The organism is Achromobacter sp. 18P8.1.1 (assembly GCF_057799415.1).
In genome coordinates this window covers 1-48,747 of sequence record NZ_JBYOKH010000051.1, presented here as the reverse complement: position 1 = coordinate 48,747, position 48,747 = coordinate 1, and the positions used below count along the sequence as shown (strand labels likewise).

General features: G+C 66.0%; 52 protein-coding genes. 16 read left to right on the top strand and 36 right to left on the bottom strand.

The window, feature by feature from the left end; all coding sequences use genetic code 11:
- The coding region (locus AC27VE_RS25120) for a trypsin-like peptidase domain-containing protein (RefSeq protein WP_488705299.1) at positions 1-959 on the top strand (959 nt) is incomplete at its 5' end.
- Between the two features lie 20 nt (positions 960-979).
- On the opposite strand, the gene AC27VE_RS25115 is transcribed toward AC27VE_RS25120, so the two are convergent.
- The 26 genes from AC27VE_RS25115 to AC27VE_RS24990 all read right to left on the bottom strand — a co-directional run bounded on the left by AC27VE_RS25115 (position 980) and on the right by AC27VE_RS24990 (position 21,177).
- Positions 980-1,396 (bottom strand): helix-turn-helix domain-containing protein, encoded by a 417-nt coding sequence (locus AC27VE_RS25115; protein WP_427958387.1) that lies wholly within the window; start codon positions 1,394-1,396, stop codon positions 980-982.
- Positions 1,397-1,479: 83 nt separating this feature from the next.
- Positions 1,480-2,274, bottom strand: a complete 795-nt coding sequence (gene tatC / locus AC27VE_RS25110) for a twin-arginine translocase subunit TatC (RefSeq protein WP_006224529.1) — start codon at positions 2,272-2,274, stop codon at positions 1,480-1,482.
- On the bottom strand, positions 2,271-2,915 hold the full coding sequence (tatB, locus tag AC27VE_RS25105; protein ID WP_006224530.1) for a Sec-independent protein translocase protein TatB: 645 nt from the start codon (positions 2,913-2,915) through the stop codon (positions 2,271-2,273). The genes tatC and tatB overlap by 4 nt, the downstream gene beginning before the upstream one ends.
- Before the next feature lie 72 nt (positions 2,916-2,987).
- Entirely contained in the window at positions 2,988-3,215 is a 228-nt protein-coding gene (tatA, locus tag AC27VE_RS25100) for a Sec-independent protein translocase subunit TatA (RefSeq protein WP_006216828.1), read from the bottom strand.
- Positions 3,216-3,229: 14 nt separating this feature from the next.
- On the bottom strand, positions 3,230-3,598 hold the full coding sequence (locus tag AC27VE_RS25095; protein WP_006224531.1) for a histidine triad nucleotide-binding protein: 369 nt from the start codon (positions 3,596-3,598) through the stop codon (positions 3,230-3,232).
- Positions 3,599-3,614: 16 nt separating this feature from the next.
- On the bottom strand, positions 3,615-3,965 hold the full coding sequence (locus tag AC27VE_RS25090) for a phosphoribosyl-ATP diphosphatase (RefSeq protein WP_488705298.1): 351 nt from the start codon (positions 3,963-3,965) through the stop codon (positions 3,615-3,617).
- Entirely contained in the window at positions 3,962-4,366 is a 405-nt protein-coding gene (gene hisI, locus AC27VE_RS25085; protein WP_006224533.1) for a phosphoribosyl-AMP cyclohydrolase, read from the bottom strand. The genes AC27VE_RS25090 and hisI overlap by 4 nt, the downstream gene beginning before the upstream one ends.
- Position 4,367: 1 nt before the next feature.
- Complete coding sequence (gene hisF, locus AC27VE_RS25080; RefSeq protein ID WP_488705297.1) at positions 4,368-5,189, bottom strand: imidazole glycerol phosphate synthase subunit HisF; 822 nt, start codon at positions 5,187-5,189, stop codon at positions 4,368-4,370.
- A complete protein-coding gene (gene hisA / locus AC27VE_RS25075; RefSeq protein WP_006224535.1) occupies positions 5,186-5,926 on the bottom strand; it encodes a 1-(5-phosphoribosyl)-5-[(5-phosphoribosylamino)methylideneamino]imidazole-4-carboxamide isomerase in 741 nt (246 codons plus the stop codon). Before hisA ends, hisF begins: the two co-directional genes overlap by 4 nt.
- A gap of 56 nt (positions 5,927-5,982) precedes the next feature.
- On the bottom strand, positions 5,983-6,681 hold the full coding sequence (gene hisH, locus AC27VE_RS25070) for an imidazole glycerol phosphate synthase subunit HisH (RefSeq protein WP_280027253.1): 699 nt from the start codon (positions 6,679-6,681) through the stop codon (positions 5,983-5,985).
- 34 nt (positions 6,682-6,715) lie between these two features.
- A complete protein-coding gene (gene hisB / locus AC27VE_RS25065; protein WP_006216836.1) occupies positions 6,716-7,303 on the bottom strand; it encodes an imidazoleglycerol-phosphate dehydratase HisB in 588 nt (195 codons plus the stop codon).
- 1 nt (position 7,304) lies between these two features.
- Positions 7,305-8,411 (bottom strand): histidinol-phosphate transaminase, encoded by a 1,107-nt coding sequence (hisC, locus tag AC27VE_RS25060; RefSeq protein WP_488705296.1) that lies wholly within the window; start codon positions 8,409-8,411, stop codon positions 7,305-7,307.
- Positions 8,408-9,712, bottom strand: coding sequence for a histidinol dehydrogenase (gene hisD / locus AC27VE_RS25055; protein ID WP_488705295.1), 1,305 nt, complete (start codon positions 9,710-9,712; stop codon positions 8,408-8,410). Before hisD ends, hisC begins: the two co-directional genes overlap by 4 nt.
- 53 nt (positions 9,713-9,765) lie before the next feature.
- Positions 9,766-10,440: an ATP phosphoribosyltransferase gene (hisG, locus tag AC27VE_RS25050; protein WP_006224539.1), complete on the bottom strand. Its 675-nt coding sequence runs from the start codon at positions 10,438-10,440 to the stop codon at positions 9,766-9,768.
- A gap of 151 nt (positions 10,441-10,591) precedes the next feature.
- Positions 10,592-11,860 (bottom strand): UDP-N-acetylglucosamine 1-carboxyvinyltransferase, encoded by a 1,269-nt coding sequence (murA, locus tag AC27VE_RS25045; RefSeq protein WP_488705294.1) that lies wholly within the window; start codon positions 11,858-11,860, stop codon positions 10,592-10,594.
- Positions 11,860-12,105 (bottom strand): BolA family protein, encoded by a 246-nt coding sequence (locus AC27VE_RS25040; protein WP_006224541.1) that lies wholly within the window; start codon positions 12,103-12,105, stop codon positions 11,860-11,862. Before AC27VE_RS25040 ends, murA begins: the two co-directional genes overlap by 1 nt.
- A 5-nt stretch (positions 12,106-12,110) precedes the next feature.
- A complete protein-coding gene (locus AC27VE_RS25035; protein WP_006224542.1) occupies positions 12,111-12,923 on the bottom strand; it encodes an ABC transporter permease in 813 nt (270 codons plus the stop codon).
- Entirely contained in the window at positions 12,920-13,732 is an 813-nt protein-coding gene (locus tag AC27VE_RS25030) for an ABC transporter ATP-binding protein (RefSeq protein ID WP_006224543.1), read from the bottom strand. The genes AC27VE_RS25035 and AC27VE_RS25030 overlap by 4 nt, the downstream gene beginning before the upstream one ends.
- Before the next feature lie 173 nt (positions 13,733-13,905).
- A complete protein-coding gene (locus tag AC27VE_RS25025; RefSeq protein ID WP_006224544.1) occupies positions 13,906-14,535 on the bottom strand; it encodes an MlaC/ttg2D family ABC transporter substrate-binding protein in 630 nt (209 codons plus the stop codon).
- 38 nt (positions 14,536-14,573) lie between these two features.
- On the bottom strand, positions 14,574-15,374 hold the full coding sequence (locus AC27VE_RS25020) for an MlaA family lipoprotein (protein ID WP_088589747.1): 801 nt from the start codon (positions 15,372-15,374) through the stop codon (positions 14,574-14,576).
- An 80-nt stretch (positions 15,375-15,454) separates the two neighbouring features.
- Positions 15,455-15,955, bottom strand: a complete 501-nt coding sequence (gene mlaD, locus AC27VE_RS25015) for an outer membrane lipid asymmetry maintenance protein MlaD (RefSeq protein ID WP_006224546.1) — start codon at positions 15,953-15,955, stop codon at positions 15,455-15,457.
- Between the two features lie 12 nt (positions 15,956-15,967).
- Positions 15,968-16,756, bottom strand: a complete 789-nt coding sequence (gene mlaE / locus AC27VE_RS25010; RefSeq protein ID WP_006224547.1) for a lipid asymmetry maintenance ABC transporter permease subunit MlaE — start codon at positions 16,754-16,756, stop codon at positions 15,968-15,970.
- Positions 16,753-17,589 carry an ABC transporter ATP-binding protein gene (locus AC27VE_RS25005; RefSeq protein ID WP_006224548.1) on the bottom strand — a complete coding sequence of 279 codons (837 nt, stop codon included), beginning with the start codon at positions 17,587-17,589 and terminating at the stop codon, positions 16,753-16,755. Before AC27VE_RS25005 ends, mlaE begins: the two co-directional genes overlap by 4 nt.
- A gap of 282 nt (positions 17,590-17,871) precedes the next feature.
- Positions 17,872-18,933 carry an NAD(P)H-dependent flavin oxidoreductase gene (locus AC27VE_RS25000; protein WP_488705293.1) on the bottom strand — a complete coding sequence of 354 codons (1,062 nt, stop codon included), beginning with the start codon at positions 18,931-18,933 and terminating at the stop codon, positions 17,872-17,874.
- A 17-nt stretch (positions 18,934-18,950) separates the two neighbouring features.
- Positions 18,951-19,928, bottom strand: coding sequence for a Bug family tripartite tricarboxylate transporter substrate binding protein (locus AC27VE_RS24995; protein WP_488705292.1), 978 nt, complete (start codon positions 19,926-19,928; stop codon positions 18,951-18,953).
- A 25-nt stretch (positions 19,929-19,953) separates the two neighbouring features.
- A complete protein-coding gene (locus AC27VE_RS24990; protein WP_488705291.1) occupies positions 19,954-21,177 on the bottom strand; it encodes a YbfB/YjiJ family MFS transporter in 1,224 nt (407 codons plus the stop codon).
- 64 nt (positions 21,178-21,241) lie between these two features.
- Between AC27VE_RS24990 and AC27VE_RS24985 the strand changes: the two genes are divergently transcribed.
- On the top strand, positions 21,242-22,105 hold the full coding sequence (locus AC27VE_RS24985) for a LysR family transcriptional regulator (RefSeq protein ID WP_088589742.1): 864 nt from the start codon (positions 21,242-21,244) through the stop codon (positions 22,103-22,105).
- Here AC27VE_RS24985 and AC27VE_RS24980 read toward each other — a convergent pair.
- From AC27VE_RS24980 to AC27VE_RS24955, 6 genes are all read right to left on the bottom strand, one after another.
- Positions 22,102-22,740, bottom strand: coding sequence for an OmpW/AlkL family protein (locus tag AC27VE_RS24980; protein ID WP_006224553.1), 639 nt, complete (start codon positions 22,738-22,740; stop codon positions 22,102-22,104). The genes AC27VE_RS24985 and AC27VE_RS24980 overlap by 4 nt on opposite strands.
- Positions 22,741-22,875: 135 nt before the next feature.
- Entirely contained in the window at positions 22,876-23,403 is a 528-nt protein-coding gene (locus AC27VE_RS24975) for a chromate transporter (RefSeq protein WP_088589741.1), read from the bottom strand.
- Entirely contained in the window at positions 23,400-23,972 is a 573-nt protein-coding gene (locus tag AC27VE_RS24970) for a chromate transporter (protein WP_088589740.1), read from the bottom strand. Before AC27VE_RS24970 ends, AC27VE_RS24975 begins: the two co-directional genes overlap by 4 nt.
- Before the next feature lie 124 nt (positions 23,973-24,096).
- Positions 24,097-25,563 carry a glutamate synthase subunit beta gene (locus tag AC27VE_RS24965; protein WP_488705290.1) on the bottom strand — a complete coding sequence of 489 codons (1,467 nt, stop codon included), beginning with the start codon at positions 25,561-25,563 and terminating at the stop codon, positions 24,097-24,099.
- Positions 25,564-25,571: 8 nt separating this feature from the next.
- Positions 25,572-30,311, bottom strand: coding sequence for a glutamate synthase-related protein (locus tag AC27VE_RS24960; RefSeq protein WP_088589739.1), 4,740 nt, complete (start codon positions 30,309-30,311; stop codon positions 25,572-25,574).
- Between the two features lie 381 nt (positions 30,312-30,692).
- On the bottom strand, positions 30,693-31,451 hold the full coding sequence (locus AC27VE_RS24955; RefSeq protein WP_006224558.1) for a hypothetical protein: 759 nt from the start codon (positions 31,449-31,451) through the stop codon (positions 30,693-30,695).
- Positions 31,452-31,684: 233 nt separating this feature from the next.
- Between AC27VE_RS24955 and fghA the strand changes: the two genes are divergently transcribed.
- The 3 genes from fghA to rpoH all read left to right on the top strand — a co-directional run bounded on the left by fghA (position 31,685) and on the right by rpoH (position 34,416).
- A complete protein-coding gene (gene fghA, locus AC27VE_RS24950) occupies positions 31,685-32,551 on the top strand; it encodes an S-formylglutathione hydrolase (protein ID WP_488705289.1) in 867 nt (288 codons plus the stop codon).
- Positions 32,552-32,650: 99 nt separating this feature from the next.
- Positions 32,651-33,340, top strand: coding sequence for a hypothetical protein (locus AC27VE_RS24945; protein WP_488705288.1), 690 nt, complete (start codon positions 32,651-32,653; stop codon positions 33,338-33,340).
- 155 nt (positions 33,341-33,495) lie between these two features.
- Complete coding sequence (rpoH, locus tag AC27VE_RS24940; protein ID WP_427958492.1) at positions 33,496-34,416, top strand: RNA polymerase sigma factor RpoH; 921 nt, start codon at positions 33,496-33,498, stop codon at positions 34,414-34,416.
- Positions 34,417-34,733: 317 nt separating this feature from the next.
- Here rpoH and AC27VE_RS24935 read toward each other — a convergent pair whose 3' ends face one another.
- Positions 34,734-35,525 (bottom strand): phosphodiesterase, encoded by a 792-nt coding sequence (locus tag AC27VE_RS24935; RefSeq protein WP_488705300.1) that lies wholly within the window; start codon positions 35,523-35,525, stop codon positions 34,734-34,736.
- 242 nt (positions 35,526-35,767) lie between these two features.
- On the opposite strand from AC27VE_RS24935, the gene AC27VE_RS24930 reads away from it, so the two are divergent.
- On the top strand, positions 35,768-38,491 hold the full coding sequence (locus AC27VE_RS24930) for a cation:proton antiporter (protein ID WP_488705287.1): 2,724 nt from the start codon (positions 35,768-35,770) through the stop codon (positions 38,489-38,491).
- Between the two features lies 1 nt (position 38,492).
- Here AC27VE_RS24930 and AC27VE_RS24925 read toward each other — a convergent pair whose 3' ends face one another.
- A complete protein-coding gene (locus tag AC27VE_RS24925) occupies positions 38,493-39,299 on the bottom strand; it encodes an NUDIX hydrolase (protein ID WP_488705286.1) in 807 nt (268 codons plus the stop codon).
- 290 nt (positions 39,300-39,589) lie between these two features.
- Here AC27VE_RS24925 and coxB point away from each other — a divergent pair, with 290 nt between their 5' ends.
- The 5 genes from coxB to AC27VE_RS24900 all read left to right on the top strand — a co-directional run bounded on the left by coxB (position 39,590) and on the right by AC27VE_RS24900 (position 43,761).
- On the top strand, positions 39,590-40,747 hold the full coding sequence (gene coxB / locus AC27VE_RS24920) for a cytochrome c oxidase subunit II (RefSeq protein WP_035213042.1): 1,158 nt from the start codon (positions 39,590-39,592) through the stop codon (positions 40,745-40,747).
- 102 nt (positions 40,748-40,849) lie between these two features.
- Complete coding sequence (ctaD, locus tag AC27VE_RS24915; RefSeq protein ID WP_006224566.1) at positions 40,850-42,457, top strand: cytochrome c oxidase subunit I; 1,608 nt, start codon at positions 40,850-40,852, stop codon at positions 42,455-42,457.
- A gap of 31 nt (positions 42,458-42,488) precedes the next feature.
- A complete protein-coding gene (locus AC27VE_RS24910; RefSeq protein WP_006224567.1) occupies positions 42,489-42,614 on the top strand; it encodes a cytochrome oxidase small assembly protein in 126 nt (41 codons plus the stop codon).
- Between the two features lie 9 nt (positions 42,615-42,623).
- Positions 42,624-42,848, top strand: coding sequence for a DUF2970 domain-containing protein (locus tag AC27VE_RS24905; protein WP_088589733.1), 225 nt, complete (start codon positions 42,624-42,626; stop codon positions 42,846-42,848).
- Between the two features lie 37 nt (positions 42,849-42,885).
- Positions 42,886-43,761, top strand: a complete 876-nt coding sequence (locus tag AC27VE_RS24900; RefSeq protein ID WP_006224569.1) for a cytochrome c oxidase subunit 3 — start codon at positions 42,886-42,888, stop codon at positions 43,759-43,761.
- A 127-nt stretch (positions 43,762-43,888) separates the two neighbouring features.
- Here the strand turns inward: AC27VE_RS24900 and AC27VE_RS24895 are convergent, their stop codons facing one another.
- Positions 43,889-44,089: a twin transmembrane helix small protein gene (locus AC27VE_RS24895; protein ID WP_006224570.1), complete on the bottom strand. Its 201-nt coding sequence runs from the start codon at positions 44,087-44,089 to the stop codon at positions 43,889-43,891.
- Between the two features lie 36 nt (positions 44,090-44,125).
- On the opposite strand from AC27VE_RS24895, the gene AC27VE_RS24890 reads away from it, so the two are divergent.
- The 5 genes from AC27VE_RS24890 to AC27VE_RS24870 all read left to right on the top strand — a co-directional run bounded on the left by AC27VE_RS24890 (position 44,126) and on the right by AC27VE_RS24870 (position 48,229).
- A complete protein-coding gene (locus AC27VE_RS24890) occupies positions 44,126-44,929 on the top strand; it encodes an SURF1 family protein (RefSeq protein ID WP_280027269.1) in 804 nt (267 codons plus the stop codon).
- A gap of 84 nt (positions 44,930-45,013) precedes the next feature.
- Positions 45,014-45,595: an SCO family protein gene (locus AC27VE_RS24885; protein WP_006224572.1), complete on the top strand. Its 582-nt coding sequence runs from the start codon at positions 45,014-45,016 to the stop codon at positions 45,593-45,595.
- Between the two features lie 69 nt (positions 45,596-45,664).
- Entirely contained in the window at positions 45,665-46,699 is a 1,035-nt protein-coding gene (locus AC27VE_RS24880) for a COX15/CtaA family protein (RefSeq protein WP_006224573.1), read from the top strand.
- Positions 46,700-46,712: 13 nt separating this feature from the next.
- Positions 46,713-47,606: a heme o synthase gene (gene cyoE, locus AC27VE_RS24875; RefSeq protein WP_006224574.1), complete on the top strand. Its 894-nt coding sequence runs from the start codon at positions 46,713-46,715 to the stop codon at positions 47,604-47,606.
- Between the two features lie 17 nt (positions 47,607-47,623).
- The gene (locus AC27VE_RS24870; protein ID WP_006224575.1) at positions 47,624-48,229 is read left to right on the top strand and encodes an SCO family protein; all 606 of its coding nucleotides are present in this window, start codon (positions 47,624-47,626) and stop codon (positions 48,227-48,229) included.
- Here the strand turns inward: AC27VE_RS24870 and AC27VE_RS24865 are convergent, their stop codons facing one another.
- Positions 48,230-48,466 carry a DUF3717 domain-containing protein gene (locus AC27VE_RS24865; RefSeq protein ID WP_488705285.1) on the bottom strand — a complete coding sequence of 79 codons (237 nt, stop codon included), beginning with the start codon at positions 48,464-48,466 and terminating at the stop codon, positions 48,230-48,232.
- Positions 48,467-48,747 lie beyond the last annotated feature (281 nt).

The window sequence follows — 48,747 nt, the reverse complement described above, 5'->3', positions numbered from 1 at the left end:
CGTCGGTGGTCAACGTCTACACCACCAAGCACGTCAACGTGCCCTTGATCCCCCTGCCTGATGATCCCGTGCTGCGCCAGCTGTTCGGCCAGGTGCCGGGCGTCAGCCGCCGCCAGGCCACGACCAGCCTGGGCTCTGGCGTCATCGTGAACCAGGACGGCCACGTGCTGACGAACTACCACGTCGTGCAGGCGGCCGACGCGATCGAGGTGGCCTTGACCGACGGACGCCGCGACACCGCCAAGGTGGTGGGCGCCGACCCCGACACCGATCTGGCCGTGCTGAAGCTGAGCACGTTGCGTGCCCTGCCCGCCGCCACGCTGGCGCCCGACCGCGGGCTGCGCGTAGGCGACGTGGTGCTGGCGATCGGCAATCCGTTCGGCGTGGGGCAGACCACCACGCAAGGCATTGTGTCGGCGCTGGGCCGCAACGGGCTGGGGCTGAACACGTACGAGAACTTCATCCAGACGGACGCCGCCATCAACCCCGGCAACTCCGGCGGCGCGCTGGTGGACGCCGAGGGCAATCTGGTCGGCATCAACACGGCCATCTATTCCGAATCGGGCGGGTCGATGGGCATCGGGTTTGCCACGCCCATCGAGATCGCGCGCAAGGTCATGGACGACATCGTCAAGACGGGCGGGGTCAAGCGGGGCTGGCTGGGCGTGGAGCCGCAGGACGTCACGCCCGAACTGGCGCGGGCCTTCGGGCTGGGCGCGGATGCGAAAGGCGCAATCATCGCGGGCGTGATGCGCGACGGCCCCGCGGCGCGCGGCGGCCTGCGCGTGGGCGACATCGTGCAGTCGGTCAATGGCAAGCGCATGACGGATACGGCCCAGCTTCTGGCGGAAATTGCGCAGCAGCCTCCGGGCCAGCGCGCGACCCTGGGCATTCTGCGCGGGGGCAAACCGCAGGACGTGTCCATCGTGGTGGGCACGCGGCCGGGCCAGCCCCGTTAAACCCCTGGGCCGTTAAGCGCTCAGGGCGCGGGACCGGGACCGGGCCCGGGCCCCTCCACCAGCAGCCGGACGACCGACAGCACGGTTTTCTTCGTGCTGTCGGGCTGTTCCCGCAGCAGGGCGCAGATTTCAGCGCAGTAGCCGTCGATGGCGGGCGTGATAGTTTGCGCGGCGGGGCGCAAGCCGTCCTTGCCGGCCGGTAGGCCGTGGGGGCCGGGCTCGGCGCCGCTCAACACGCCGTCGGTCAGCCAGGGCACGCTGGTCTCAAGCGCGGTGGCCAGGCGCAGCAGCGTGCCGCGAGACGGCGAGTAGCGGTCTTCGCGGGTAAGAATGCGATGGATGCAGGATTGCGGCACGCGGGAGATGCGTGCCAATTGATTCTGGCTGTGGATGCCGCGCCACCGCATCAGGGCGCGCAGCCTTTGGGCAAGCGACATGCCTGCAATGTAGGATTGCAGGCAAGGAGCGGGCAAGAGTTAATCAGTCCTATCTTGCCCTGCCATCCCCGCCAGCCGCAGGATCAGTGCCGTTCGGTCAGGGAATCCGCGGTTTCTTCGTCGGTGGCGGCACCCGGTTTGGGCGACACCATGCGCGCGCAGATCAGCCCCACTTCGTAAAGCAGGCACAGCGGCACCGCCAGCATGAACTGGCTGACCACATCGGGCGGCGTGACGACCGCGGCGATGATGAAGGCGCCGACCACGACATAGCCGCGCGCCGCCTTCAGCTTGGACAGTTCGACGATGCCCATCTTCACCAGCAGCACGACGGCCACGGGCACTTCGAAGGTGATGCCGAAGGCCATGAACATCGTCATGACGAAGCTCAGGTAGGCCTCGATGTCCGGCGCCGGCGTGATGGATTGTGGCGCGAACGTGGCGATGAAGTGAAAGACCGTGCGGAACACCACGAAATAGCAGAACGCCATGCCCGCGATGAAGAGGAACGTGCTGGAGATGATCAGCGGCAGCGCCAGGCGCTTTTCGTGTCGGTACAGGCCCGGCGCGACGAAGGCCCAGGCCTGGTAGAGCACCACCGGCAGCGCCACGATGAAGGCGGCCATCATCGTGACCTTGACGGGCACCATGAACGGTGTGATGACGCCCGTGGCGATCATGCGCGTGCCTTCGGGCAGCGAGGCCAGCATGGGCGCGGCCAGCACGTCATAGATGGCGGATGCGCCGGGGTAGATGAACAATACGATGAACACGGCCACCACGGCGCCTACGGCGCGCAGCAGGCGGGTGCGCAATTCGACCAGGTGAGAGATGAAGGTCTCTTGCTGGCCTTCTTCTTGGGAGGCGTCCTGGGTCACGTCGGTGTTCCGGAGGGCGTGACGGGCTGGGCGGCCTCGTCAGCCTTGGGCGCGCTGGGCGCCGGGGCGGGTTGTCGGGGGGCAGCGGGTGCGATCACCGGCCCGTGGACCGGACCCGTAGCGGGAGCCGGGACGGTAGCGGGGGCGGACGCGGAAGCCGAGGTCGGGATGGTGGCCGGCGCGGGGCTGCGTTCGGACACCTCAGGCAGACCCAGATCCAGGCTGTGATTCTGTCCCGGCGGCGCGATGGTGCGGGCGGCTTCGGCGGGGGCGTTGGCCGTGGAGGCGTTCCCGGCCGAGGCATCCCCCACGATCACCGGCGCGACCTTGCCGCTGGCTTCGCGGGCGACTTCGTCGAGTTCCGCACGGAATTGCTGGACGGGTTCCTGCAGCGAGGCGTGCGTGTCGTTCAGCGACTGCTGCACGCCTTGCGCGGCGTCTTCCATCTCGTTTTTGAACTTGCGCAGTTCGTCGAGTTCGATTTCGCGCTGGATATCGGACTTCACGTCATTGACGTAACGCTGCGCGCGCCCAAGCAGGTGGCCGACGGTGCGGGCTACCTTGGGCAGGCGTTCGGGGCCAATGACGATCAAGGCGACGACGCCGATCACCATCAGTTCAGTGAGGCTGACATCAAACATTCGACGGCCGCTCGGGAATTGAAGCAATAAGGGCCGGCCCGTTCAGGGCAGGCCCGGGAGACGAGCCGGGGCTCAGGAGTTGGTCTTTTCCTTGGCCTGCACGTCGATGGTTTCACCGGAAACGCGCTGCTGCGCGATCGGGTCGGCCGGCTTTTCGCCGTTGGCGTCTTTCATGCCTTCCTTGAAACCCTTCACCGCGCCACCCAGGTCCGAGCCGATGTTGCGCAGTTTCTTGGTGCCGAAAATCAGCGCCACGATGACCAGAACGACCAACCAATGCCAAATGCTGAAACTACCCATGATGTTTCTCCGAATTACGCGGTGGGGGCTACGCGCCCTTTCCAGGGCCGCGAGCCGCCGATGATGTGGAAATGCAAATGCGGGACTTCCTGGCCGCCTTCGACGCCAGAGTTGATCATGATGCGAAATCCGCCATCAGGGCCCGGACGGCAACCGTTTTCGGCTGCTAGCCGCGGCGCCAACGACATCATTCTACCCAACCAACCTGCGTCCTCACCCGTAATATCCTGCATGGATGTGACATGACGTCGAGGGATCAGCAGTAAATGCACCGGTGCGGCCGGATTGATATCGTGGAATGCAACAAAGTCCTCGTCCTCGTAGACCTTCTTGGACGGGATGTCGCCAGCGGCGATCTTGCAGAAAAGACAGTTGTCGCTCATTTTCCGGGCTCCGTGGTCAGTCTTTGGGGCGGCTTGCCTTCTCGGCCAGGCCCGACAGGCCCTCGCGGCGGGCCAATTCGGCCAGCACGTCTTCCGGCCGCAGGTTGAAATGGGTCAGCGCGACCAGGCAGTGGAACCACAGATCGGCCGTTTCGCTGACGATGCGCTCGGGCACCCCGTCTTTGGCGGCCATGACCAGCTCCGTGGCTTCTTCGCCGATCTTCTTCAGGAAGGAATCGGGGCCTTTGGCCAGCAGCTTGGCGGAATACGACGCCGTGGGGTCGCCGCCGTTTTCGGGGCGGCGGGTTTCCAGCGTGTCGGCGATGCGCGCCAGGATATCGGCGGCGGTTAAGGCTTGATCGGTCATTTGTAGATCATTTCCGGGTCTTTGAGCACCGGGTCCACCGTGACCCAGGATGCCTGGTCCGTCTGGCCTTCCAGGCGGCGGTAGAAACAGCTGGCGCGGCCGGTGTGGCAGGCAATGCCGCCTTCCTGGTGGATTTTCAGCAGGATGACGTCGCCGTCGCAGTCCAGGCGCAGTTCATGCACTTCCTGGACGTGGCCAGATTCCTCGCCCTTGCGCCACAGGCGCTGGCGCGAGCGCGACCAGTACACCGCACGGCCGGTGGCGGCGGTTTCGGCAAGCGCTTCGCGGTTCATCCAGGCCACCATCATGATCTGGCCATTTTCAAAGTCTTGCGCGATCGCGGGAATCAGGCCGTTTTCGTCGAAAACGACGTCGGCCATCCAGGTGGGTTCATTGCTCATATCAGTCCAACCTTACTGCAATACCTTGTTCGGCCATGAAGCGTTTGCATTCGCCAACGGTGTGCTGGCCGAAATGGAAGATGCTGGCGGCCAGTACGGCGCTGGCGCGGCCGGTGGTGACGCCGTCGGCCAGATGCTGCAGGTTGCCGACGCCGCCGGAGGCGATGACGGGCACCGGCACGGCATCCGACACGGCGCGGGTCAGCTCCAGGTCGAAGCCCGACTTGGTGCCGTCGCGGTCCATGCTGGTCAAGAGGATCTCGCCCGCGCCATAGGCGGCCATGCGGCGCGCCCAGGCCACGGCGTCCAGCCCGGTGGCCTTGCGGCCGCCGTGCGTGAAGACTTCCCAGCGCGCGGGCTCGCCGGCCGCCGACACGCGGCGCGCGTCGATGGCCACGACCACGCATTGCGAGCCATGGTAGTCGGAGGCGGCGCGGACCAGTTCCGGATTGGCCACGGCCGCGCTGTTGATGCTGATCTTGTCGGCCCCGGCATTCAGCAGGCGCTGGATGTCGGACACCTGGCGCACGCCGCCGCCCACCGTCAGCGGGATGAAGACCTGCGAGGCCACCTGCTCGATGATGGGCAGGATCAGGTCGCGGCCGTCGCTGGTGGCGGTGATGTCCAGGAAGGTGAGTTCGTCGGCGCCCTGCTCGTTGTAGCGGCGGGCGATCTCGACGGGGTCGCCGGCGTCCAGCAAGTTGACGAAGTTCACGCCCTTGACGACGCGGCCGGCGGTGACGTCAAGGCAAGGGATGATGCGGCGGGTCAGCGCGCTCTGGACGGGCGTGCCGGCCCCGGGGGTGCTGCTGGAGGTGGTCATTTTGCCAATTCGTCGGCGCGAGCCTGGGCTGCCTGGAAATCAAGCGTGCCTTCGTAGATGCTGCGGCCCAGGATGGCGCCTTCGACGCCCTCTTCCTCGACGGCGCACAGGGCTTCGATGTCCTGGATGCCGGCGATGCCGCCCGAAGCGTACACGGGGATGCGCACGTGCTGGGCCAGGCGGACCGTGGCTTCGACGTTGACGCCCGACAGCATGCCGTCACGGCCGATGTCGGTGTAGATGATGGCTTCGCAGCCGTAGTCTTCGAACTTCTTGGCCAGGTCGAGCACGTCGTGGCGGGTCAGCTTGCTCCAGCCGTCGGTGGCGATCTTGCCGTCGCGGGCGTCCAGGCCGACGATGATCTGGCCGGGGAAAGCGCCGCAGGCGTCTTGCAGGAAGCCCGGGTTCTTGACCGCGGCGGTGCCGATGATCACGTAGGAGATGCCGGCGTCAAGGTAGCGCTCGATGGTGTCGAGGTCGCGGATGCCGCCGCCGATCTGGACGGGGATGTCGTCGCCGACGGCGTCCAGGATGGCCTTGATGGGCGCTTCGTTCTTCGGCTTGCCGGCAACGGCGCCGTTCAGGTCGACCAGATGCAGGCGGCGCGCGCCCTGGTCAAGCCAACGGGTGGCCATGGCGGCGGGGTCTTCGGAGAACACCGTTGCATCGTCCAGGTCACCCTGGCGCAGGCGCACGCAGCGCCCGTCTTTAAGATCGATGGCGGGGATCAGCAGCATGGTGGGCAGCAAAAAAGAAAGAGGGGTTGAATGGGCTGGCGCAGCAGGCTCTAGGCCTACGGCTGCCAGTCTACAAAATTGCGATACAGGCGCAAACCGTGCTCGGCGCTCTTTTCGGGGTGGAACTGCACCGCGAAAATGTTAGCTGCCGCCACTGCGCAGGTAAAGGCGACGCCATAATCGGTTTCACCAACAGTCAGGCCGGAATCGTCCGGGTCGGCGTAGTAACTATGGACGAAATAGAAGTGCGTGTCGTCCGGAATGCCGTCCCAGATAGGGTGAGAGCGCGTCTGGCGGACTTTGTTCCATCCCATGTGCGGCACTTTCAGCCGTTCCGGGCGCGTATCGACCGCGCCGGCCGCGCCGGTGTCGGCCAGGCAGGCTTCGTCGTCGGCGGCGATCAGGTCGGCAAAGCGCGGGCCCGAGAAGCGGCGCACGACGCCGGGGAACAGGCCCAGGCAGGACGTGCCGCCCTCTTCAGAGGAGTCGAACAGCATCTGTTCGCCCACGCAGACGCCCAGCAGGGGTTTGTTGCGCGCGGCGCGCACGACCGCTTCGCGCAGGCCGGATTCATTCAGGGTGCGCATGCAGTCCGCCATGGCGCCCTGGCCCGGAAACACTACGCGGTCAGCCGCGTCGATGTCCTGGGGCTGGTTGCAGATGCGGATGTCCGCATCGGGGGCGGCGAACTTCAGGGCGCGTGCGACGGAGTGGAAATTGCCCATTCCATAGTCGACGATGGCGATAGTGGTCACTTCTTTTGCCTGGTGCGGGTGGGGTTGGCGAACGTTACAGCACGCCCTTGGTGGAGGGCACGACGTCGCCCATGCGCGGGTCGACTTCCATGGCCATGCGCAGGGCGCGGCCACAGGCCTTGAACACGGTTTCCGCCTGGTGGTGGGCGTTGAAACCGCGCAGGTTGTCGATATGCAGCGTGATCAGCGCGTGGTTGACCAGCCCCTGGAAGAACTCGCGCGTGAGGTCTACATCGAAATTGCCGATGTGGGCGCGCGTGAACGGGATGTGGTATTCCAGGCCGGGGCGGCCCGAGAAGTCCACCACGACGCGCGACAGCGCTTCGTCCAGCGGCACGTAGGCGTGGCCGTAGCGGCGCAGGCCGGCCTTGGTGCCGACGGCCTTGGCGATCGCCATGCCCAGCGTGATGCCCACGTCTTCCACCGTATGGTGCGCATCGATGTGCAGGTCGCCCTCGGCCTTGATGTCGAGGTCGATCAGGCCGTGGCGCGCGATCTGGTCCAGCATGTGGTCCAGGAAGGGCACGCCCGTGTCGATCGTCTGCTTGCCGGTGCCGTCGATGTTGATGGCCACGCGGATGCGGGTTTCGTTGGTGTTGCGGGTGATCTCTGCGGTACGCATGTTAAGCACTCAAAATCTCTTGCAGGGCAGCCAGCAAGGCGGCGTTCTCGGCCGGGGCGCCCACCGAGATGCGCAGGCAGTTGGCCAGGAGCGGATGGGCGTTGGAGAAGTTACGAATCAATATTTTGCGCGTTTTCAGCGCAAGATGCACGGCGTTGCCGTCCAGCTTGCCGGAAAAGCGCGCGAGTATGAAGTTGCCGGCGGAAGGGAATACCCTGACGCCGGGCAAGGCGGCCAGGGCGGCGGCCAGCGGTTCGCGGTCGGCGCGCAAGCGCGCGGCCTGCTCATCCAGCACGTCCTTGTGCCGCAGGACCGTCATCAGCGTGGCCTGGGTCAGTACGTCCAGGTTGTAGGGCGGGCGCACCTTGTTCAGTTCGGCGATCCAGTCCGGATGGCCGGCCATGTAGCCGAAACGCAGTCCCGCCAGGCCGATCTTGGAGACCGTGCGCATGACGACCACGTTGGGCGCGTCCAGCACCTGGGGCATCCAGCTGCGCTCGGCAAAGGGCTGGTAGGCCTCGTCCAGCACCACCAGGCCGGGGGCGGCGGCGATGATCGCCTGCACGTCGTGGTCGGACCAGAGCCCGCCGGTGGGGTTGTTGGGCACGGCCAGGAACACGACCTTGGGCTGGTGTTCGCGGATGGCGGCCAGCATGGCCGGCAAATCCAGGGTCAGATCATCGGTCAGCGGCACGCCGACAAAGCGGGCGTGGTCGAAGCGGGCCGCCATGTCGAAATAGACGAACGACGGCCAGGGCGACATCACCGTGTCGCCCGAGTTGCAGCAGGCCTGCACGACGATGTGGATGAGTTCGTCCGAGCCGTTGCCGAACAGCACGTCGGCGCCGTCAGGCACGCCGAAGCTGGCCTTTACCGCCTGCTGCAGCGCGGACAGGTCCGCCGCAGGGTAGCGGTTCAGCGCCGTGTCGCGCACGGTGCGGGCGATGTCGTCGCGGACGGCGTCGGGCAGCTCGTAGGGGCATTCCATCGCGTCCAGCTTGATGCAGCCTTCCGCGTGGGCCACCGGATACGCGGCCAGTTCGCGGATATCGGCGCGGACCGTGCCGGCGATGCGGCCGGCGACGCTTGCCGCCGGGGCCGCGCTCATGGCTTGTCGATCCGGTACTGGGCGCTGGCGGCGTGCGCCTGCAGGCCCTCGCCCAGCGCCAGTTCGGCGGCGATGCGGCCCAGCGTCTGGGCGCCCGCGTGCGAGACCTGGATCAGGCTGGAGCGCTTCTGGAAGTCATACACGCCCAGCGGCGACGAAAAGCGCGCCGTGCGGGACGTGGGCAGCACGTGGTTGGGGCCCGCGCAGTAGTCGCCCAGCGCTTCCGAGCTGAAGCGGCCCATGAAGATCGCGCCGGCGTGGCGGATCTTGGCGGTCCAGATCTCGGGCTGCTCGGTGGAGATTTCCAAGTGCTCGGGCGCGATGTCGTTGGCGATCTGGCAGGCCTCGTCCAGGCTCTGGACCTGGATCAGCGCGCCGCGGTTGGCCAGGCTGACGCGCAGGATGTCGGCGCGCGGCATCGTGGGCAGGAGGCGCGCGATGGCGGCTTCGACTTCCTCGATGAACGCGGCGTCGGGACAGAGCAGGATGGACTGCGCCAGTTCGTCGTGCTCGGCTTGCGAGAACAAGTCCATGGCGATCCAGTCGGCCGGCGTCTTGCCGTCGCAAATGACCAGGATTTCGCTGGGGCCGGCGATCATGTCGATGCCGACCGTGCCGAACACGCGGCGCTTGGCTGCGGCGACATAGGCGTTGCCCGGGCCGACGATCTTGTCCACGGCGGGCACGGTGCCGGTGCCGTAGGCCAGTGCGCCCACGGCCTGCGCGCCGCCGATGGCGAACACGCGGTCCACGCCGCCGATGGCGGCCGCGGCCAGCACGATCGGGTTGCGCACGCCGTCGGGCGTGGGCGTGACCATGATCAGTTCCGGCACGCCGGCGACCTTGGCCGGGATGGCGTTCATCAGCACCGACGAGGGATAGGCGGCCTTGCCGCCCGGCACGTACAGGCCCACGCGGTCCAGCGGGGTCACCTGCTGGCCCAGCATCGTGCCTTCGGCGTCGGTGTAGGTCCAGGTCTCGGCGCGCTGGCGTTCGTGGTAGCTGCGCACGCGGTCGGCGGCGGCTTCCAGCGCATTGCGCTGGGCGGCCGGCAGCGCGGCAAGCGCGGCATGCCAGTCGGCCTTGGGGATTTCCAGCGTGGCGGCCGATGCGCCCGGCATGCGGTCGAAACGCTGCGTGTATTCCACCAGCGCGGCGTCGCCGCGGGTGCGCACGTCGGCCAGGATGCCGGCGGCGGCGCGGTCGATGGACTCGTCCTCGGTGGCCTCGAAGGCCAGCAGCTTGGACAGGGTGGATTTGAATCCGGGATCGCGGGAGTCGAGACGATTGATCAGGGCCATGGCGTCATGCAGCAAAGCGGAAAGCGGCCGCCGCGCGTCGCGGCGGGCGGGGGTCAGGCGTTGCGGGAGGCGGCTCTTTCGAAGGCGTCCAGCAGCGGTTGCAGGCGGGCGCCGCGGGTCTTCAACGCAGCCTGGTTGACGATCAGGCGCGACGAGATCGGCATGACGTCTTCCACGGCGACCAGGTCGTTGGCGCGCAACGTGCCGCCGGTGGACACCAGGTCGACGATGCAGTCGGCCAGGCCGACCAGCGGCGCCAGTTCCATCGAACCATACAGCTTGATGATATCGACGTACACACCCTTGGCCGCAAAGTGTTCACGGGCTGAGTGGACGTACTTGGTGGCCACGCGCAGGCGCGCGCCCTGGTGCACGGCGCCTTCGTAGTCGAAGCCGTTGCGCACGGCCACGGCCAGGCGGCACTTGGCGATGTTCAGGTCGATGGGCTGGTACAGGCCGCCGGGCTGTTCCTTGGCGTGCTCGATCAGCACGTCCTTGCCCGCGATGCCCAGGTCGGCCGCGCCGTATTGCACGTAGGTCGGCACGTCGGAGGCGCGCACGATGATCAGGCGCAGGCCAGGGTCGCTGGTCGGGAGGATCAGCTTGCGCGAGCTTTCCGGACTTTCCGTCACTTCGATGCCGGCCTCGGCCAGCAACGGCATGGTTTCTTCAAAGATCCGGCCCTTGGACAGCGCCAGGGTCAGGGGTTTCGTCGTGGCATTGTTCATTGCCGAGCCGCCTCAAATTGAACGGGTCCACTCGCGGGGCAGCAAGCCGAAGGCGCAGCGTGGGGGCCGCCGTGCCGCCGGGCCGCCCCAAGGCGGGGCAGCCCCCTCGGGGGGCAGCAAGCCGAAGGCGCAGCGTGGGGGCTATTGTGTTTCATGCCTGTTCCTTGCCGGTAACGCGTTGGATATTCGCGCCCAGGGCGCGCAGTTTGACTTCCATCTGGTCGTAGCCACGATCCAGGTGGTAGATGCGGTCGACCAGCGTGTCGCCGTCGGCCGCCAGGCCGGCGATGACGAGGCTGGCCGAGGCGCGCAGGTCGGTGGCCATGACGGCGGCGCCCGACAGGCGGGTGACGCCGCGCACGACGGCGGTGTGGCCATCGATGTCGATGTCGGCGCCCATGCGGCGCAGTTCCTGCACGTGCATGTAGCGGTTCTCGAAGATCGTCTCGGCGATGACCGAGGTGCCTTCGGCGACCGCATTCAGGGCCATGACCTGGGCCTGCATGTCGGTGGCGAAACCGGGGTATTCATGCGTGCGGAAACCCACGGCTTTCGGGCGCGCGGACATCGCGCCGCGGATCCAGTCCGGGCCGGTCTCGATGGTCAGGCCGGCTTCGGTCAGCTTGTCCAGCGTGGCGCCCAGGATGCTGGCGTCGGTGTTCTTCAACAGGATGTCGCCGCCTGCCGCGCCCACGGCGCACAGGAAGGTGCCGGCTTCGATGCGGTCGGAGATGACGCGGTGTTCCGCGCCGTGCAGGCTCGCAACGCCGTCGATCACGATGCGGTCCGTGCCGTGCCCCTGGATGCGGGCGCCCATCTTGATGAGCAGTTCGGCCAGGTCCACCACTTCGGGTTCGCGCGCGGCGTTCTCCAGCACGGTGCGGCCTTCGGCCAGCACGGCGGCCATCAGCAGGTTCTCGGTGCCGGTGACGGTGACCATGTCGGTGCGCACGGACGCGCCTTTCAGGCGCTTGGCACGCGCGACGACGAAGCCGTGTTCGATGCTGATGTCGGCGCCCAGCGCGGCCAGGCCCTTGATGTGCTGATCCACCGGCCGCTGGCCGATGGTGCAGCCCCCGGGCAGGCTGACGCGCGCCTCGCCGAAGCGGGCGAGCAGCGGGCCCAGCACCAGGATGGAGGCGCGCATCGTCTTGACGAGTTCGTACGGCGCTTCCAGGTTGTCGACGCGGTCGGCCTGCAGCGTCACCACGCCGTCCGTGCCGCGTTCGGCGCGCACGCCCATGCGGCCCAGCAGGCGCAGCATGGTGGCCGTGTCGTTCAGGTGCGGCACGTTGGTGAGGGTCAGCGCATCGGCAGTCAAGAGGCCCGCGCACAGGATCGGCAGCGCCGAATTCTTGGCGCCGGAAATCGAGATTTCGCCGTGTAGCCGCGCACCGCCCGTGATGCGGAGTTTATCCATCACTTGCCTGCTTGCTGGTATTCGGCGGGGGTCAGCGTGCGCATCGACAGCGCGTGGATCTCGGCCTTCATGCGGTCGCCGAGCGCGGCGTAGACCAGCTGATGGCGCTGGATCAGGCGCTTGCCTTCGAAGGCGGTGCTGACGATGACGGCGTCGAAATGCGAGCCGTCGCCTTGCACGTCGAGATGTTCACAGGACAGGCCGTCCGCGATGTATTGGCGGACTTGCGCGGGAGTGGGAAGCATGGACGTCAGTTCCTGAGTTTGTAGCCGCTGGCCAGAAGCCGCAGCGCATACAGCGATAGCGCCAGGAACACCGCCGTCACCACCGCCAGGCTGCGCCAGGGCGAGACGTCCGACACCGCGAAGAACCCGTAGCGGAATCCGTCGATGGCGTAGAAGATGGGGTTCCAGTGGGACACGCTCTGCCAGAAGGGCGGCAGCGTGTGGATGGAATAGAACACGCCGGACAGGAACGTCGCGGGCATGATCAGGAAATTCTGGAAGGCGGCCAGCTGGTCGAATTTTTCAGACCACAGGCCCGCCACCACGCCCAGCACGGCCATGATGCCGCAGGACAGCACGGCAAACACCAGCAGCCACAGCGGGTTGGCGGGGACGAGCGACACGAAGAACAGCGCCACCGCCCACACGCACAGGCCCACGGCCAGGCCGCGCACGACGGCCGCCAGCACGAAGGCGCCGAAGATGTCGCGGTGCGACAGCGGCGGCAGCAGCATGAAGACGAGGTTGCCCGTGATGCGGCTTTGGATCAGCGACGAGGACGGGTTGGCGAACGCGTTCTGCAGCATGCTCATCATCATGAGCCCGGGAATCAGGAACGCGGTGTAGGGCACGGTGCCGTACACCATCAGGCGCCCTTCCAGCACGTGCGCAAACACCAGCAGGTACAGCAGCGCCGTGATGACGGGGGCGGCGATGGTCTGGAAGCCGACCTTCCAGAAGCGCAGCAGCTCCTTGCGCAGCAGGGTCGGAAAACCGGAGCCCGCATCCAGGCGGGGCTGCACCAGCGGCTGGCTGGCGGTCGCGGTGGGCGGCGTCATGACGAAATCTCTTCGGGTTGCAGGGCGGGCGTGGCGGGCTCGTCGCCCTGATGCATGATGCGCACGAACGCGTCTTCCAGGTCGACGCCGCCGACGCGGGCCATCAGGGCCTGCGTGGTGTCCAGCGCCACGATGCGGCCGCGCTTGAGCATGGCGATGCGGCCGCACAGGGCTTCCGCTTCTTCCAGGTAGTGCGTGGTCAGCATGATCGTGTGGCCGGCCTTGTTCAGGCGCGAGATGAATTCCCACAGGGTGCGGCGCAGGTCCACGTCCACGCCCGCGGTGGGTTCGTCCAGCACGATCACGGGGGGACGGTGCACCAGCGCCTGCGCCACCAGCACGCGGCGCTTCATGCCGCCGGACAGCGCGCGCATGTTGTTGTCGGCCTTGTCGGCCAGGCCCAGGTTGAACAGGATCTCGTCGATCCAGTCGTCGTTGTTGCGCAGGCCGAAGTAGCCGGACTGGATGCGCAGGGTCTCGCGCACCGTGAAGAACGGGTCGTAGACCAGCTCTTGCGGCACGACGCCCAGCGCGCGCCGCGCCGACTTGTAGTCGGCCACGACGTCGTAGCCACAGACGGTGGCGCGCCCGGACGAGGCGTGCGCCAGGCCGGCAAGGATGGAGATCAGGGTGGTCTTGCCCGCGCCGTTGGGGCCGAGCAGGCCGAAGAACTCGCCGTGCTCGATGTTCAGGCTGACATGGTCCAGCGCCTGGAAGCCGGGAGCGGGCGTGCGCCCGAGCAGCTTCTGCCAGCCGCGCTGGCGCGGCGAGTAGACCTTGGAGACGTTTTCTAGACTGACGGCTGACATGACGGCGGGAAGGTGCCCGGAAAGAGCGAATTGATCATTATATAAGCGCGCCGTGGCGGCAAGCGCCTATGGCCCCGGGCGGCGTAGGGATGGAGGCATCATCCGTCCCTTAAATAATTGGCCCGGCGGGCCACTAAGGGCGCGCCGGGCCGACAGCAGCCGGAACCGTGGAATTACTGGTTGCGCTGGTTCAAGGCCTTGATCAGGCCGTCGATGCCGTTCTGGTTGATCTGCTGCGCGAACTGGTTGCGGTAGTTCTCGATCAGCCAGATGCCTTCGACGTTCATGTCGTAGATCTTCCAGCCTTGCGGCGTCTTTTCCAGGCGGTAGTCCACGCCGGTCGGCTGGCCGTTGGCCTGGCTGATCAGCGTGCGGACGACCACGTCGTCGGCCTTGGGGTCGCCGCGGAACGGCAGGGCCTTGACGGTGGTGCTGGGCGTGACGCGGGTCAACGCGCCGCTATAGGTGCGCACCAGCGTGCCGCGGAACGCATCGGCCAGGGCCGTCTTTTGCTGTTCCGACGCCTGGCGCCAGTAGCGGCCTGCGGCCAGGCGCGTCGTCTTCTGGAAGTTGACGTAGGGCAGGATGTGCTGGTTGACCACTTCGTTGATGCGGGTGGTATTGCCGGCCTTGACGGCTCCGTCCGCCTTGAGCACGTCCAGCGCTTCATTGGCGGTCGCGAGGACGAACTGGTCGGGCGAGCCGTTGGGGTCGGGCTTGGCCTGCGCGGCGCCGGCGGCGGCAAGGCCCAGCAGGCCCGCGAAAGTCAGGCGCTGCAACAGGGAAACAAAAGCAAATCGCATCAAAACTCCTTACTGTACCGATGAACGCAAGCCACAGCTTACTTGGTTGCGGGTGCCGGCACGGGGGCGGCCTTGCCGGCGGCAGGGGCATCGCCCTCGTCGTCTTCGTAGTTGGGCAGGGCGCCTTCGTCTTCCACGCGGTGGCCCAGCACCATGGCGTTGCGGCGTTGCAGGTAGGCGTCGCGGATGAAGCTGTACGGATCCAGCGCGACGCGGTCGATCGTGTCGGTGGCGTTCAGCAGGCTGGCGCGCGTGTCGACCAGGCGCAGGCCCCACAGCGAGTTGCGCAGGCGCACGTTGTCGATGGAGTCGACGCCCATGTAGCCGTAGGTCGTGCCGTAGATATCGCCGACCAGGCCTGCGCCGTCGCGCACCGTGGACGAGCCGAAGAACGGCAGCACCAGGTACGGGCCCTGGCCAAAGCCCCACACGCCCAGCGTCGTGCCGAAGTCGTTGGGGATCTTGCGCGCGCCGTTGGCCGAGGCCACGTCGAAGCAGCCGCCCACGCCCATCGTGGTGTTGAACAGGAAGCGGCCCAGCGTGTTCACGAAGTCGTGGCCGCGGCCCTGCAGGAAGCTGTTGGCGCCGGACCAGAGGTCGCCGACGTTGCTGAAGATGTTGTGCACGCAGCTGCGAACGGGCTGCGGCGTGACGAAGGTATAGGCCTGAGCGACCGGCTTGAAGACCGCGCGGTCGACCGTGTCGTTGAACTTGTAGACGCCCCGGTTGAAGCCTTCCCACGGATCGCGCGGATCCGGGTTCTGCGGCGCGGCGCAGCCGGCCATCAGCGCACCCGCCGCTGCGATGGTGGCAATTCGGGAAATTGCGTTCTTGTTCATGATCAGGGCATTCCTATCGACGATTCTTATGATATTGCGATGGCCAAGTGCAGCCTGTTACGGCTTCTTTCGCATCGTCTTCAATTTGGCGCTTTCGCCGCGGGTTCGGGTTCTGAGGCCGCGCCCTGCTTCTCCGCGGAGCCGTACAGGAACTGGCTGATCAGCTGTTCAAGCACAACCGCGCTTTGTGTATAGCGGATTTTTCCGCCGTCGGTAAAGTTCTCTTCTTCGCTGCCCGCCGTCAGGCCCAGGTACTGTTCGCCCAGCAAGCCGGACGTGAGGATGGACGCCGAGGTGTCCTTAGGAAACTGGTAGGCCTTCTCCAGATTCACCGATACGACCGCCTGGAAAGTCTTGTCGTCAAAGGTGATGCTGGACACGCGGCCCACCACGACGCCAGCGCTTTTGACCGCGGCGCGCGGCTTGAGGCCGCCTACGTTATCGAAATTGGCCGATAGCGTATAGGTCGGGGCGAAGGAAAAGGTGCTGAGGTTGCCAGCGCGCAACGCCAGGAACACCAGCGCGATCGCGCCCAGCAGTACAAACAGGCCTACCCAGAAGTCGGTTTTTTCGCGTGACATGATCGATCCGTTTCAATTTCCAAACATCAAGGCGGTGAGCAGGAAGTCCAGCCCAAGTACCGCCAGGGAGCCCACGACCACGGTGCGCGTGGTGGCGCGGGCGACGCCTTCGGGGGTGGGCCGAGCCTGCCAGCCCTCATAGAGCGCCACCAGCGTCACCGTGACGCCGAACACCAGGCTCTTGATGACCCCGTTGGCCACGTCGTTCCAGACATCGACGCCGCTTTGCATCTGCGACCAGAACGCGCCCGCGTCCACGCCGATCATCAGGACGCCGACGACCCAGCCGCCCAGGATGCCCACCATGGAGAACACCGCCGCCAGGATGGGCATGGCGATGATGCCGCCCCACAGGCGCGGCACCAGCACGCGGCGGATCGGGTCGACGGCCATGACTTCCATGGCCGACAGTTGTTCGCCGGCCTTCATCAGGCCGATTTCGGCGGTCAGGGACGTGCCCGCGCGGCCCGCGAACAGCAGCGCCGTCACGACAGGACCCAGTTCGCGCACCAGCGACAGGGCCACCAGCAGCCCCAACGCTTCTTCGGAACCATAGCGGTTCAACGTGTAATAGCCCTGCAGCCCCAGCACGAAGCCCACGAACATGCCGGACACGGCGATGATCAGGAGCGAATAGTTGCCGATGAAATGGACCTGTTGCGAGACCAGGCGCGGGCGCGAGAACACGATGCCGCTGCGTGCCAGCATGCCGCCGAAGAAGCGGGTGAAGTAGCCGATGCCGGAGACGAGGTTGCGCACCCAACCACCCAGCGCGCTCACGGGATTGTGGGATCCGCTCATGCTTTGCGCCCTTTCTGTTCGGAAAGCCACTTTTGGAAAGCGGGCGTTTCGGGATACTGGAACGCGACCGGGCCGTCGGGTTCGCCTTTCAGGAATTGCTGGACATACGGGTCTTGCGAGGCCGACAGCGATTCCGGGGTGCCGGCGGCGGCAAGCTTGCCCTGCCCCACCAGGTACACCTGGTCGGCAATGGCGAAGGACTCCTGCACGTCATGGGTGATCAGCACCGAGGCGCAACCCAGGCGGTCGGCCAGGCTGCGGATCAGGCGGGCGGTGATGCCCAGCGAGATCGGGTCCAGCCCGGCGAAGGGTTCGTCGTACAGGATCAGTTCGGGTTCCAGCACCACGGCGCGGGCGAGCGCGACGCGGCGCGCCATGCCGCCGGAAATCTCGGCCACCTTCAGGTGCGCCGCGGCGCGCAGGCCGACGGCGTCCAGTTTGTCCAGGACGCGGTCGGTGATGTCGGATTCGGACAGTTTGGTGTGTTCGCGCAGCGGGAACGCGACGTTTTCGAACACATTCAGGTCGGTGAAGAGCGCGCCCTGCTGGAACAGCACGCCCATGCGCTTGCGCAGGGATTGCAGTTCGGCTCGGCTGGCGCGGCCGATGTCCTGGCCGAACGCCAGGACCTGGCCCTGCTGCGCGACGAGCTGGCCGGTGGCCGCCCGCAACAGCGTGGTCTTGCCCGAACCCGAGCCGCCCATGACGGCGACCACTTGGCCCGCGCGCACGTCCATGGAGATATCGCGCAAGACGGTGAAATCACCGTAGCCTAGCGCCACACCTTCCAGGCGCAGGGCGAATTCCGGGGTGCTGCTTGTTTGAGCGGGCATGGGCAACGAAATGGGTGTTTCGGTGGCGGAGCTTGCCCTGTTGCCTTGTCGACACGCAGGACGGCTAACCGGGGCGGCGCGGGCAAGACAGGCTGCGTCGGGAAGCGCCCGGTTATCTCAGGTGCGGGGGACCAAGACGGACTCTGGCCCCCAGCGGCGAGGCGCCATTGTAGCCCGACGCTTTGTAATCACAATGCGATAGGTCGCCAGTGGAACAGTGTTTTCGGTATCAGGGACAATCGCCCGCCCCGGCGCGGGACGCCGGGGGGACCCGCCCGGCGCTCAGCGGCGCGCCTGGGCCGCCCGGGTTTCCCGGGCCAGGCGGTCGACCAGGTCGGCCGTGCGTTCGCGCCGGGCCAGCGGGGCGGCCTGCCCTGCCCACAGGGACAGCACGTTGATATTGCCGGCCTTGCCGCCCGCCGTGCGCATGGGGCGGGTCAGCGCATTCTGCAGCGGATACGGCAGGATGTCGGCGGCGATGGCGTCGGCGTCGCGCATGAAGGCGTTGGAGATGCCGCGCGCGGGCCGGCCCGAGAAGGCGCGGGTCACGCGGGATTGTTCGGCGCGCGATGCCGGCAGCACGGCCTTGTAGGCGTCGCTGATACCCGACTCGTCTGTCGTGAGGAAGGCCGTCCCCATTTGTGCCGCGTCGGCGCCCAGCGCCAGCGCGGCGGCGATGCCGCGGCCGTCCATGATGCCCCCGGAGGCGATCACCGGTACGGAAACCGCGTCCGCCATCTGCGGCACCAGCGCCATGGTGCCGATCAGCGATTGTTCGAAATCGTCCAGGAAGGTGCCGCGGTGCCCGCCCGCTTCGGCCCCCTGGGCCACGACGGCGTCCACGCCGTCCTGCTCCAGCGCGACCGCCTCGCGCACGGTGGTGGCCGTACCGACGGTCAGGATGCCCAGTTCGCGGCAGCGCGTCAGCACGTCGGCCGGGATCCGGCCAAAGGTGAAGCTGAAGACCGCCGGGCGTAGCCGCAGGACGGCGTCGATCTGTCCGGGCAGCGGGTCGGCCTGCGGACCGGGTGCGGCCGGGGCCGGCAGGCCCAATTGTTCATGGTAGCGGGCCATCAGGGCCAGCATGCGGCCGGTGTCGCCCTGGGTGGGCTGCTCCGGCACGGACGCGAACAGGTTGATGGCGAACGGGCGCGGCGTGCGGGCACGGATGTCCGCCACCGCCTCCTCGATCTGCTCGGGGCTCATGTAGGCCGCCCCGAGCGATCCCAGGACACCCGCTTTCGACGCCTCGGACACCAGCTCCACCGTGGTTGCGCCACCCGCCATGGGGGCCTGGATGATGGGATGGTCCAACTTCAGAAGGTCAAGCAGACGGGTGGCCATGGGAAGACTCCTAGGGGTTATTGAAGCTGGATGTTCCCAGCCTTGATGACGTGGGCCCACTTCTCGGTTTCGCTCTTGATGAAGGCCGCGAATTCCTCGGGCGTGCCGCCGCCGGCCTGGCTGCCGGTGTCGGCGATGGCCTTCTGCACATCCGGTTCCTTCAGGATGCGGTTGAATTCGGCGTTCAACTTGGCGATGATCGGCGCCGGCGTGCCCGCCGGGGCCACGATGCCCTGCCAGTTGTAGGACTCGAAGCCCGACAGGCCCGATTCGGCCATCGTCGGCACGTCAGGCAGCACGTCCAGGCGCTTGGCGGACGTGACGGCGATGGGGTGGATCTTGGCGCCCTGGATGGCGGGCAGCGCGGAATAGCCCATTTCGAACATCATCGAGATATGGCCGCCCATCAGGTCGGTCGCGGCCAGGCTGCCGCCCTTGTAGGGGACGTGCACGATGTCGATCTTGGCCTGTTCGCGGAACATTTCGCCCGACAGGTGGTGCGCGCCGCCCACGCCAGACGAACCGAAGGACAGCTTGCCGGGTTGCTTCTTCGCCAGCGCGATCAGGTCGGCCAGCGTCTTGACCGGCAGCTCGTTGTTCACGCTCAGCACCAGCGGGCTGTTTTCGATCAGGACGATGGGCGCCAGGTCCTTTTGCGGGTTGTACGGCATTTCCTTCATCAGCGACGGGTTCACCGCCATGGGGGCCAGGTTGCCCGTGCCGATGGTGTAGCCGTCCGGGGCAGCCTTGGCGATCAGGTTGGTGCCAACCACGCCGCCCGCGCCTGCCTTGTTCTCGACCACGATGGGCTGGCCCAGCGATTCGCCCAGCTTGCGCGCCAGCAGCCGCACGCGCGTGTCGGCAAAGCCGCCCGGCGCGTAGGGAACGATCATGGTGATGGGTTTGGCGGGCCAGTCGGCGGTCTGGGCCTGCGCGGCGCCGCTGAAAGCGGCAACGGCCGCCAACGCGGCGATCAGGGGGCGCAAAGATTTCATGCTGGGTGACTCCTCGTTCTTTTCTCTAATGTGTGCAGCCCTGCGGGCCGATCGCATTATGCCCAGCGCCTTTGTCTTCTGTCGTGATTTTTCCCAAGCGCCAGGCCGAGAGCGCGAGGAGGCCCGCGCCGGCGCCCAGCACTTGCGGCAGGCCCGCGCCCCAGTGCGCGGCCCACGAGGCCAGCAGCGGCCCCAGGATCTGTCCGGCGGCAAACGCGGCGGTCATGATGGCGGCGGCCCGGGGGGCGGCGGCGCCGGCGGCGCGCCGGGCGGTCAGCATGCCTGCCTGCGTGATCACCATGAAGGTGCCGCCCACCAGCAACGCGGCCACGATCACGGCGGCGATGTGGTGCCACAGCGCCACGGCCAGCATGCCCAGCGCCATCAGCGCCTGGGCGCCCTGCCAGACGCGCTTGTCGTCACGACCGCGCGCAAGCCTGGGAACCAGCAGGCAGGAAACCGCCGCGGCCAACCCGAACAGCGGCCAGGCCCAGCCGAAGATGGCGGGGTCGGAGATGACTTCCTTGGCCATCGCGGGCAGGAAGGTGGCGGGAATGATGTAGCCCACGCCGAATACGCCGTAGTGCAGCGCCAGCCGGGGAATCGCGAGGGACATCGGGGCGGGTCGAGCGGCGGCGGCCGATGGCCGGGCGGAGACGGCGGGCCGGTTCAGCCCCGGCCAGGCGATGGCGGACAGGGCCAGCGTCAACCCGCCCAGGGCCAGCCACATGCCGTCGGCCCGGACGCCCCAGGCCATCAGCGCCAGACAGGCCAGCCCCGTCAGCGCGATGCCCGCGCCCACGCCGGCATAGGTCAGCCCCGACGCTGCGGGCTCGCGCGGGTCGCCCGCCGGCACGGGCCGCGAGCTGGCCACGCAGATGAAGGCGCTGGCGCTGGCATACCCCGCCGCAAGCCGCAGCGCGCACCAGAAAGCGACGTCATGGATCAGCGGCATGGCCAGCGTCAGCAGCGCTACCGCCAGCAGGCTCAGCGCCAATTGGCCGCGCGGGTGGCGCACCGGCCAGACGACGGCCGCCAGGGCGCCCAGCAGATAGCCCGCATAGTTGGCCGAGGCGATCCAGCTGCCCTGCGCCAAAGACAAGCCGCCTTCCTGCGCCATCAGCGGCCAGACCGGGGTGAAGGCGAAACGGCCGATCCCCATGGCGGCGGCCAGCGCCAGAGCGGCGGGCCAGGCCAGGCTGGCGGCGCTGCGGGAGTCGGGAACGGAAGGGTAAGCAGGCGTTGACATGCATCCACTCTACGGCTGTACTAATATCTTTAATAGTGAATTATTAAGAACATAGGTTCTTGAAATGAGAAACTTGGATCTCGACGCGTTGCAGATCTTCAAGGCGGTGGCCGACCAGGGCGGCGTGGCGCGCGCGGCCCAGCACCTGAACCGAGTGCAGTCCAATGTCTCGACGCGGTTAAAGCAGCTGGAAGCCTCGCTGAATGCCCCACTCTTTCGGCGCCAGAACCGCCGCCTGGTCTTGTCGGACCAGGGGCGCGTGCTGCTGTCGTACGCCGACCGCCTGCTGCGCCTGTCGGACGAGGCGCAGGCTGCGGTGCGCGATGGCGCGCCGCAAGGCGTGTTGCGCATCGGCACGATGGAAAGCACGGCAGCCGCGCGCCTGCCGCCGATCCTGGCGGCCTATCACGCGGCGTGGCCGCAGGTGGGAATCGAATTGGTCACGGGCACGTCCGGCGCGTTGGCGGCCAAGGTGCGCAACTACGACATCGACGCGGCGTTCGTGGCCCAGCCGTTTTCGGCGGACGGCCTGGCGGCCATCGATGCCTTCAAAGAAGAGCTGACGCTGATTTCGCCGCTGGCCTGGGGAGCAATCACCAGCGCCCAGGATCTTGGCGACCGTACGGTCATCGCGTTTGCGGCAGGGTGTTCGTATCGGCGCATCCTGGAATCGTGGTTGAACCACGAAGGCCTGGCGCCAGGCAGGGTGATGGAGTTTGCGTCGTACCACGCCATCGTGGCGTGCGTGGCGGCAGGCTCAGGTGTCGCCATCGTGCCGCGTTCGGTGCTGGCGGTGCTGGGTGCGGAACATTCGGTCTGCGTCAGCGCGCTGTCCGGCTCGTATGCGCACGCGCAGACCCAGCTGGTCTGGCGTGCGGATGACGATACGCCTGCGCTGCAGGCGTTGCGCCAGCAGTTGATCGCTTAGAAGCGGTAGCCGACGCCCAGCGTGGCCACCCACGGATCGATGCGTGCGGTGCCGATGTGCTGGCCGTCCAGCTTCACCTTCGACTTGATGTCGATGTAGCGGATGTCGGCGTTCATGAACCAGCGTTCGTTGATCTTGAAGTCCGCGCCCAATTGCGCGGCCACGCCCCAGGAGTCGCCCAGCTTCAGGTTCGAGCCCTTCAGCGCGCCTTCGGCCTTGGTGTCGAAGAAGTGCGTGTAGTTGATGCCGACGCCGATGTAGGGCTGGATCATGCTGTCGGGCAGGATGTGCCATTGCAGGCTGAGCGTGGGCGGCAGTTGCTTGCTGGAGCCGATCTTGCCCAGGCCGCTGCCGCTGACGTCGTGTTCGAACGGCCAGGCGCCCAGCAGTTCGATGCCGATGTTGCGCGTGACCATGTAGCCCAGCGTGAAGCTCGGGCGCACGTTGTTGTTGACGTCGAGCTTGACGCTGCCATCAAGCACCGACCCGTTGTTGGATGAAGGACGGACCTGCGTCACGCCCACCCGGAACAGCACGTCGCCTGCCTCATGGGCATGCGCGGGAGCGGCGAGTGCGCCGGCGGCGATCAGGCCGGCGATGGCGGTGGCGCGGAAACGCCCGTTCAGCGAAAACATTTTTCTTCTCCGATCTTTCCATGAGGGTGAGACCACAGGTTCTCAAACCTGGCGCAGGGCCCGGTTGATATGTGTCAAACCGTGAAAAGATGCGGGAGTCGCCGTGGCGGACGGGCAACAGGAAGCAGACAGATACTATGCAAGCGCCAACAAAAAAACGCCGGCGCCCAGGCCCAGCATGATGAAAGGGCTGATGCGCGTATAGACCAGCGCCGCGGTGGAGGCGGCCGCCACGGCCCAGGCCCACGCGCCGCCCTCGGCCGCGCGCAGGATCGTGCATGACGAGGCCAGGATCATGCCGGCGGCCACCGGCACCAGCCCGGCTTCGATGGAACGGATGCAGGCGGTATGCCGGTAGCGCGCCCAGACCCGCGCCAGCGCGTAGATCAGCAGCGAGCACGGCAGGAAGATGGCGATCGATGCCACGATCGCGCCGGCCCAGCCGCCCACATGCCAGCCGATCAGGGTCACCAGCAGCGAGGCTGGTCCGGGCGTGATGCGCGACAGCGCGAAGTAGTCCAGGAACTGCGCATCGTTGATCCAGCCATAGCTGTCCACCGCCTGGCGATGGATGTCCGGCAGGATGCTCTGGCCGCCGCCCACGGTCAGGAACGACAGCGGCGTGAACACCGCGAACAGGTCGTGCAGCGTCGCCAGGTTCATTTGCGCGGCTCCTGCCGGCGGATGCGCGTGTACGCGATGAAGATCGACAACGGCGCCATCACGCCCACCACCCACAGCAGCGGCAGGCGCAACAGGAAGATGGCGATGAAGGTGCAGAGCATGATGGCGGCGGGCACCCGTCCGATCAAGGCCCGCCGCGCGGCGCGCAAGCCCGTCTGCAGCGATACGCCCACCGCAGCGGCGGCCACGCCGGCCATCGCCACGTGCAGGCCGTGCGACTGCGCCATGCTGGCGAACAGCGCCGCCAGCGCAATCGCCACCAGCATGGGCGCCACGGTGATGCCCAGGCCGCCCAGCAAGGCGCCGGGCCCGCCGCGCAGCCGGAAGCCGATCCAGATGGCCAGGTTCACCACGTTCACACCCGGAAAGGACTGCGCCAGGGCCAGCCCGGACAGGAAATCAGATTCCGACATCCAGCGCCGCTGCTGCACGAATTCCCGCATCATCCAGCCGCTCAAGCCCCCGCCGAAACTCGTCAGGCCGACTTTGGTGAACGCCAGGAAGATCTGCGGCAAGGTGGGCGGAGCGGTGGCGGCGTCGGAGGACATGGCGGGCAAGGGAGGGGGCGATGGCGCATCTTACGGAAACGCGAATGTCGCCTGCCTGAATGCATTCGCCGCCTTGGCGCGGGGGGCGCGAAGGCGGCGAACGGGGCTTTTCAGAAGAAAAGGATCAGCGCGGCAGTTCGCTCGCGCCCATCAGGTAGGCATCCACCGAACGCGCGCACTGGCGGCCTTCGCGGATGGCCCAGACCACCAGCGACTGGCCCCGGCGCATGTCGCCCGCGGCAAACACCTTTTCGACGTTGGTGCGGTAGTCGTCGGTGTTGGCGCGCACGTTGCCGCGCGCGTCGCGGTCCACGCCGAAAGCGTCCAGCACCGTCTGCACCGGCGACACGAAGCCCATGGCCAGCAGCACGAGGTCAGCCTTGATCTCGAATTCCGAGCCCTCGACTTCGCGCATCTTCATCTGGCCGGTGGCGTCATCCTTGAACCATTCGACGCGGGCGCCGACCAGCTTTTCGACCTTGCCGTTGCTGCCCTTGAGCAGCTTGGTGGTCACGGACCAGTCGCGGTCGCAGCCTTCTTCGTGCGAGGACGACGTACGCATCTTCAGCGGCCAGTACGGCCACGTCATGGTCTTGTTTTCGGACTCGGGCGGCTGAGGCATCAGTTCGAATTGCGTGACCGAAGCCGCGCCGTGGCGGTTGCTCGTGCCCACGCAGTCGGAACCCGTGTCGCCGCCGCCGATCACGACCACGTGCTTGCCCTTCGCAAGCGTCTGGTCGGTCAGGCGGTCGCCGGCAACGGCCTTGTTCTGCTGGCGCAGAAAGTCCATCGCGTAGTACACGCCCGACAGTTCGCGGCCCGGCACCGGCAGGTCGCGCGGGGTCTCGGAACCGCCCGTCATGACGATCGCGTCGAATTCCGCCTTCAGCGAATCCGGCGTGCGCACCGTCAGGCCATCGGCCACGGGGTCCTTCGGGTTGCCGATGTAGGTCGACGGCGCGAATTCCACGCCCTCGGCTTCCATCTGCGAAATGCGGCGGTCGATCTGGTGCTTTTCCAGCTTGAAGTCCGGGATGCCGTAGCGCAGCAGGCCGCCGATGCGGTCGCTCTTTTCGAACAGCGTCACGGAGTGGCCGGCGCGCGCCAGTTGCTGCGCGCACGCCATGCCGGCGGGGCCGGAGCCCACGACCGCGACCTTCTTGCCCGTCTTGCGGGCCGGCACCAGCGGGGCGACCCAGCCTTCGGCCCAACCCTTGTCGATGATCGCGTGCTCGATGGACTTGATGCCGACAGCGTCGCTGTTGATGTTCAAGGTACAGGCGGCCTCACACGGCGCCGGGCAGATGCGGCCGGTGAACTCGGGGAAGTTGTTGGTGGAGTGCAGCACGTCCAGCGCGCGGCGCCAGTCCTGCTTGTACACCAGGTCATTCCAGTCCGGGATGATGTTGTTGACCGGGCAGCCGTTGTTGCAGAACGGGATGCCGCAGTCCATGCAGCGCGCGGCTTGCTGCTTGGCCTGGTCATCGGTCAGGTGCAGCACGAATTCGCGCCAGTTCTTCAGCCGCTTCTGCGGGGCCTCGGAGGCCTCCTGCAGACGCTGAAATTCCATAAAGCCGGTAATCTTTCCCATGGTATCCCTCACGCAGCCAGTTGTTGCTGGTTGGCTGCACGCCACATTTCACCCAATGCGCGACGGTAGTCCGTCGGCATGACCTTTACGAATTTGCCGCGCGAGGCTTCCCAGTCGCCCAGGATCTCGCGGGCGCGGTAGCTGCCGGTGTAGCGGAAGTGGTCTTCCACCAGGCGGCGCAGGATGGTTTCATCCGTCTCGCGCTCGCCACCGCGCTGCGCGCTGTGCCAGATGTCGATGTTGTTGCCCGCCTGCTGTTCCGCATGCGGCGCCACGCCTTCCAGTTCAACCATCGACAGGTTGACGCGGTGCTTGAGCGTGCGTTCCGGATCCCAGACGTAAGCCACGCCGCCCGACATGCCCGCCGCGAAGTTGCGGCCTGTCGCGCCCAGCACCACGACCGTGCCGCCCGTCATGTATTCGCAGCCATGGTCGCCCGTGCCTTCCACGACCGTCGCGGCGCCCGAGTTACGCACCGCGAAACGTTCGCCGGCCACGCCATTGAAGAACGCTTCGCCTGCCAGCGCGCCGTACAGCACGGTGTTGCCGGCAATGATGTGGTCGGGGCCGAAGCCGCGGAAGTCGTTGGGCGAGCGCACGATGATGCGGCCGCCGGACAGGCCCTTGCCGACGTAGTCGTTGCCTTCGCCCACCAGGTCCATCGTGATGCCGTGCGCCAGGAACGCGCCGAAGCTTTGGCCGGCGGTGCCGTTGCACTGGATGTGGATGGTGTCGTCCGGCAAGCCGTCGTGGCCGTAGCGCGAAGCCACCGCGCCCGACAGCATGGCGCCGATCGTGCGGTTGCGGTTGCGCACCGGCACGATGAACGACACCTTTTCGCCGCGTTCCAGCGCGGGGCGGCTGCGGTCGATCAACTGGTGGTCCAGCGCGCCGGCCAGGCCGTGGTCCTGCTCTTCGGTCTGGCGCACGTCGGCATCCGACTGCGTTTGATGGAACACGCGGGCGAAGTCCAGCCCTTGCGCCTTCCAGTGCTCGACGCCAGAACGCATGTCCAGCAGATCGGCGCGGCCGATCAGGTCGTCGAACTTGCGGATGCCCAGCTGGGCCATGATTTCGCGGACTTCTTCGGCGATGAAGAAGAAGAAGTTCACGACGTGCTCGGGCTTGCCCTGGAATTTCTTGCGCAGGACCGGGTCTTGCGTGGCCACGCCCACCGGGCAGGTGTTCAGGTGGCACTTGCGCATCATGATGCAGCCTTCGACGACCAGCGGGGCGGTCGCGAAGCCGAATTCGTCGGCGCCCAGCAGCGCGCCGATGACGACGTCGCGGCCGGTCTTCATCTGGCCGTCGGCCTGCACGCGGATGCGGCTGCGCAGGCGGTTCAGCACCAGCGTCTGCTGCGTTTCGGCCAGGCCCAGTTCCCACGGCGTGCCCACGTGCTTGATGGACGACACCGGAGACGCGCCCGTGCCGCCGTCATGGCCGGCGATCACGACGTGGTCGGCCTTGGCCTTGGCGACACCGGCGGCGACCGTGCCCACGCCCACTTCGGACACGAGCTTGACCGACACCGAGGCCTTGGAATTCACGTTCTTCAGATCGTGGATCAGCTGGGCCAAGTCTTCGATCGAGTAGATGTCATGGTGCGGCGGGGGCGAAATCAGGCCCACGCCCGGCACCGAATAGCGCAGCTTGGCGATGTATTCCGACACCTTGTGGCCGGGCAACTGGCCGCCTTCGCCGGGCTTGGCGCCTTGCGCCATCTTGATCTGGATCTGGTCGGCCGACGACAGGTATTCAGCGGTCACGCCGAAACGGCCCGACGCCACCTGCTTGATCTTCGAGCGCAGCGAGTCGCCCTTCTTCAGCACGACGTCGGCTTCGATGCGGTCGGAACCCAGCAGCGAGGCCAGCGTGTCGCCGTCCTTGATGGTGCTCTTGCCTTCGCGCATTTCGGCGCGGTAGCGCAGCTCGTCTTCGCCGCCTTCGCCGGTGTTGGATTTGCCGCCGATGCGGTTCATGGCCACGGCCAGCACCGAGTGCGCTTCGGTCGAGATCGAACCCAGCGACATGGCGCCGGTGGCAAAACGCTTGACGATGTCCTTGGCCGATTCGACGTCGTCCAGCGGGATGGCGCGCGACGGGTCGAAGCGGAACTCGAACAGGCCGCGCAAGGTCATGTGGCGACGGCTCTGGTCGTTGATGATCTGCGCGTATTCCTTATAGGTGCGGTAGTTGTTGGCGCGCGAGGCGTGCTGCAGCTTGGCGATGGAATCCGGCGTCCACATGTGCTCTTCGCCCCGCACGCGGTAGGCGTATTCGCCGCCGGCGTCCAGGTCGTTGGCCAGCACCGGGTCGGTGCTGAAGGCCGCGCGGTGCTGGCGCAGCGCTTCTTCGGCCACCTGGAAGATGCCGATGCCTTCGATGTTGGACGAGGTGCCGGTGAAGTACTTGTTCACCAGGCCGCTTTGCAGGCCCACGGCTTCGAAGATCTGCGCGCCGGTGTAGGACATGTAGGTCGAGATGCCCATCTTGGACATGACCTTGTTCAAGCCCTTGCCGATCGCCTTGATGAAGTTCTTCACGGCCTTTTCGGGGTCATTCATCTTGCCCAGCGATTCCAGCGCCAGGTAGGGGTGAATGGCTTCGGCGCCGTAGCCGCCCAGCAGCGCGAAGTGGTGCACTTCGCGCGCCGAACCGGTCTCCACGACCAGGCCGGTGTTGGTGCGCAGGCCAGCGCGGATCAGGTGCTGGTGGACGGCGGAGGTTGCCAGCAGCGCGGGGATGGCCACGCGCTCGCTGTCGACCAGGCGGTCCGACACGATCAGGATGTTGTAGCCGCTTTGCACCGCATCGACGGCGCGTGCGCACAGCGCGGCCACGCGGGCTTCGATGCCCTCGGGGCCCCAGGCGGCGGGGTACGTGATGTCCAGTTCAAAGCTGCGGAACTTCTTGCCCGTGACCTGCTCGATGTCGCGGATCTGCGCCATGGCGGCGAAGTCCAGCACCGGCTGGGACACTTCCAGGCGCAGCGGCGGGTTGACGTTGTTGATGTCCAGCAGGTTGGGCTTGGGGCCGATGAACGACACCAGCGACATCACCAGCTGTTCGCGGATGGGGTCGATCGGCGGGTTCGTGACCTGGGCGAACAACTGGCGGAAGTAGTTGTAGAACGGCTTGGCGCGGTCCGACAGCACGGCCAGCGGGGCGTCGTTGCCCATCGAGCCGATGACTTCTTCGCCGGTCGAGGCCATGGGTTCCAGGATGAACTTGTAGTCTTCCTGGGTCCAGCCGAAGGCCTGCTGGCGATCCAGCAGCGACACGGACGACTGCGTGGCAACGGCGACCTGGCGCGGCGCCGGCAGCGATTCCAGCTTGATCTGCAGGCGTTCGATCCACTGGCGGTACGGGCGGCTGTTGGCCAGCTGCAACTTGATCTCGGCGTCGTCGATGATGCGGCCCTGTTCCAGGTCGATCAGGAACATCTTGCCCGGCTGCAGGCGCCACTTCTTGACGATGCGGTTCTCGGGGATCGAAAGCGTGCCGGCTTCCGAAGCCAGGATGACCATGTCGTCATCGGTGACCAGGTAACGGGCGGGACGCAGGCCGTTGCGGTCCAGCGTGGCGCCGATCTGGCGGCCATCGGTGAACGCGACGGCGGCGGGGCCGTCCCACGGCTCCATCATGGCGGCGTGGTACTCGTAGAACGCGCGGCGCGACTCGTCCATCTGCGTGTGCTGTTCCCAGGCTTCCGGGATCATCATCATCATGGCGTGGGCCAGCGAATAGCCCGAATTCACCAGCAGTTCCAGGCAGTTGTCGAACGTGGCGGTGTCGGACTGGCCTTCGTAGACGATGGGGTACAGCTTCTTCAGGTCGTCGCCCAGCACGGCCGACTGCATCATGCCTTCACGGGCGCGCAGCCAGTTGAAGTTGCCCTTGACCGTGTTGATTTCGCCGTTGTGGGCGATCATGCGGTACGGGTGGGCCAGCGGCCAGGCGGGGAACGTGTTGGTCGAGAAGCGCTGGTGCACCAGCGCCAGGGCGGACACCGTGCGGGTGTCGGCCAGGTCGCGGTAGTAGCGGCCCACCTGGTCGGCCAGCAGCAGGCCCTTGTAGACCACGGTGCGCACCGAGGCCGACGGCACGAAGTATTCCTTGCCGTGGGCCAGATGCATGGCCTGGATGGCGTGGCTGGCGGTCTTGCGGATCACGTACAGCTTGCGTTCCAGCGCGTCGGGCACCATCACGTCGGCGCCACGGCCGATGAACAGTTGGCGGATGACGGGTTCGCAGTCGCGCACGGTGGGCGACATGGGCATGTCGACGTCCACCGGCACATTGCGCCAGCCCAGGACGACCTGGCCTTCGGCGCGCACGGAACGTTCCAGTTCCTGTTCGCAAGCCAGGCGCGAGGCGGTTTCCTTGGGCAGGAACACCATGGCCACGCCGTACTCGCCCGGAGGCGGCAGGATGATGCCTTGCTGGCTCAGTTCGTCGCGGTAGAGCGTGTCCGGGATCTGGATCAGGATGCCCGCGCCGTCGCCCATCAGCTTGTCTGCGCCGACCGCGCCGCGGTGGTCCAGGTTTTCCAGGATCTTCAGGCCTTGCTGGATGATCGCGTGGCTTTTCTTGCCCTTGATGTGCGCAACAAAACCGACGCCGCAGGCGTCATGCTCATTCTTGGGGTGGTACAGGCCCTGGGCCGAAGGCAGACCGATGCGGCTGGCATCGATGGGGGTCGCCTTGGCGGTGGGACAGGATTCGATCGGGGTAATTTGGGGCATGGCGCGCTCCGCAGTGGGCCTGCGTCGTAATGTTGCAGTGCAGGAGACGGACAATACCCCCGCCGCAAGTAGGGTGCAATAAGAACAAATAGGGTGTGACCCTAGTTATATTGATGCTCCATCATAGGGCATAAATATAGGGACATAACAACGGGCGCGCCGTTATTGGCTTGCCACGGAGGGGTGTCAGGCTCGTTGCGGTCGGACCTAGTGAAATCCCCAATTTCCGCTTTATGCGTCCCCATTTAAATGGGGTGTTTGGCTGCGAAATATCAAGCGCGCGATGTGGCGAAAAATGCACAGGCTCGCCCGGCGGCGCGGAAAGAGGCCGCCGGAAAGATCTCCGCCAAAAAGAAACCCGCCATGAAGGCGGGTCGGTTGTCAGGAGGTTGTGGTCGGCGTGGATGTCGGCGGGGCGGCGGAGCCGGACTCGGCGTCCGCCGGGGCAGCCGGCTTCTTGCGCGGCCGGCCACGCTGGCCGGGTGCGACGCGCCGGCTGGCCGTATGCGCGAGGCTTGCGATGAAGCTTGCGCCGCCCAGCGCCCATTGGCCCGAAACGGCTTGATCGATGCGCTGCGTTTCCTCGCGCGACAAACCGTCCTGCAGGCGTTTGCGGTAATTGGCCTGGCGGTCGAACGGCGTATTGCCGCACGCCCAGTAATCGGCGTGATCAGATTGCCACTGCGCGGGCGCCGCCGTCGTATTGCCGGTGTGGCTGGCCGCCGAGGACCAGGGCCACGAATCGGGATCTTGCGAGGCGCCGCTGCGCACGGGGTAGGTTTCCAGCCAGACCAGCGCAGGCAAGACCCATGCACCAGGTTCCAGCAGCGCGGATCGGTAGCGGCCCGCGAACACCCGGCCGCCGCGCAAGCGCGCCGCCAGATTGCGGCCCAACGTCTGCATCAGCCTGGGCAGGCCTTCTTCGTCGGCCGGTGTGGCCAGCAGCAGGATGCGGTCGTTGGCAAGCAGCCAGCCGTGAACCGAGACCCGATGGCGTTGGGCGGATTCGCCCAGCCACGTGGCCAGTTGGTTCAGGATATCGGCGGGCGCGGGCTGCGATGGCGCGGCCAGCGGCGAAATGAAGTTGGCCTGCACCAGTTGGGGCAGCCCGGGGGCGTACAGACGGGGCAGACGGGCCATAGTGTCAGGGCTTGCGTATCTGGAAGAACGGGTTGTCTTCGCTCACGGTATATAAATAGTGCCACGGTGGGCGCTGGTCAAGTCCCGTGATCACAATATGGGCACGGAATCGTTTCTTTTTTTACCGCCGGGCCCGTATGAGGGGCAGGTTAACATTTGGCGACGGAACGTCGTACCGTGGATATACCCTAACCCGCAGACGTTTTTTTCACCCCCCTGACCGGAGAAAATCCATGCCTGTGGCCTTGGAACTCATTTCCCAACATCGGTGCTTTGGCGGCACGCAGCGCTACTACCGCCATGACTCCGCCGCCATCGGCCTGCCCATGCGTTTTTCGGTCTACGTGCCGCCGCAAGCCGAGCAAGGCCCGGTGCCGGTGCTGTTCTATCTGGCGGGGCTGACCTGCACGGAAGAGACCTTCATGATCAAGGCGGGCGCCCAGCGCCTGGCAGCCGAACTGGGCGTCATGCTGGTTGCGCCCGACACCAGCCCGCGCGGCGCGAATGTGCCCGGCGAAGACGAAAGCTGGGATCTGGGCACGGGCGCCGGTTTCTACGTGGACGCCACCACGCCCGCCTGGCGCGACCACTACCGCATGTACAGCTACGTCACTGACGAACTGCATGGCATCGTCACCGGCGGCGCCCTGCCCGGCGACGCGTCGCGCACGGGCATTTTCGGCCACTCCATGGGCGGCCACGGCGCGCTGGTGCTGGCGCTGCGCAACCCCGGCAAGTTCCGTTCGGTGTCGGCGTTTGCACCCATTGCCGCGCCCAGCCTGTGCCCGTGGGGCAAGAAAGCGTTCGGCGCCTACCTGGGCGACAACGTCCAGGACTGGGCCGCGTACGACGCGTCGGCTCTGATGCGTGGCCTGACCCAGCCCTTCCCCGCCGGCATCCTGATCGACCAAGGCGAATCAGACCAATTCCTGGCCGAGCAGTTGTATCCCGACGTATTCGAGGCGGCCTGCGATGCCGCCGATCAGCCGCTGACGCTGCGCCGGCAGGCCGGTTACGACCACGGCTACTACTTCATCTCGACCTACATCGAGGATCACATCCGGTTTCACGTCGAACGGCTTGGAAAACCGGCAGCCTGAAAACGCGCTTCTATACTGGGGAGCCTGCCGCAGCAGGCTCGTGGCGCCCTGGGCGTGCCGGGCTGGGACCCGCGGTTTCCTTGAATAGGAACGCTTGATTTGATCAACGGTATCGCTCCCTTCGTCTGGATACTTCTGGGCGCCGTCGTCGTCCTGCTGCCGGGCCTGGCCATGCTGCTGGGCCGGGGCGGCCCCCGCGACGAACGTGGCCGCAAGATGTTCCAGTTTCGGCCGGTGCGGCGCCTGTTCGGCCTGATGCTGGTGTTGCTGGGATGCGTGTCGGGGCTGCTGGCACTGTCGCTGGTCCAGTTCTTCCGCCTGACCACGGACGAATCCGTGGCCCGCATCGAGGTGCGCCAGCAGGCCGAAGGCCAGTTCCAGGTCACGGCCACGGCGCCGGGCATCAGCCCCAAGCAATACGTGCTGTACGGCGACCAGTGGCAGATCGACGCCCGGGTCGTGCGCTGGAAACTGCCCGCGCTGATGGCCGGCGTGCCGCCGCTGTACCGGCTGGAGCGCTTGTCAGGACGCTATAGCGATACGGCGCGCGAGGCGTCGGCGACCCGCTCGGTCCACGCGCTGGATGACTGGCCGGCCCCCGACCTGGGGTCCTTGAAGAAAAGTTTTCCGAACTCGTTCCCCTTTGTCGATGTCCAATTTGGAAGCGGGGCCTACATGCCGCTGTTCGATGGCGCGAAATACCAGGTGTTCATGGACCCCCGCGGCGCCTTGTTCGTCCGCCCGGACGGCGAAGCGACCGCAGAAGGCCTGAAGCGCCTGGGTTGGTAGGGCCGTCGCACAGGCACCCGCAGGCCCGCCACGGCTGAGGTGTCGTGCAAATGGACGAGCAAAAAATAAACAGGGACATAATGTCCCGGTGAAACTTTGACGCACCGCAATAGTCGAATTAGCACTCCCTTTACTAGAGTGCTAACATCGAATCCATGTCGTTACCCCTTCGCTTTCCGGAGACCCCCGCTATGAAACAACCCAGTACCTCGTTGGCCGCTTCCGGCAACGCCCTGGCGTTGGCCATTGCCAATCCGGGCGCACTTGGCACGATCGACGCGTATATCTCTTCGGTCAACCGCCTGCCGGTCCTGTCCGCCGAGCGTGAAACCGAGCTGGGCCGCCGCCTGCGTGACCAGGAAGACCTGGGCGCGGCGCGCGAGCTGATTCTGTCTCACCTGCGCCTGGTGGTGTCGGTTGCTCGCCAGTACCTCGGATATGGCTTGCCGCACGCCGACCTGATCCAGGAAGGCAACGTCGGCCTGATGAAGGCCGTGAAGCGTTTCGACCCCGAGCGCGGCGTGCGCCTGGTGTCGTTCGCCGTGCACTGGATCAAGGCCGAAATCCACGAATACATCATCCGCAACTGGCGCCTGGTCAAGGTGGCTACCACCAAGGCCCAACGCAAGCTGTTCTTCAACCTGCGCAGCATGCGCCCCGATGGCCAGACGCTGGACCCGGAACAGGTCGATCACATCGCGCGCGAACTGAACGTGCGCCGCGAAGACGTGAGCGAAATGGAAGTGCGCCTGTCCGGCCGCGACATGTCGCTGGAAAACCAGGACGACGACGACGATAGCTATGCGCCGATCGCCTACCTGTCCGACGACGGCCGCCAGGAACCCACGCGGGTGCTGGAACGCGCTGCGCGCGACCAGTTGCAGAGCACGGGGCTGAATACCGCGCTGGAAGCACTGGACGCCCGTTCGCGCCGTATCGTCGAGGCCCGCTGGCTGCAAGACGACGGTGGCGCCACGCTGCACGAACTGGCGCAGGAATTCGGCGTGTCGGCCGAACGCATCCGCCAGATTGAAGCTGCTGCCTTGAAGAAGATGCGCGGCAACCTGGCCGCCTGATCCGCCGGGTTCCACCCGCTGCATCAATCAGCAAAAAGGGCCGCGCAAGCGGCCCTTTTCTTTGCACGCGACCGCCCGGGCATGCTGCGGCGGCACAGGCGCCACAATCGATCAATAAATTGATACAAATTTGGCCCTTAATTTTGCGTGATTGCAGAAACTTAATGGGGATCGCGCCGACTAACTTCATGTAGACCGCGAACTTCGGTTAGCAGTCTTGTCATCCGTCTCGGCTTCTCCTCTTTCCCCTCCCCTATGAGACGGATGCTTGCGGGGCACCATGCATATCTTGGTGCCCCGTTTTTTATGCCCGCTCGTTATGCGGCTTGCGCGTCGTCCGGCGCCAGCGCCGTATGCCACAGCGCGTCCTGCACGCGACGCACGCCGGTGGCCATCGACCCGTCTTCATAGAGTTTGATCCAGCGGTAGCCGGGCGCCATGTTGTCGACCACGTGCTTGCCGTCGCGGATGCTGAACTGAAAGCAGGTCGACGGCGTGGCCAGCATGCGCAGGTTGTGGCGGCGGCGGTCGAACTCATGATGCACATGTCCCCACAGCAGCACGCGCGCCTGCGGAAAGCGGGCCAGGCGCTTGAACAGCGCCTGCGGATTGTCGATCATCATCGAGTCATGCCAGTGGCTGTCTATCTGCATCGGGTTGTGATGCATCGCGACCAGGGTGTGGCGGCCGGGCGCGTCAGCCAGGGCGGCCTCAAGCAGGTCCAGTTGGCTGTCGGGCAAGTGGCCGGCGTTGGAGCCGGGCACCGTGGTGTCCAGCGCCACGACGCGCCAGGCGCCGACGTCGGTTACCGGCGCCGACCATTGCGGCAATTCCTGGCGCAGTACGGCCGGCTGGTCGTGATTGCCCGGCAGGCAGCGGATCTGCGCGCGGGCCAATGCCTCGGACTCGCCCAGGATGGAGGCAAAGCGCCGATAAGAAGCCGCTTCCCCGTCTTGAGACAGGTCGCCCGTGGCCATCAACAGGTCGGGGTGCTTGCCGTCGGCCTGGATCTGGCGCAGCACGGCGCGCAGGCTCGCATCGGTATTGACGCCCAGCATCGCGGTGTCGGGTTCGCCGAACAAATGGCTGTCGGTCAGCTGGACGAGCATGGCGGGCGCGTGTTGGCGCCGGGCCAGGGAATGGACGCGGGGCAAGTGCCGCTCCTGCGAAGTGGATACCGTTTGCACATTACCCAAAAAACAGGGCGTGGCGCATATTTCTTGCCCGGCTTGGGGTAACGAAACGTGCGTTCTTCATGATTCTCCTCCGTTTGCCGGCAGGAGCCTGGGAAAAAAGCCGCTATTCTTGGGGAACTTCACACACGCTTCATGATCGGGACGCGGCGCTATCCATGGATGTAGGTTTTCTTGTTTTCGGCTTGGCCGGTTTGCTCACACTGGTCTGCTTCATGCCACCGCTGGCTGGCCGCCTCAAGCTGCCGTACTCGGTGCTGCTGGCTATCGTCGGCTGTCTGCTGGGCATCATTATTCACGTGCACGGCTGGGCGCCCAGCTGGATCGGCGACTTCCTCGATTCGCTGGAACGCTTCGAGATCTCGTCTGAAACCTTCCTGATGGTGTTCCTGCCGGTGCTGCTGTTCGAGACGGCGCTGTCGATGAACGTGCGCCGCCTGATGGACGACATCGGCCCCATCCTGATGATGGCCATCGTGGCCGTGGTGGTATGTACGGTGGTGGTCGGGGTGACGCTGGACGCGATCTCCCCCTACGGCCTCGTGGTCTGCCTGCTGCTGGGCGCCATCGTCGCCACGACCGACCCGGTCGCGGTGGTGGGCATCTTCCGCGAAGTCGGTGCGCCCAAGCGGCTGACGACGCTGGTCGAAGGCGAAAGCCTGTTCAACGACGCGGCGTCCATCGCCTTGTACTCCGTGCTGCTGGCCGTGCTGAGCGGCCACGGCGAACTGACCGTCAGCGGCATCTTCAACGACTTCATCGTGCACTTCATCGGGGGCGGCCTGGCCGGCTTTGCGATGGGGCGGCTGGCCTGCTTCCTGTTCGCATGGCTGCGCGGCTTTCCCACGGCCGAAATCACGCTCACCCTGACGCTGGCCTACCTGTCCTTCTTCATCTCCGAGCACTACCTGAACGTGTCGGGCGTGGTCGCTACCGTGATCGCGGGCCTGGTGGTGGGGTCGACGGGCCGCACGCGCATGTCGCCCACCACCTTCGAATACCTGTCCAGTGCCTGGGAACAGTTCGGGTTCTGGGCCAATTCGCTGATTTTCCTGTTCGCGGCCATGCTGATTCCCAAGCTGATGGCCGCCGCCGATTGGCAGGAACTGGTGCTGGTGGCAGTGGTGTTCGTCGCGACGCTGATCGCGCGCGCCATCGTGGTGTTCGGCCTGCTGCCGCTGCTGGGGCTGACCCGGCTGGGCACCAAGGTCAGCAACCCGTACAAGGTGGTGATGCTGTGGGGCGGACTGCGCGGGGCCGTGTCGCTGGCGCTGGCGCTGGCCGTGACGGAGCAAACCGGGGTGCCCGAAGAGGCGCGCCAGTTCATCGCCGTGGCCACGACCAGCTACGTGTTGCTTACCCTGTTCATCAACGGCATCAGCCTGCGGCCGCTGATCCGCATGCTGGGCCTGAATCAGCTGTCTTCGGTGGAACGCACCATCCGCAATCAGGCCTTGGCCGTGGCGCTGGAAGACCTGCAAGGCAAGACCGACGAAGTGGCCAAGACCGAGCACATCGGCACCGAGGTCCGCGACCGCATCCGCGCCGTGTTCGACGCCAGCCTGACCAGCGTGCATGACGGCCAGGTCGGCCAGATGAGCGACGAGCAACGCGTGGCCGTGGGCCTGGCCATCGTGGCCCAGCGCGAAGAGGAAATGTTCTTCGACATTCTGAAGGCGCAGATCGTGGACTGGCGCATGGCCGAGGCCCTGCTGGCGCGGGCCGAACGGCTGGAGGACGCCATCCGCCTGGGCGGCGTGCCCGGCTTTGAACGCGCCATCGTGGCGGACGTGCGCTATTCCACGGGCTTTCGCCTGGCGCTGCGCATGCATTACCTGTTTGGCTTTCAGGGCTGGTTGGCGCGCGAACTGGGCCAGCGGTTCGCCAACCTGATGAGCAAGCGCTCCGTCGCGCAGCGGCTGATCGTGTTCGCGCGCGAGCAGGTCACGCCTCTGTTGGGCGAAGCGGCCACCCAGCGCATCGTGTCGTTGCACCAGCGCCGCCTGGACTTGATTGAAAGCGCCATGCAGGCGTTGAACCTGCAGTACCCCTCGTACGCACAGTGGCTGCAGGAAAGCTACCTGGGCCGCGTGGCGCGCGAACTCGAGCGCATCCGCTACCGCGACATGCTTGAGCAGTTCCTGATCAGCGGCGAGGTCTATGCGGACCTGATGGCGCAGTTAAAGAGCCGCTGGGCGCATATCGACACCCACCCGCCGCTGGATATCGAAATGAGCGCGGCCGAACTGATCAAGCGCGTGCCGCTGTTCGAAGGCCTGTCGCCCGATTCGCTGCGCGCGATCAGCAAGTTGCTCAAGCCGCGGCTGTCGTTGCCCGACCAGCGCGTGCTGACCCAGGGCCGCCATGGCGAGGAAATGTGCTTTGTGGCGTCTGGCGCCGTGGCCGTGCATCTGCCCGACCATACGATGATCGAACTGGGCAGTGGTGAATTCTTCGGTGAATTGGGCCTGCTGGGCGAGCAACAGATCACGCCGGACGTGACGTCGCTGGGCTACAGCAAGCTGCTGATGCTGTCTTCGCGCGATTTCCACGCCCTGCTGGCGCGCGACGAGCACTTGCGCGAGCGCATCCAGGTCGTGGCCAAGCAGCGCCTGCGCGCGATCGAGGTCTGGAAGCAGTTCTCGCAGGCGTCTGCCGCGTCAGCTGCGCCGACCCCCGCGCCGGTCTCGGCCCCAAGCCCGGCCCAGGCTGCCGAAGCGGCCGAAGCCGCGGGCGCCGAGGCGCCAGCACCGAAGGTATCGGACGAATCTGACGTCAAGGTGGCAGGTCCTCATCCGCAGCCTGCCGCCAAAGCCGACCCATCCGACTCACCGGAGCCGTCGTCCGGCATGCTGGGCGAGCCGGGGGTTGCCCCCCGCTGATTCAGATCTGGCCGGCGGCCTGGCGCTGCATGATGTCTTCGATGATCACCAGCGCCGCTTCCAGCGTGAATTCGCCGTCAGCGACCTGCTTGATGGCGGTCGCCACGTCTACCGTGGCGATCTGCATGACTTCGCCGTCCCGGTTGGCGGGGCGGGCGTCGGCCGCCAGCACGCAGGTGCTGGTCAGCACGTCTTCCACCTGATAGCCCTCGGGCAGCCGGCGGTGGATGCGCAGGATGGTGCGCAGGGGCGTGCGCTGGGCCAGGTCGGGCGCGTCCAGGCCCGCTTCTTCACCGCATTCGCGCAGCAGCGCCAGTTCCAGGTCTTCGCCGCAGCCTGCCAGGCCGCCCACCAGGGTGTCCCACATACCGGGATCGGTGGACTTGCTGAGCGCGCGCCGCGCGACCCACAGCCGCCCGTCGGGCGTCCAGGCGTTCAGGTGCACCGCCTTGGTCAGCAGGCCCAGGGGCCGCACCGCCGCGCGTTCGATCACGCCCAGCGGTTGTTCGCCGTCCATCACGTCCAGGAGTTCGTCGCGCCAGCCGCGCAGGCAGTTGGCCTGGCGCAACAGTTCCGCGACATTTTCCAGCACGGCGTTCAGCGCGGCGCCCGGGGTCAGGTCCTGGCCGATGCGCAGCGTCGTGTCGTCGCAGGCCACACCGGGTGCGTCGCGCAGCGCGTCGCACGCCGCGTGCGTGGCCCAGCCGCAGCGGCGGCCCGCAATATATAAAGCGTGCGCGCCTTCCGGGGCGGGTTCCTGCGCGCGGGCGCACAGGTCGGCATACAAATCGGGCAACTGCTTGAGCATCGTCGGGCGCCGTGATGAGGTTGGCGGTGATTTTATGCCACCCTGTTTATGGCGTGAGGTCAAGGGGCGCGTGCAGATGGGGGCGAGCCCCATGAAATCAAGAGGCCCGTCTTACATCTGTTTGCGTGTCCGCTATAATCCGCCAGTTTCTTTGTGATTTCGAGTGGGAATGCGGGGGCCGCTCTATCTCCCTGCCTAGCCCTGCCATCTAATAATTGCGCGTAGTCCTGTTGAAGTGACACTCGTGCCACTAGGCGACAAGGGCCCTCGCGCCGTGTTTCGAGGTAAGCATGAAGAAGTGGAGAGGGATACTGGGGGCTTGTGCGATGCTGATTGGCAGCGTGGCCAGCGCTCAGGTGCAAGACATGCCCGGCGGCCCGAAGGTCAATCAGCTGAACCTGCATGAAGGTGTCACGGCGATTTCGCGCGACATCATGTGGCTGCATTGGTTGCTGCTCACGATCTGTATCGTGATTTTCATCGGTGTGTTCGGGGTGATGTTCTACTCCATCTGGGCACACCGGAAGTCCCGGGGGCACAAGGCCGCGACCTTCCATGAGCATCTGGGCGTGGAAGTCGCCTGGACGGTCATCCCCTTCATCATCGTCATCGCCATGGCGCTACCGGCCACCAAGACGGTCGTGGCCATGAAAGACACCTCAAGCGCCGACCTGACCATCAAGGTCACGGGCTATCAATGGAAGTGGGGCTACGAATACCTCGACGGCTCTGCCGCCGGCGTCAAGTTCCTGTCCACGCTGTCCACGCCCCGCGCGCAGATCGAGAACCGCGAGCCCAAGGGCGAGTTCTATCTGATGGAAGTGGACAACCACATGGTCGTCCCCGTGGATAAGAAGGTCCGGGTCGTGCTGACCGCGGCCGACGTCATCCACTCCTGGATGATCCCCGACTTCGGCGTCAAGCAGGATGCCATCCCCGGCTTCCTGCGCGACGCCTGGTTCCGCGCGGAAAAGCCTGGCATCTATCGCGGCCAGTGCGCGGAGCTCTGTGGCAAAGACCACGCCTTCATGCCCATCGTCGTGGAAGTCCTGGCGCAAGCCGACTACGATAAGTGGGTTGAAGACCAGAAAAAGAAGATGGCGGCAAACGCCGACGATCCTAATAAAGAGTGGACGGAAGCCGAACTGGTTGCCCGTGGCGAGAAGGTTTTCGCCGCCAATTGCGTAGCCTGTCACCAGGCCAACGGCAAGGGCATCCCGGGCAGCTTCCCACCGCTTGACGGAGACAAGGTTGTTCTGGGCCCCAAGGCGGACCAGATCAACACCGTGCTGAAGGGCAAGCCCGGCACCGCGATGGCGGCATTCGGCGGGCAGCTCAATGATGTCGAGATCGCAGCGGTCATCAGCTATACGCGCCATGCCTGGAGCAATGCAGGCAAGGGGCAGGACCCGACGGTTCTACCGAAGGACGTCGCGGCTGCGCGTTGATCGCGCACCCACGTTCCCACCGTTAGAACCGGTTCCGTTTAGTTAGAGATACCCTGCCGTCCCCGTGGAACGGGGGCGGCACTCAGCAGGAAGGAGTCCATCATGAGCAGCGTCACTGTAGACCACGTGTCGCCGGGCCACGGCCACGGTCACGATGACCACCACCACGCCATGCCCACGGGCTGGCGCCGCTGGCTATTCGCCACGAACCATAAAGACATCGGGACGATGTATCTCATCTTCTCGTTTGCCATGTTGCTGGAAGGCGGCACGCTCGCCTTGCTGCTGCGCACCGAACTGTTCGAGCCGGGCCTGCAGTTCTTCCGCCCCGAACTGTTCAACCAGTTCACGACCATGCACGGCATCATCATGGTGTTCGGCGCCATCATGCCGGCCTTCGTGGGCTTTGCGAACTGGATGATCCCGATGCAGATCGGCGCATCCGACATGGCGTTCGCGCGCATGAACAACTTCAGCTTCTGGTTGCTGCCGGTGGCCGCGATCATGCTGACGGCGTCGTTCTTCGTGCCGGGCGGCGCCACCGCCGCGGGCTGGACGCTGTATGCGCCGCTGTCCCTGCAGATGGGTCCGGGCATGGACCTGGGCATTTTCGCGATGCACATCATGGGCGCGTCCTCGATCATGGGCGCGATCAACATCATCGTGACCATCCTGAACATGCGCGCACCCGGCCTGACGCTGATGAAGATGCCGCTGTTCTGCTGGACCTGGCTGATCACCGCGTTCCTGCTGCTGGCCGTGATGCCGGTGCTGGCCGCGGCCATCACCATGGTGCTGACCGACCGCCACTTCGGCACGGGCTTCTTCAACGCGGCCGCCGGCGGCGACCCCGTCCTGTACCAGCACGTGTTCTGGTTCTTCGGGCACCCCGAGGTCTACATCATGATCTTGCCGGCGTTCGGGATCGTGTCGGCCATCGTGCCTGCGTTCGCCCGCAAGAAGCTCTTCGGCTACGCCTCGATGGTGTACGCCACCGCGTCCATCGCCGTGCTGTCGTTCATCGTGTGGGCTCACCACATGTTCACGACGGGCATGCCGGTGACGGGTCAGCTCTACTTCATGTACGCCACCATGCTCATCTCCATCCCCACCGGGGTGAAGGTGTTCAACTGGGTCGCCACGATGTGGCGCGGCTCGATGACGTTCGAGACCCCGATGCTGTTCTCGATCGGCTTCATCTTCGTGTTCACGATGGGCGGCTTCACGGGGCTGATCCTGTCGGTGGCGCCGATCGACATCCAGGTCCACGACACCTATTACGTGGTGGCTCACTTCCACTACGTGCTGGTGGCGGGCTCGCTGTTCGCGCTGTTTGCCGGCGCCTACTACTGGGTGCCGAAGTGGACCGGCCGCATGTACAGCGAAAAGCTGGGCAAGCTGCATTTCTGGTCGACGCTGATCTCGTTCAACGTGACCTTCTTCCCGATGCACTTCCTGGGTCTGGCCGGCATGCCGCGCCGGTATGCCGACTACGCTGCGCAGTTCACGACGTTCCACCAGATGGCCACCATTGGCGCGTTCTGGTTCGGCCTGTCGCAACTGATCTTCCTGTGGGCGATCCTGCGCTGCTACATGGGCAAGGGCGAAGTCGCCGCCGCGAAACCGTGGGAAGGCGCCGAAGGGCTGGAATGGACGGTGCCGTCGCCCGCCCCGTTCCATACCTTCGAAACCCCGCCCGAAGTGAAGTGAACCCGCCTTTCATGTTCCAGGTAGCACAGCAATGACACCCGAGCAGCGCCGCCGCAACAAAATCGCAGGACTCGTTCTGCTGGCCTTCGTCCTTGCCGTGTTTGCCTGGACCGTGTTGCGGGGTTCGGCGCTGCTGACCGGCAATGCGGTCGGCTAGGCCAAGGCCATGAGCGATGACCTGCACGAAACCTCTCGGCGCAAGCTGAGTTTCCTTCAGACGATGAAGGCGGTGGCGTGGGGGTTCTTCGGCGTGCGCAAGGGCGCGGGCTACCGGGAAGACAGCGCCCGGCTGAACCCGGTGCACGTGATCGTGGCCGGGCTGCTGGCAGCGGCAATCTTCGTTACTGTGCTGGTATTAATTGTGCGTTGGGCGGTTTCCAGCCTGACTTGAATCACTTAATCTAAAAATCTGTACCAGGGAGAAAGCCATGAGTGCAAGCCACTCGGTTCAAGGTAAAGAGGCACCGTACTACTTTGTGCCCGCCGACTCGGGGCACCCCGTGCGTACGGCGGTGGCGCTGCTGTTCATGGGGCTGGGCGCCGCAGCCTGGATCAACGGCGTCAGCTGGGCTAAATGGTCCGTGCTGGCGGGATTCATCGGGCTGATCGTCGTGCTGTACTACTGGTTCGGCGACGCCATCCAGGAATCCGAAGCCGGCATGAACAGCAAGCGCATCGACGGTTCGTACCGTTGGGGCATGAGCTGGTTCATCTTCTCGGAAGTGATGTTCTTCGCCGCGTTCTTCGGCGCGCTCTGGTACACGCGCACGATCACCACGCCGTGGCTGGGCGACATCGATCACCGCCTGATGCTGTGGCCCGACTTCAAGGCCGCCTGGCCCAACTTCGGTCCGGCCGGCGTGGTCGAACAGTTCCAGACGGTGGGCCCGTTCTGGCTGCCCACCATCAACACCGCGCTGCTGCTGTCCTCGGGCGTCACGCTGACCATCGCCCACCATGCGCTGCGCGAGAACCACCGCGGCAAGACGATGTTCTGGCTGGCCGCCACGGTCATCCTGGGCTTCATCTTCGTGGCCTGTCAGGCCGCCGAATACCACCACGCGTACACGGAGCTGAACTTGAAGTTCAACTCGGGCGCGTACGGCTCGCTGTTCTACATGCTGACCGGCTTCCACGGGTTCCACGTGATCCTGGGCGCCACCATGCTGACCGTCATCCTGATCCGCCTGATCCGGGGCCATTTCACCGCCGACCACCACTTCGGTTTTGAAGGCGCGGCCTGGTACTGGCACTTTGTGGACGTGGTTTGGCTGGGCTTGTACCTGTTCGTCTACTGGTTCTGACGCAGGTGGGCACGGATCCGCTCTGCGGCGCAGGGCGGGTAAAGCGCGATAGGGGGCCAGGCGGCGACAATGCCGGGCACCGATCGCGCTTTGTTGCGATGGGGGCGGGAACCGATGCCCCGCGGGCCTATCTAAGCCCGGTGCTTTCGATCCAGCCCATGTGATGGGCGAACAGCACGAACAGGAACAGGGCGACCGACAGCCCGATGCGCACCGTCAGCGCATTGACGGTACGGCTGGTAGTGCCTTTGTCCCGCATCAGGTAGACCAGGGCGGATGCCAGGCTGGCCAGAATACCGATGAAGGCCAGTACGACGAAAACGCGCATGGTGGTCTCCGGACAAAACAGAGTTAGCAACGATACATGGCCCGACCGCATTCAACCCGCTACACGGTAGCCGCCCTACTCCTGCTTGGCATCGCCGTGGTGATTCTGGTGTCGCTGGGGCAATGGCAGTTGCGTCGCAGCGACGAGCGACGCGCCATTCTGGCGGCGATCGAAGCGGGCCGCAAGCAGGCGCCGCTGATGCTGACCCCGGCAACGCCTTCCGACGACATGACCGCGTGGCGCGTGGCCCAGGCCAGCGGCGCGTGGCTGCCGCAATTCAGTGTACTGCTGGACAACCGCAACCACGACGGCAGGCCCGGCTATTGGCTGGCCACGCCGCTGCTGTTGGACGTGTCGTCGCGGCAGGCGGTGGTGGTGTTGCGCGGCTGGCTGCCGCGGGTGATCCAGGGCCAGGGCGAACCGCAGCTTCCGGCCACGCCAGAAGGCATGCAGACCATCACCGGCGAACTCTCCGACCGCGTGCCACGCATGTTCGAGCTGTGGTCGATGGGCGGGCAGGACCAGTCCGCGTTGCCTCGCGCCTTGCCCGTGGCGGGCGGCAGCGTGCCGCAGGTGCAGAACCTGCCGCTTGCCGACTATGCCCGCGCGACGGGGCTGAACCTGTTGCCGGTCGTGCTCAGCCAGACAGGGCAAGACCCGGCCGCCGCCGACGGCCTGGTCCGCGACTGGCCGCAGCCGTCAGTGGATTTCCAGAAGAACACGTCTTACGCCGTGCAGTGGTTCGCGTTTGGTCTGATAGCCGCCATCGCATGGCTGGTGGTGCTGGGGGGCGCCATCAAGCGCATGCGCCAACGCGCGCAGAGCGGCCCTCGGGCCTGATGCGCACGTCAATGAATGAATCATCCAGGATATAAAGTGGCTCGCGAAATTTCACCTGACAAACCGGCACGCAAGCGCTCATTGATGCCCATGCTGCTGGTGTTCCTGTGTTCGTTGGCGCCGATCGTGGCCGCCTTCGTGGTGTACATGAACCCGCAGTGGTGGCCGGCGGATTCCAGCAATTACGGCACCCTGGTGTCGCCGCAGCGCCCCATGCCGGCCGCGGGCGACCTGAAACTGACGACGCTGGACGGCAAGCCGTTCGACCTGCAAAGCCTGAAAGGCAAGTGGCTGCTGGTGACGGCCGACGGCGCGGCCTGCCCGGAAAGCTGCGCCCGCAAGCTCTACATCACGCGCAACAGCCACGCCAGCCAGGGCAAGAACGTGGACCGCCTGGCGCGCGTCTGGTTCATCACCGACAATGCGCCCGTGCCGGACAAGGTGCTGGAAGCCTACAAGGGCACGGTCATGCTGCGCGCCGACCCGGACCAGCTGGCGCGCTACCTGCTGGCGCGGGATGCGGCCGCCGGCCAGCCGGGGCTGCCGGAGCCGATCTGGGTGATCGACCCGCTGGGCAACCTGATGATGCAGTACCCTGCCGAGGCCGATGGCGTGAAAGTGCGCAAGGACATCAGCAAGCTGGTCTATAACTCGAGGATAGGGTGACCCCACCGATAGTGGGATGGCCGAGTGCCGCGGGATCCGCGCGGCGCGGCAGAGTCATGGTTTAGGGAAATGGAACGTATCAAAGCGCGGTACCGCAAACTTGTTTTTTTCACCTGGTTCCTGACCTTGGACCTGATCATGTTCGGCGCCTTCGTGCGCCTGACGGATTCGGGCCTGGGTTGCCCTGATTGGCCGGGCTGCTACGGCAGCGTGACGCCGCTGGGCGCGCAGGGCGACATCCACCAGGCGTCCCAGGCGATGCCCTTCGGGCCGGTGACGATGTCCAAGGCCTGGATCGAAATGATCCACCGTTACGTCGGAACCATCCTGGGCATGCTCATCATCGGCATCGTCTACATGGCGTGGCGCTATCGCCGCGAACTGGGCCGTTCGCCCGCGCTGGCCATCACGACGCTGGTGGCCGTGTGCGTGCAGGGCGCGTTCGGCGCCTGGACCGTCACGCACAAGCTGATGCCGGCCGTGGTGACCTCCCATCTGGTGTTCGGGCTGTCGGTGCTGGCGCTGATGACGTGGCTATCGGCCCGCGAACGCCCGCATCTGGCCATCGGCGCCGCGGCTGCCCGGTGGAAACCGTGGGTGGCAGTCGGCTTCGGGCTGTTGCTGGTGCAGGTGACGCTGGGTGGGTGGGTCAGCACCAACTATGCCGCGCTGGCCTGCATGGACTTCCCCATGTGCCACGGGCAGTGGGTGCCGGACATGGACTTCCACGGCGGCTATTCGGTGATCCGCGGCCTGGGCGAACTGCCCTCGGGCGAGATGATCTCGCAGCCGGCGCTGACCGCGATCCACTGGGTGCACCGCAACTTCGCCTTCGTCGTGTTCCTGTACCTGGGCACGCTGGCCTGGCGGCTGCGGGCCGAACCCGGCCTGCGCGGCCCCGCCACGCTGATGCTGGCGCTGCTGGTCGCGCAGTTGTTCACCGGCCTGACCACCATCTTCTTCCAGTGGCCGCTGCTGATCGCCGTGCTGCACAATGGGGGCGCCGCCGGGCTGACCTTGGCTGCGGTGGTGCTGATGGTGCGTTTGTCCACGGCGGGACGCGCACCGGCGGGGGGCTATGGCCCCAATTCGGTGCGCGTTTAAAATAGGGTCCACTATGACCAGTCTTGCCGCTCCTCAACCCGGATTGTTCCGCCAATACTTCGTACTCACCAAGCCGCGCGTCACGCAGCTGGCGGTGTTTTGCGCAGTCATCGGCATGTTTCTTGCCGCACCGGGCATTCCCGATATGCGCCGCGTGCTGTTCGGCACGCTCGGCATCTGGCTGCTTGCCGCAGCCGCTTTCGCCATCAACTGTCTGATCGAACAGGAAGTCGACGCGCGCATGCTGCGCACCGCGCGCCGCGCCACCGCCCAGGGCACCATCTCGGCCTTCCAGGTGCTGAGCCTGTCTGGCCTGCTGGGCGGCGCGGGCATGTTCGTGCTGTATACGCTGGTGAACCCCCTGACCATGTGGCTGACCTTCGCCACTTTTGTGGGCTACGCCGTCATCTACACCGTCATCCTCAAGCCGCGCACGCCGCAGAACATCGTGATCGGCGGGCTGTCGGGCGCGATGCCGCCGGCGCTGGGCTGGGCCGCCGTGGCGGACTCGGTGCCGGCCGAGGCCTGGGTGCTGGTGCTGATCATCTTCATCTGGACGCCGCCGCACTTCTGGGCGCTGGCCCTGTACCGCAACCACGACTACGCCAAGGCCGGCCTGCCCATGCTGCCGGTCACGCACGGCAACCAGTTCACACGCCTGCATATCCTGCTGTACAGCGTGGCGCTGGTGGCCACGACGCTGTTGCCCTACGCCATCCGCATGAGCGGCGAGCTGTATCTGTTGTCGGCCCTGGTGCTGGGCGGCATGTTCGTCTCGTATGCGTGGCGCCTGTACCGCGCCTACAGCGACCAGCTTGCGCGCAGCATGTTCCGTTTTTCCATTCTCTACCTGGCGCTGCTGTTCGGCGCCCTGCTGGTGGACCACTGGGTCGGCCTGCTGCGCTGACCCCCTGGAGGTTGTTGATGTCCGTGTTTTCCGCCAGCCGCCGGCTGGCCCTGCGCTTCGGCGCTGCTGCCGCCTTCGCCGCCGCTCTTGCCGCTTGCGGTGAAAGCGCGCCCACGTTCAAAGGCAGCGACATCAGCGGCACCCAGCTGGGCCGCGGCATGGAGCTGACCGACACCAATGGCAAGACGCGCCAGTTGTCCGACTTCGCCGGCAAGGTCGTCGTGGTGTTCTTCGGGTTCACGCAGTGCCCGGACGTGTGCCCCACGTCGTTGGCCGAACTGACCGAAGTCATGAAGAATCTGGGTCCGGACGCCGATCGCGTGCAGGTGCTGCTGATCACGGTGGACCCGGAGCGTGACACGCAGGAAGTGCTGAAGCAGTACGTGACGGCCTTCGATCCGCGCTTCCTGGGCCTGACCGGCACGCCGGACCAGGTCAAGAAGGCGGCCGCGTCGTTCAAGGCTTACTACGCCAAGGCGCCGACCAAGGACGGCAACTACACGATGGACCACACCGCCGCGTTCTACCTGCTGGACGGCAAGGGCGAATCCCGCGTGCTGGCCAACAACAACCTGGGCGTGGACGCCCTGACGCACGACATCAAGGCCCTGCTGAAAGGCTGATCAGGGATGGGACGGGGCGCGCGCGCCTGAAGCAGCCCAGCCGGCCAGCGCCGCCTGGGCTTTTTCATTGAGTTCGGCGACCGCGATGTCGTGCCGGTGCGAAATGATCATCAAGGCGTAGGGCGTGGCCAGCGCCGCGGCTTCGGGGCACAGGCGCGATTCCTCGCCGACCGACGGCGAGACGTTGCGCCAATAGTTGATCGCCTGTTCGAGCTGGGGCAGGGAAATGGAATCCATGCGCCTATTGTCCACGAATGAGATGGCCTGTCTACCGGGCTTGCGCCTGCAAAGAAGCGTCACCATCGCAACATGCCGAAACCGCGCCCGGGTGCTATACCGATGCCGGTTAGTTACGATGGAGCTTCTTCATGAATACCACCCGAATCGAGAATTCGCGCCGCGGCCTGCATCCGCTGGTCGCGGCGGCGGCGATTGCCGTAATTGTCATGTGCGCGGTGGGCGTGGCCGCGGTGTTGGGCTGGTTGCCTTCGCCATCGGCCAATCCGCACGCGGATGCG

Coding starts and splice junctions, on each gene's coding strand:
- AC27VE_RS24895 (WP_006224570.1), bottom strand. CDS start 44,089: ATGCGCGTTTTCGTCGTACTGGCCTTCATCGGTATTCTGGCCAGCCTG.
- AC27VE_RS25090 (WP_488705298.1), bottom strand. CDS start 3,965: ATGACCGATCAAGCCTTAACCGCCGCCGATATCCTGGCGCGCATCGCC.
- AC27VE_RS25035 (WP_006224542.1), bottom strand. CDS start 12,923: ATGACGCCGCCCACCGCGACCGCCAGCCAGCCGCTGGTGCAGCCCCGC.
- fghA (WP_488705289.1), top strand. CDS start 31,685: ATGCCTGTGGCCTTGGAACTCATTTCCCAACATCGGTGCTTTGGCGGC.
- murA (WP_488705294.1), bottom strand. CDS start 11,860: ATGGATAAACTCCGCATCACGGGCGGTGCGCGGCTACACGGCGAAATC.
- AC27VE_RS25040 (WP_006224541.1), bottom strand. CDS start 12,105: ATGCTTCCCACTCCCGCGCAAGTCCGCCAATACATCGCGGACGGCCTG.
- AC27VE_RS24880 (WP_006224573.1), top strand. CDS start 45,665: ATGGAACGTATCAAAGCGCGGTACCGCAAACTTGTTTTTTTCACCTGG.
- AC27VE_RS24925 (WP_488705286.1), bottom strand. CDS start 39,299: ATGCTCAAGCAGTTGCCCGATTTGTATGCCGACCTGTGCGCCCGCGCG.
- AC27VE_RS24900 (WP_006224569.1), top strand. CDS start 42,886: ATGAGTGCAAGCCACTCGGTTCAAGGTAAAGAGGCACCGTACTACTTT.
- AC27VE_RS24985 (WP_088589742.1), top strand. CDS start 21,242: ATGAGAAACTTGGATCTCGACGCGTTGCAGATCTTCAAGGCGGTGGCC.
- hisD (WP_488705295.1), bottom strand. CDS start 9,712: ATGGCCCTGATCAATCGTCTCGACTCCCGCGATCCCGGATTCAAATCC.
- hisA (WP_006224535.1), bottom strand. CDS start 5,926: ATGCTGCTGATCCCCGCCATCGATCTTAAAGACGGGCGCTGCGTGCGC.
- rpoH (WP_427958492.1), top strand. CDS start 33,496: ATGTCGTTACCCCTTCGCTTTCCGGAGACCCCCGCTATGAAACAACCC.
- AC27VE_RS24870 (WP_006224575.1), top strand. CDS start 47,624: ATGTCCGTGTTTTCCGCCAGCCGCCGGCTGGCCCTGCGCTTCGGCGCT.
- AC27VE_RS24970 (WP_088589740.1), bottom strand. CDS start 23,972: ATGTCCTCCGACGCCGCCACCGCTCCGCCCACCTTGCCGCAGATCTTC.
- AC27VE_RS24930 (WP_488705287.1), top strand. CDS start 35,768: ATGGATGTAGGTTTTCTTGTTTTCGGCTTGGCCGGTTTGCTCACACTG.
- AC27VE_RS24885 (WP_006224572.1), top strand. CDS start 45,014: ATGCCCATGCTGCTGGTGTTCCTGTGTTCGTTGGCGCCGATCGTGGCC.
- tatA (WP_006216828.1), bottom strand. CDS start 3,215: ATGGGTAGTTTCAGCATTTGGCATTGGTTGGTCGTTCTGGTCATCGTG.
- hisB (WP_006216836.1), bottom strand. CDS start 7,303: ATGCGTACCGCAGAGATCACCCGCAACACCAACGAAACCCGCATCCGC.
- AC27VE_RS24890 (WP_280027269.1), top strand. CDS start 44,126: ATGGCCCGACCGCATTCAACCCGCTACACGGTAGCCGCCCTACTCCTG.
- AC27VE_RS25000 (WP_488705293.1), bottom strand. CDS start 18,933: ATGGCCACCCGTCTGCTTGACCTTCTGAAGTTGGACCATCCCATCATC.
- hisI (WP_006224533.1), bottom strand. CDS start 4,366: ATGAGCAATGAACCCACCTGGATGGCCGACGTCGTTTTCGACGAAAAC.
- hisF (WP_488705297.1), bottom strand. CDS start 5,189: ATGACCACCTCCAGCAGCACCCCCGGGGCCGGCACGCCCGTCCAGAGC.
- hisC (WP_488705296.1), bottom strand. CDS start 8,411: ATGAGCGCGGCCCCGGCGGCAAGCGTCGCCGGCCGCATCGCCGGCACG.
- AC27VE_RS25095 (WP_006224531.1), bottom strand. CDS start 3,598: ATGAGCGACAACTGTCTTTTCTGCAAGATCGCCGCTGGCGACATCCCG.
- AC27VE_RS25030 (WP_006224543.1), bottom strand. CDS start 13,732: ATGTCAGCCGTCAGTCTAGAAAACGTCTCCAAGGTCTACTCGCCGCGC.
- AC27VE_RS25115 (WP_427958387.1), bottom strand. CDS start 1,396: ATGTCGCTTGCCCAAAGGCTGCGCGCCCTGATGCGGTGGCGCGGCATC.
- AC27VE_RS24995 (WP_488705292.1), bottom strand. CDS start 19,928: ATGAAATCTTTGCGCCCCCTGATCGCCGCGTTGGCGGCCGTTGCCGCT.
- mlaD (WP_006224546.1), bottom strand. CDS start 15,955: ATGTCACGCGAAAAAACCGACTTCTGGGTAGGCCTGTTTGTACTGCTG.
- ctaD (WP_006224566.1), top strand. CDS start 40,850: ATGAGCAGCGTCACTGTAGACCACGTGTCGCCGGGCCACGGCCACGGT.
- AC27VE_RS24980 (WP_006224553.1), bottom strand. CDS start 22,740: ATGTTTTCGCTGAACGGGCGTTTCCGCGCCACCGCCATCGCCGGCCTG.
- AC27VE_RS24955 (WP_006224558.1), bottom strand. CDS start 31,451: ATGGCCCGTCTGCCCCGTCTGTACGCCCCCGGGCTGCCCCAACTGGTG.
- mlaE (WP_006224547.1), bottom strand. CDS start 16,756: ATGAGCGGATCCCACAATCCCGTGAGCGCGCTGGGTGGTTGGGTGCGC.
- AC27VE_RS24965 (WP_488705290.1), bottom strand. CDS start 25,563: ATGGGAAAGATTACCGGCTTTATGGAATTTCAGCGTCTGCAGGAGGCC.
- AC27VE_RS24960 (WP_088589739.1), bottom strand. CDS start 30,311: ATGCCCCAAATTACCCCGATCGAATCCTGTCCCACCGCCAAGGCGACC.
- coxB (WP_035213042.1), top strand. CDS start 39,590: ATGAAGAAGTGGAGAGGGATACTGGGGGCTTGTGCGATGCTGATTGGC.
- AC27VE_RS25020 (WP_088589747.1), bottom strand. CDS start 15,374: ATGAACAAGAACGCAATTTCCCGAATTGCCACCATCGCAGCGGCGGGT.
- AC27VE_RS24935 (WP_488705300.1), bottom strand. CDS start 35,525: ATGCTCGTCCAGCTGACCGACAGCCATTTGTTCGGCGAACCCGACACC.
- cyoE (WP_006224574.1), top strand. CDS start 46,713: ATGACCAGTCTTGCCGCTCCTCAACCCGGATTGTTCCGCCAATACTTC.
- AC27VE_RS25005 (WP_006224548.1), bottom strand. CDS start 17,589: ATGCCCGCTCAAACAAGCAGCACCCCGGAATTCGCCCTGCGCCTGGAA.
- AC27VE_RS24990 (WP_488705291.1), bottom strand. CDS start 21,177: ATGTCAACGCCTGCTTACCCTTCCGTTCCCGACTCCCGCAGCGCCGCC.
- tatB (WP_006224530.1), bottom strand. CDS start 2,915: ATGTTTGATGTCAGCCTCACTGAACTGATGGTGATCGGCGTCGTCGCC.
- AC27VE_RS24865 (WP_488705285.1), bottom strand. CDS start 48,466: ATGGATTCCATTTCCCTGCCCCAGCTCGAACAGGCGATCAACTATTGG.
- AC27VE_RS24910 (WP_006224567.1), top strand. CDS start 42,489: ATGACACCCGAGCAGCGCCGCCGCAACAAAATCGCAGGACTCGTTCTG.
- AC27VE_RS24975 (WP_088589741.1), bottom strand. CDS start 23,403: ATGAACCTGGCGACGCTGCACGACCTGTTCGCGGTGTTCACGCCGCTG.
- hisG (WP_006224539.1), bottom strand. CDS start 10,440: ATGAACAATGCCACGACGAAACCCCTGACCCTGGCGCTGTCCAAGGGC.
- AC27VE_RS25025 (WP_006224544.1), bottom strand. CDS start 14,535: ATGCGATTTGCTTTTGTTTCCCTGTTGCAGCGCCTGACTTTCGCGGGC.
- AC27VE_RS24905 (WP_088589733.1), top strand. CDS start 42,624: ATGAGCGATGACCTGCACGAAACCTCTCGGCGCAAGCTGAGTTTCCTT.